A 50,649-nucleotide genomic window follows, 5' to 3' on the forward strand; every position below is an offset into this window, starting at 1 on the left:
GCGATGCGGCGGATGACAGCGTTGGACACGGAGAACCTTCCGAAGGGGACAAGGACCGTCGCGGCATGCCGGAGCATGCGTGAGCCACTCACGCGGAGGAGAGGGGTTCGTCCGGCGGGGGGCGGGGCGCCCCGGCCGCCTCGGCGACTCATCCAGTTCTACAGACGCCCCGACGGCCCGGCAACGCACCGTCCTACTAGCGGCCCTCGCAGCGGCGGGCCGGTCACCCTCACCGAGCGCGAGGTGATCCGTGCAGGTGAGAGCCGGGAGCAGGACGGCGCAAACCGGCTGAAAGGTGCTACTAGCCCGGTTCGTATGTGACGTGGGCCCTATGGGGCGAGTCACCCCGCAGGCGCCCGGAGCTCACCGGATGTCACCGGTCGGTGGCAGGCGCTCGGCCGTCGGTGAGCGCCTCGTCGCAGGAATGGGCCGGCCCGCGGCGGGGACACCGCCGACCGGGGGAAGATCCTGGCCCGGGTGGCGCACAGCGCACCGCGCCGGGGCCGCCGCGCCCCGCCGCGGTGGTTGGGTGACGCCGAACCCGCCAGGGTGCCGTCGCCCGGGCGGCGCGAGGTGTGGGGTGCGGAGGAGGCAGTCGGTCGTGAGTCCCGCCGAGGGCGTACCCCGGGGTGTGGCCCCCACGCACTAGCCGACCTCCGTACGCGTCGTCCCCGGGGAGCCACCCGTGCACATCACGTTCCACCTGCTGGCGGGGGCACCGCCCCAGATGCTGCCGGCCCGATCGCTCATGGCCTTCACCCTCGCCTCGCACATCGTCCTGGTGCCCATGGGCGTGGCGCTGCCGCTGATCACCCTGATCATGCACGGCTACGGGCTGCGCCGCCGCGACGCGACCGCCCTGCTGCTGGCGCGCCGCTGGTCGGCGGTCATGGCGGTGCAGTTCGCGATCGGCGTCGTCACGGGAACCGTCCTGTCCTTCGAGTTCGGCCTGCTGTGGCCGGGGCTGATGGGCCGGTGGGGGGACGTGTTCGGGATCGGCTTCGGCGTCGAGGCATGGGCCTTCTTCCTGGAGGCCGTCCTCATCGCCATCTACCTCTACGGCTGGCGCCGGCTGCCCGCCCGTACCCACTTCCTGCTCGGACTTCCCCTGCCGGCGGCCGCCCTGCTGGGCGCCTTCGGCATCCTGGCGGCCAACTCCTGGATGAACACCCCTCGGGGCTTCACCCTCGACGCGGAGGGCAACCCGGTCGACGTGGACGTCCGGAAGGCGATCTTCACGCCGATGTTCGGGCCGCAGTACTGGCACTTCGTCGTGGCGATGCTGGTCACCGCCGGCTTCGTCGTGGCCGGTGTCTACGCCGCAGGCTGGCTGCGCGGCCGCCGCGACCGCTACCACCGCCTCGGCTTCACCGTGCCGTTCACCGTCGCGGCCGTCTTCACTCCCGTGCAGTTCGTGCTGGGCGACGCCATCGCCCGGGCGGTGTTCCACAAGCAGCCGGTGAAGTTCGCGGCGATGGAGATCGTCTGGAACACCGACACGCACGTCCCGGAGTACCTCTTCGGCCGCCTCCACCCCGACGGGACCGTCTCCGGCGGCATCAGGATCCCGCAGCTCGACTCCGTCCTGGCCGGCTTCAGCCCCGACACCGAGGTCCGCGGACTGTCGTCCGTACCGGCGGGCGACCGGCCCACCGCGGCCCAGGCCACCATCACCCACTGGGCCTTCGACATCATGGTGGGCATCGGCACGGTGCTCCTGCTGCTCGTCCTCTGGTACGCGATCGTCTGGCTCCGCCGCCGCCGGCTGCCCGCCTCACCGTGGTTCTACCGCAGCGCCGCCTGCGCCGGAGCGGCCAGCGTCATCGCCGTCGAATGCGGCTGGATCACCACCGAAGTGGGCCGCCAGCCGTGGATCGTCTACGAGAACATGCGGGTGGCCGAAGCGGTGACCGGGGCCCGCTCGGCCTCCTTGTGGACCATGTTCGGGCTGGTGGTCGTGGTGTACGTCGGCGTCTTCGGCTCCTTCCTGGCCGTGCTCCTGCAGATGCGCACCCGATGGCGCCTGGACGACGAACGGCGGGTCGGGGCGGGCAGCGTCGGGGCGGGCGCGACGGAGCCACCGGAGACCGACACTCCCTACGGCCCCCGCTCAGCCGTCGCTGCCGACGCCGCCCCCGCCCCGGGGAGCGGCGGCGGCACGGCGCCGGCCGAGGGCGGCAGGCCGTGACCGCCGCCGCTCTGGTCGCCGCCGTCCTGCTCCTCGCGGTGGCCGCCTACACCTGCGCCGGCGGCACCGACTACGGCGCGGGCTTCTGGGACCTGACCGCGGGCGGCGCGGAACGCGGAAGGCGCCCCCGGTGGCTCATCGACCACGCCATGGCACCCGTCTGGGAGGTCAACAACGTCTGGCTCATCTTCGTCCTGGTCATCATGTGGACCGGGTTCCCCCGGTTCTTCCAGGCGGTGTTCTCCTCGATGTGGCTGCCCCTGGCCCTCGCCGCCGTCGGCATCGTGCTGCGCGGCGCCGGCTTCGCGCTGCGCAAGCCCACGCGCAGGATCGCCGGGCGGCGCGTCTACGGCGCCATGTTCGCGATCTCCTCGCTCCTGACCCCGTTCTTCCTCGGTGCCGCTGCGGGCGGGATCGCCTCCGGGCGCGTCGGACCGGGCACCGGGCCGTCGGCGCACGCCTGGTACAACCCGACCTCCGTCCTCTTCGGCCTGCTGGCCGTCGTCGGCACGGCGCTGCTCGGGGCGGTGTTCCTGGCCGCGGACGCCGTGCGCCACACCTCCCCCGACCTCCACGCCTACTTCCGGCGGCGGGCCCTGGCCGCCCTCGCCGCCACCGCGGTGCTGGGGGCGGTCACGCTGACCGTCACCCACGACGACGCCCCCTACCTGTGGCGCGGCCTGACCCACGGCGCCGGGCTCTTCTTCGTCGTCGTGGCCGCAACGGCCACCGTCGTCACGGCCTGGCTCCTGCTGGGGACCTCCGGGGCATGGTCCCGGGTCTCGGCCGTCGGCGTCATGGCCTCGGCCGTGCTCGCGTGGGGCATGGCGCAGCGGCCGTACCTCATCCCCGGTTCGCTGACGGTCGCCGAGGCGGCGGGGGCGCCCAGCACCCTGCACTGGCTGGTCATCGTGACGGTCGTGGCCGTCGTCCTGGTCCTGCCCGCCGTGGTCCTCCTGTACCGGCTCGACATGCGCGGCGAGTTGGAGCCGCTCACCGAGGCCGATCTGCGGCGGGGCGGCCCGGAGCGCGAGGGCTGAGCCCCCGCGCCCTCGCAAGCCGCTTGTCAGCACTGCCCTTGTCGGCGCTGCTCTTGTCAGCGCTCCCGTCAGTACTGCCCGTCAGCCTCTCCTGTCATCACTGCTCGTCAGCCGCTCCACGTCCAGTCGGCGATCTCGGGCATGTCGGTGCCGTGTTCACGGATGTAGGCGTGGTGGCGGGTACGGGCGTCGGCCATGGCCTGCCGTACGCCGACGGCGCGGGCGCCGAGGCCGGGCACCCGGTCGATGACGTCCATGACCAGCCGGTAGCGGTCGAGGTCGTTGCGTACGACCATGTCGAACGGGGTCGTGGTCGTGCCCATCTCCTTGTAGCCGCGAACGTGCAGGTTCGCGTGTCCGGTACGGCGGTAGGCGAGCCGGTGCACCAGCCAGGGGTAGCCGTGGTAGGCGAAGATCACGGGCTTGTCGGGGGTGAACAGGGCGTCGAACTCGGAGTCGGCCATGCCGTGCGGGTGCGCGTCCTGGGGCATCAGGCGGGTCATGTCGACGACGTTGACGACGCGCACGGCGAGGCCGGGCAGATGCCGGCGAAGCAGTCCGGCCGCCGCGAGTGTCTCATGGGTGGGGACGTCGCCCGCGCAGGCGAGGACCACGTCGGGCTCCCGCGTGCTGTCCTCGGTGCCCGCCCATTCCCACACGCCGGCGCCACGGGCGCAGTGGACGCGTGCCTCGTCGAGGGTGAGCCAGTCGAAGCAGGGCTGTTTGCCGGCGACGACCACGTTGACGTAGTCGCGGCTGCGCAGCACGTGGTCCGCCACGCAGAGCAGGGTGTTGGTGTCCGGGGGCAGATAGACGCGGACGACTTCGGGGCTCTTGTTGAGGACATGGTCGACGAACCCGGGGTCCTGGTGGGAGAAGCCGTTGTGGTCCTGGCGCCACACATGGGAGGTGAGCAGGTAGTTCAGGGAGGCGACGGGCGCACGCCAGTGCAGGGCGCGGGACGTCCTGAGCCACTTGATGTGCTGGTTGACCATGGAGTCGACGATGTGGACGAAGGCTTCGTAGCAGGAGAACAGGCCGTGGCGGCCGGTGAGGAGGTAGCCTTCGAGCCAGCCCTGGCAGGTGTGTTCGGAGAGGATCTCCATGACGCGGCCGTGCCGGTCGAGGTGTTCGTCCGTGCTCGTCGTCTGCGCCTGCCACGCCTTGCCGCTGGCCGCGTACACCGCCTGGAGCCGGTTGGAGGCGGTCTCGTCCGGGCCGACGAGCCGGAAGTCACGGCGGTCGGCGGTGGCGGCCATGACGCCTTCGACCAGGTCGCCCAGGACGCGGGTCGGCTCGTGCAGGGTGCTGCCCGGCTCCTCCACGGGCACAGCGAATCGTTCGAGCGCCGGGATGGGCAGGTCCCGTACGAGCAGGCCGCCGTTGGCGTGGGGCGTCGCGCCCAGCCTCTGCCGGTCCTGAGGTACACAGGCCAGGACCTCCGCCCGGGGGCGGCCCTGGTCGTCGAAGAGCTCTTCCGGACGGTACGAGCGCAGCCAGGCCTCCAGCTGCGCGAGGTGGTCGGGGTTGTCGCGAACTGCGGCAAGCGGTACCTGATGGGCGCGCCAGGTGCCTTCGACGGGCAGGCCGTCCACCGTTTGAGGGCCGGTCCAGCCCTTCGGGGTGCGCAGGACGATCACGGGCCAGCGCGGGCGCCGGGCCGGCCCGCCTTCGCGCGCGGCCTGCTGGATGCCCCGGATCGCGTCGAGCGCGGTGTCCATCGCGGCGGCCATGGCCTGGTGGACCTGGTGGGGGTCGTCGCCGGTGACGTGCAGGGGGTCGTGGCCGTAGCCCCGCAGCAGCTCGTCGAGCTCGGCTTCCGGGAGCCGCGCGAGCACGGCCGGGTTCGCGATCTTGTAGCCGTTGAGGTGCAGGACGGGCAGCACGGCGCCGTCGTGGACCGGGTCGAGGAACTTGTTCGAATGCCAGGAGGCGGCCAGCGGCCCTGTCTCCGCCTCGCCGTCGCCGATGACGCAGGCCACCAGCAGGTCGGGGTTGTCCAGCGCGGCGCCGTAGGCGTGCGAGAGCGAGTACCCCAGTTCGCCGCCCTCGTGGATCGAGCCGGGAGTCTCGGCCGCCACGTGGCTCGGCACCCCGCCGGGGAAGGAGAACTGCCGGAACAGCCGGGACATGCCTTCCTCGTCCCGGCTCACATCCGGGTAGGTCTCGCTGTAGCTGCCTTCCAGCCAGGAGTTGGCGAGCACGGCCGGCCCGCCGTGCCCGGGCCCCCAGATGCACAGGGCGTCCAGACCGCGGCGCCGGATCACCCGGTTGAGGTGGGTGTACACGAGGTTCAGGCCCGGGGACGTGCCCCAGTGCCCGAGCAGCCGCGGCTTGATGTGCGCCGCTTCAAGGGGTTTGCGCAGAAGCGGGTTGTCCATCAGGTAGATCTGGCCGACCGACAGGTAGTTGGCCGCTCGCCAGTGGGCGTCGAGCGCGCTGAGCTCCTCGTCGGTCAGCGGTACGCCGTCCGGATGCTCGTCCTTGCGCATGCTTCCTCCGTCCAGAACATGGTCAACGGCGGTCGGCGGGCCGGACGGGTGACTGCGAGGACGTGCGCCCTACGCCGAGGCGACCCCGGTCCGTTCGCCACCCCCTGGCGGCGTTCCCTCCAAGGCTCTTCCGCCCACTGTCCCAGTGCACCGCCTGAACGCACGGTGACACAGGCGGCGAGGCCGCAAGAAGGGCCGGATGGGCCATCCCGAGCTCCTCGTTCCGGGACGGGCCGCACCCCTCAGGCATGCGCTCTCGGCTCGGCAGGGTGCCGGTCAGGCGTCGAAGCGGCGTCGGGACGACTCGATGTCACCCAGGTACTGGCGGGTCCAGCTGCACAGGCCGTCGATGGTCACGCGCAGGGCCCGGCCCGGTTCGGTGAGGGCGTACTCGACGCGCGGGGGCACGGTGGGGTGCACCGTGCGCTCGACCAGGCCGTTGCGCTCCAGCATGCGCAGGTTCTGGGTGAGCATCTTGTGGCTGATGCCCTCGACCTCGTCGCGCAGCTCGCTGAAGCGAAGGGTGCGTTCGCCCACGGCTTCGATGATGAGGAGCGCCCACTTGTTGGCGACGTCCGAGAAGATCTCCCGCGCCAACGAGTCGGCGCGCGTCAGGTCCGCGTCCTCGGCCGAGCCGCTGAACTGCTTGGTTCCCACGAGGTGCCCCAGTTACTGAAAAGTGCGTTCTTCCACGTCAGCGGCCACTCTCCTACGGTTCCTGAGTAACCACAAGTGACTACGTGAGTCCTTCGAGGGTCGCGGTTCGAGCGCAGAGAACCCATGGCCCTCGGGGCGAGGAGGAGACAGCATGGCCATCACCCTGGTGAACCCCGCGGGACTGCCGGAGATCGGCGCCTACCGGCAGGTCTCGATCGCGTCCGGGTCGAGGCTGGTCTTCGTCGCCGGGCAGGTCGCCTGGGATGCCGAGGGGGTCACTGTCGGCGCGGGCGACCTCGCCGCGCAGGTCGAGCAGTGCTACCTCAACGTCGGCACGGCGCTGGCCGCGGCCGGTGGCGGCTTCGACGACGTGGCGAAGCTGACCGTCTATGTCGTCGGCTGGACCCCCGACATGATGCCCCTGCTCATGGAGGGCATCACCCGGGCCGCCGGGAAGCTGGGCGTCACCCCGGTCCCGCCGGCCACGCTGCTGGGCGTCGCGGCACTGGACGTACCCGAGCACCTGGTCGAGATCGAAGCCACCGCGGTCCTCGACTGAACAGGGCTGCCACGTCGTCCGCTTCCGCGCCCGTGGCCTGCGCCGCGCTGCCTGGTGCCGGCCCTACGGGGTGGCCTTCGACCGCTCGGCCTCTCCTTCCAGGAGCTCGACCATGCGGCGCAGGACCGGGGAGGGCAGGGCCGGGTTGCACGAGGCGTCGCGGGCGGTCACCGGGTCGGTCAGGAGGCGTATCAGCACGTCGGGGGGCACTGCCGGGTTCCGGGCCGCCCGGGCCCCGACGCTCGTGTCCGGGTCGTCGAGGAGCCGTACCGCCGTAGCGGGCGCGAGCCGCGGGTCCTCTGCCACGTCCCGCCGCACCTCTGCCGAATCGTCCCGGCTGAGCGTCTCGACCAGCTCGGGCGTCGACTCCGGATCGGAGAGGGCGAGCCGCCGCAGCCGCGGGTCCGGGTCGGTGGCGAACCGCAGCAGGCCCGCGCGCGGGAAGTTGGGGTGGCTGCGGGGCCGGTCGGGGAAGCTGAAACTGCCGTCCCACCAGTGCCACACCTCCAGGAGCATGCCGGCGGGCGCGTCGTCGCAGGACTCGGCGAGGAACAGCCGTACGGTCCGGTCCTCGTCCCGGGCGAGCCGTTCGACCACGTCGGCGGGAAGGCGGGACGCTCGGGCGACGCTGCTGCGGATGAACGGGTGGCTGGAGGCGGCGAGCCGGCGCATGGCCCCGGAGTCGTGGTGGAGGTCGGCGACCCACGGCAGGACGTATCCGCGCCCGGCGCCGGGCTCGATGTCGAGCCGGACGCCGGCCCGCTGCTCCTCCGTCAGATCGGCGCGCACGGCGACCGTCTCACGCACCTCCTCGTCCTCGTCCACGAGGAGCAGGGCGAGCGCGTCCGGGTGCAGCCGTGGATTCTCGGCGAGCGCGCGCCGTACCTCCACGTCGTCGCCGCCGACGAGGCGGGCGGCCCAGGTCGCTTCGAGGCGACAGCTCTCCAGGGCCCGGGGGCGGGCCTTGTCGTCAAGGGCGTCGAGGGTGGCGAGGTCGGCGGGGCCCAGGGGCACGTCCTGGTGGTGCCGCAGGAGCGCGGCGGTCCGGACGTGTCCGTCGGAGTCGGCGAGCAGCCCGTCGCGTACGGCCTGTGCGAGGTGCGACCACGCAGGGGCGCAGGCGGCGGCCCGCACGCGGGGAACGGGATCGGCCGCGAGGGTACGGAGCAGCGGCGCCTCCATCCCGTACAGCCCGGCGGCCGCGGCCCGGACGAAGGGGGAGGTGTCGGCGGCGAGGGCTCGGCGGCAGTCGGGGGTGAGTCGGGCGCCGGCCCGAGCGGCGTCCTCGACGAACAGCTGTCGCCGGGGCGAGTCCGGCTCGTTGAGGAGCAGCCGACTGCGCTGCTCGGGAGTCAGTGCGCACCGGCCCTCGACGAGCATGCCGCGCACGTTCCGGTCCGGGTGGTCGACGGCCGCGTCGAGGACGGCCGGGGACAGGTCCTCCCGGAAGAGAAAACCGGGCTCGACGTCGAGCAGGCGGACGAGGAGCTCGTCCGGAACCGCCCGGTTGAATCCCATGTACCGCCAGTTCCGTACCGGTTCCGTCAGCGCTTCCGTCATGCCGGCCATCCTGCCGGACCGCTCCCCGCCCAGTCGTACGGGATTCCCCCTCGGGCGCCGGTGCGGCACCCGGCAGGATGGAGCCCGTGCCGAAGAACCCTCCGGAATCAATGCTGCACCGTCTGCGCCAGCGTATGAGCCGCTGTGCCCGCGAGCGATGGCCGCACGTGGATGCCGTCACGGTCCGCTTCCGTGCCGGATTCGCTTACGTCGCAGCCGAATTGCCCGACGGGCACAGCCTCCCGCTGTGTCGCCTGCACTTCACCGGCGTGTTGCACACGTGGGGTTTCGCGCTCTACCTGGCCGGCAACGACAGCTGCAAGGACAACGTCCTGCCCAGCGGACCACCCGCCGGCTCTCCAGAGGAAGCCCTCGACTGCGCCGGTGCACAGCCCTGTCCTGTCCGACTCATCAGCCCCGGAGATCCGATCATGAAATCGCTGCCGCCGCTGCCCCCGCAGGTCGCCTGGCATGACACTGGCACAGGCGTCTTCCCCTACGCGGCCCGGGTTGGCGAGCACTGGTGGGTCCTGCGGCTCAACGACTTTCCCGAGCATCCCCTCTACACCTTGTTCATTGACGCACAGGTCATCGGTGACGTGGAGGACGATCCGGCCACCTGGCAGCAGTTGCCGTCCCCCGCGACGCTCCCCACTCTCACCGCGCCAGAACGTGCGGAGGTACTCCACCTCATGGCCGGTCTCGGACCCTACGGCGCCGAGGCCGGCACCCCGTGCGCGGGCGACTGGTGCACCTGCAGCATCCTCACGGACGAATATGCGGCTCGACCCAGCTCCCCTCCACGGACTTCTGCGGAGTAGCCCTGAGAGAGGCGGGCCGGCAAGTGGGCGTCGGGGAAGCCCCCGCTCGGAGGCCGGGTCGTGGAGCAGCCGGACGAACGTGACGAGCACGGCCCCGGCCGGAGCAGCCCGCCGGCTCGGCCGCGCCGCCGCCCGGCAGCTTCCGTCCGGCCCGCCGCGCTACCTTTCGCCGCTCTCACCAGTGGTACTGCTGCGCCACTCGATCGCCTCGGCAACTTCGTTGAACTCCACCAGGTGCTCACCGGCGCTGTGTTCGAGGACGGCCTTCACCTCGGCAGGGGTGACACGGAAGAACTCCTCGCGGCTGTTGACACGGTTGACCCGCCGCGATGCGAACTCCTGGTGAAGCCGGCTTTCGAGACCGACGGCGTCCTTGCTGAAGATCAGCGCGTGGACGTCGAACCGGAACGGCACCGCCGCCCCGCTCAGCTCATAGTGACCTGAGTCAGAGGTTCGTCGGGAGACGGCGTCATCCCCGCCTGGCGGAGCATAGTCGTCTCCCGCCGCATGCACGACGCCCTCCTGGCCGGCCGAGCGGAGGTCCACGCCACGCTGATGGTCAACCCCGCCGCCGGCGACGGGAAGGTCATGCGACTCTACGGGGCTGGGGGTACCACGAGATCGGTGTCGTCCAGCCATCACCCGCCTCCCCTTGGCTTGTGTGTATGGGCCGGTCAGTGCACGCCTGACAGCCAGCCACGACCTCCAGGACCTGGCCCGCACCGGGCTCGTCCGCCTGGTGGCCCGTGGAGGCGGGACTGAGGTGGAACTGACTGACCAGGCCTTGTGGCAGGCCGCCGAAAGCCTTGCCCCGGGCGCGGGAGGCGGACCGTCGAGCTCGCTGTGCGGGCAGTCGTCGCCGGCTACGTCGCCAACTGGTGGGCCACCGAACGCGTCGAATCCCCGAGAAGCGATGGAAGGGGGGCGAACTACGCCTGGCTATGGGACAGTTCGTGATGCCGCGTCACTGGTTGCTGGGAGAAGGGCACGATATGGCTGGGGGGTCGGAGGGCAACTGGCTGACGGCGCGCCAGGTGAGCACTTTGTGGCCGGGCGTCGGTGCTCGCTCGGTGTATGTAAATGCGCTGGCCCATGGAGTGCGGGTCCGTACGGACAGCTGGATGACCACCACAGGGTCCGCCAGTAAGACGTGGTATCACGCCGACGACGTGCGCCGAGTGGCCCCGCAGATAACAGCCCAGCCACCGCTCAAGGGGCCGTCCCCGCTCTGCCGTGCTGTCTGCTGCTGATCGTTCTGGCAGCGGTACCAGCCGTCTGGCTGGCGCTGGCCATACGAGACACAGTTTCTCCCTAGTGCTGTGACCGGGAAGGTTCACCGGGATGGGAAGTGACGGGTTTGGCTGTCTCGTTCGGGTCGTGGTGTCGCCGTCAGTTCATCGTTGAGTGCCGGCGGTCAGAGCGTCGACCTCTTCGGCGAGGGTGGTGATGTCGACGGGCTGGGCGGTGTCGACGATCAGAGCGTGCCCGCCCAGTCCGAGCGGTCCTGGGTGGGCGGCCCAGGCAGCCACGCGGTCGCTGATCTCCTCGCGGGTGAGGTCCTGGTCGAGGTGGCCGGGGTGGCGTTTGCGTGTCCGGAACCGTTCAGCGACAAGTCCGGTATCGCAGTCGCAGAACACCTCGACCAGCTGGGCGTCGAGTTGGTGGAGTCGGGCGGGGGCGGTGTCGCGGTGCCACCAGTTGACGAGGACGGCTCGCCCGGCGTCGGCAGCGAGCGCGAACAGGATGTCGTCGCTGGCCCGGCTCAGTCGGTAGCGCCATGCCTGATCGCCGATGCCGAGAGAGTCGTAGAGTGATTCCAGGATCACGTCTTTGTCGATGACCGGCAGGCCGAGTTCCGCGGCGAGCCTGCGGGCCAGGGTGCTCTTGCCGCTGGCCGGCAGACCGGAGACGATCACGAAGGCGTTGTCGATCACCACGTCAGTGTGTCGCAGCCCGATTTCCGGGCTGCCCGCAGGGTCGCGAGGCAGGCACGGTCGCGGCCTGGCTGGCCGAGCACCCGGGGGTCGAGGTCGTCTGCCGCGATCGCGCCCCGTTCTTCGCCGAGGGTGCCAGGATCGGGGCGCCCACCGCGGTCCAGGTTGCAGACCGGTTCCACCTCTGGCGCAACCTCGGCGAAGCGGCTGAGCGGTGCGTCTCCCGGCACCGCTCGTGCCTCCGCGCGACCTTCGCCGAGCCGGTGCCGGAGAAGGCTCCGGCACCGGCCGAGAGCGGGTCGCCGTGGCCCACCGGGCACCGGTTCGCCGACCGCACCCGCGCCAAGCACGCCACCGTCCACGCGCTGCTGGCCGCCGGCCACAGCCGACGCTCGATCCAGCGACAGCTCGGTATGACCTATCGCACCGTCCAACAGCTGGCCGACGCCGTGAGACCGGAAGACCTGTTCCAGGGGCAGTGGCAGAACCGCAGGACCAAGCTCGACGACTTCAAGGCCCACCTACACGAACGATGGGCCGAAGGCTGCACGAACGCCTGGACCCTCTGGGAGGAGATCAAGACGCACGGCTACACGGGCGGCTACGGAGCCGTCCGCGCCTACCTCCAGCCGTTCCGCACAACCCCGACCGCACCGGCCGCCCGTCCGCCGTCCCCGCGCACGGTCACCGGCTGGATCCTGACCCACCCTGACACCCTGCCGGAGAGCGAGCGCCTGAAGCTCAAATCCGTCCTCGCCGACTGCCCCGAACTGGACGCGCTCACCGGGCACGTCCGCGCGTTCCGGAAGAGGCTCACCCAGCTCCAGGGCGACCAGCTCCCGCAATGGATCAAGGCGGTCCGCGCCGACGACCTGCCCAGCCTCCACGCATTCGTCAACGGCCTCGAACGCGATCTCGCCGCCGTCGCCGCCGGTCTCACACTGCCGTGGAGCTCCGGCGTAGTCGAAGGCCACGTCAACCGAATCAAAATGATCAAGCGCCAGATGTACGGCCGGGCCGGCTTCGACCTGCTACGGAAGCGAGTCCTGCTGGCCTGACCGCAGCTCTGTTGCCCAACGAGCGGGCCCATTCAGCTGATCGCTGGCGGCACAGGATCCAGGCCCAGCTTGCTCCGGCATGAGTCGACGGCCCGGGCGACCCAGGCGGTCACGGCGTCGCGGTCTGGCGCGATCGCGTGAAGCTCACGTGCCTTCTCCTGGGCTTCGAACATCCACGGGGCCAGCGGGTCCCCTCGAAGGACTCGCTCAAGTCGATCGCGGGCCGTTTCCGGATCCCCGACCAGGGCGGCCGCGATGCCGGTGTCGAAGCAGTCCCAGAGGAATCCTCGCCGCACCGGCCTGGACGTCAGGTATCGGGCGACGTCCGGCAGAGCCAGGTACTTCTCCCTCAACGCGGTCACGTTCGCAGCCGCCTGTCGGCTGAGTTCGAGTGCCAGGGGCGTGAACTGGTCCTCGGTGCGGAACCGCTCGGGGCCGATCCGAACCGCGTCCACGTGGAAGGCCAGGTGGTCCACGTCGTGCCACAGCCACATCACACCGACGTGCAGACCGCTGCCGGCAGTCCGTGGTGGGGTGAACTCCACAACCCCCAGCCACCACCCGTGATCGTCAATCCACAGCCGCGACCGCCCACGCTGGGCCAGGCCGAGCGGCTTCAGGGACTCCCGCGCCGCCGAGGTGATGATCCGGAGAACCGGACTGCGATCTGCCATGACCGGCATTATCGACCCTTGTCGGCGTACGCTCGAATGTGCACAGCTCGGTACAGGTTTACCTGCCCAGGCCATGCGGATTTGGCTCGGTCACGTCGTCCAGTTGCGGTCGTCGCGTTTGGCCATGGCGTAGGCGAGATCCTCTCGAACGGCACGAGTCAGCGAGTGGTCGCTGCCCAGCAACTGCTCGCAGTTCGTGAGGGTCTGCTGGTACAGCGGGATGGCGCTGGATAGGTCCCCTGCCTCTTGGTAGGCAAGGGCGAGGTTGTTGCTGGCGATCAGGGTGTCTTGGTGGCCTTCACCCAGCACGCGCAACCGATCGCTGAGAGTCTGTTCGTACAGCGGGATGGCGCTGCCTAGGTCCCCCGCATCCTTGTACACGCTGGCGAGATTGCTGCGGGAGGTCATCGTAACGGGGTGATCCATGCCCAGTACCTGCTCGCTGTCCGTGAGGACCTGCTCGGACAGGGGGATGGCGCGGCCCAGGTCGCCTGCCTGCAGACAGGCGACGGCGAGGTTGCTGCGAGAAGTCAAGGTGTCGGGATGGCCTTCACCTAGCAAGCGCTCGCAGTCCGCGACGGTCCGCTCGTACAGAGCGATGGCGCTGCCCAGGTCCCCCGACTTCTCATAGGCAAGCGCGAGGTTATTCCAGGAGGTCAGGGTGTCGGGGTGGTCTTCGCCCAGTACACGCAACCGATCCTTGACGGACTGTACGAGCAAGGGGATGGCGCTGCTCAGGTCCCCCGCCTCCTCATATGCGCTGGCGAGGTTGTTGCGGGCGGTCAGCGTGGCGCGGTCGTCTTCACCCAGCAGACGCTCGCAGTCCGTGACGATCTGGTCGTAGAGGGGGATGGCACGGCCCAGGTCACCTGCCTTCTGATAGGCGAGGGCGAGGTTGTTGCATGAGGCCACGGTATGGGGATGATCTTCACCCAACACGCGCCTGCAGTCTGCGAGGGTCTGCTCGTGCAGGGGAATAGCGCTGCCTAGGTCTCCTGCCTCCTGGTAGGCAAGGGCGAGGTGGTCGCGGGAGGTCAGGGTGGCGGGATTGTCGTTGCCCAGCAGGCGCTCGTAGGCCGTGACGGCACGTTGTAGGTGCCTGATCCCCTGGGCGGGCACTCCCTGTTTGATCAGGGAAATCCCGGCTGCATGGAGGAGGAGGGCCGTGTTGCTGGTGTCGGTGTCTGGGGTGGTGTGATCGGCGAAGGCGTCGATGTGGGGGAGTAGGTTTCGCCAGGTGGGCCAGCTGGCGGGGTCATCCACGGTGGGGGGCAGAGCGCTACACAAGTTGCTGGCGGCCCGTTGGCGGTCAAGGTCGATGCTGTCGGGCCTGCGGTGGGGGTCGTCGGGGTCGGGGCTGCGGGCGAAAGCCGCGACGAGACGGTGCATGGCCAGGGTGCTGGTGCCGGGGTCGGGTTTGATCATGCTGTAGGCGGTGAGCAGGCCGATCGCCTGGTTCAGCGCGGGTGGGTCGGTGAGGCCGTCTACGAGGGCAGTGGGGATGTTTTCGGCGGCGTACCAGGCCATGGTGCGCAGGAGGTCGATGGCTGCGGGCTGGCGGGTGGCGATCTGGTCCAAAGTGACGTCCCAGATGCGGGCGATGGTGCGGTCGGCTGGGGTGGTGGCCCCGCCGTGGCCGTACATGTCCGCCGGGTGCTCGGCGAGCAAGCCCAGGTAATCACGGGGTGTGGTGAGTGGGTTCTGGGCGAGGTAGGCGGCTGCCTGTTCGATGGCTAGGGGGAGGTACCCAAATATGGCGCACAGGTCAGTGGCGCCGTCCAGATCGCGGTGACCGGTGATGCGAGTGAGCAGGGCGATGGACTCAGCCTCGTCCATGACGTCGAGGCGTACCAGTGTGGTGGCGCCGATCCAACCGGTGGCGAGCCGACTGGTGATCAGAATGCGGCCGCCAGTGGTACGGGCGCTCAGGGCCGCGATATCGGCGGGATCATTGACGTTGTCGAGTATGAGCAGCCAGCCCGTGTGGCTGGCCAGCCATTGCAGCCCCCACTCAGCGAGTGCCTCGGTTGGCAGGGCGCTGGCTAGGGCGGGCTGCAGGGCGGTAGCAAGGCTGGCCAGTCCTTGCTGGACGCTCGCGGGGTTCTCGGCGGCGATCCAGCGCACCGGAGCACAGCCGTGGGGTCGGGTGGCGGCCCAGCAGGCAGCCAGAGTGCTCTTGCCGACTCCACCCAGCCCATGCACTACTTGCACCAGCGTCGTACCAGGGGTGCGCGAGGCGCCGTCTAGGCGGGCGAGGTCGCGGGAGCGGCCGATGAAGTGTCCCGGCTGGTGCGGCAGGTTATTCAGGCCAGCAGGGGCGTCCACCTCCGAGGGAGGTCGCATTGCCTCGGGTGGGAGGTGCACGGTGGGGTTGTAGATGCCGGTGACGGCGATGCCTCCGTGGGTGGCAGTCGCGTTCCCGCTCTGGATCACAACCTGCCCGGTAGCCGGGGCTACGGGCCCCGCAGCCGACAGGTTGTCGCGGGGAGCCCACCCTGTGTATCTGTCGCTGCCCGTCGCTTCCGCAGGCGCGGCCGGCTCGCTGGAGCCCCGCCTGCCCCTCTGCCAACGGACCATGTCAGCTCCTTGGCTTGCCTCGATCAGCTGTGGTGCGTAACAGTCATTCGTTGACAATGCCGCTGACGGCGCCGGAGCCGGGCCCCTCGGCTTCGGCGTCCCCTGTGTTCACCACAGTGGCGGGGCCGGTCTGGCCGCCGCCCGTACGTTTGACACCGGTGACAGCGCTGCCACCCTCACGGGCGACGGCCTTCCCCGTTCCGATCGCCATATCACCCTTCGAAGCGGCGACGAACGACAGCATCTCCTGCAGCTGCTCAGCGGCCCGTTCCTGCCGGGGCGGTTCGAGGCTCTCCAGCAGCGCTTCGAACCGCCCCTGCCACACGCCCTCCTGCCGCAGACGTTCTGCCTCTATGTTGTTTGCACTGTTCAGGACCTCGGCAGTGTGATCCAGACGCTCGAGCTCAGCATCTGCCCGCGCGGCGTCGCCGCGCGCGAAAAGATCCCGTACCCGTCCCCGCAGGCCGTTCCACGCATCGGTCCCTGCGGCCTGGACCACTGCGGTGCCGCCAGCCAGCGCCAGGGCCGTCAACGTCTCGACAAGCATGTGATCACCAGCCTCCCTGGAGGGCCACGTCCTGGTGTCTCATGTTGGGCGGCCGCACACGTTCACCACCCTCACCTCTAGCGAAGCCCACACCTACCGATCCTGCAAAGCGCACCATGCTGAACACGTTCGTCTGTACCTTGCTGAGCACCTCAATGAGTACGCCGACAACCCTCCTACCGACACCTCCGTCGGTACTGAGCGTCACCGTTCCACAGAACTTGGACCAGAACCTGAGTTTTGAGAGCGCCTGGGTGCTTGCTTCGGAACCATGGTTGTGCTCTGCGCGACGAGGGGGCCCGGGGAGCTGCCGAAGTCCAAGGTCGATCTGTACGCGGCGATCCGCCGTGATGCGAAGGCTGGTCTGTCGAGCCGTGCTCTTCAGCGGAAGTACGGTGTCGGGTTCCTGACGGTGCAGAAGGCGTTGACGTCGGCCTGGCCGGAGCCACGGAAGAAGCTTCCGCCGCGGCCGACGCGGCTGGATCCCTACAAGCCGTTGATCGACGAGATGCTGCGGGCCGACCTGGATGCGCCGCGCAAGCAGCGGCACACGGTGAAGCGGATCTTCGAGCGGCTTCTCGACGAGCACGGTGCGGACGAGATCTCGTACCAGATGGTCCGTGGCTACGTCGCTGACCGGCGTGAGGAGATCCGGGTCCAGGCCGGGGGGGTGTGGTGGAAGCCTTCGTCCCGCAGACGCACAAGCCCGGAGCGGAGGCGGAGGTCGACTTCGGCGACGTGACGGTGCGGTTGGCCGGCGAGCTGGTGACCTGCTACCTGTTCGCGTACCGGCTGTCCTACTCGGGCAAGGCCGTCCACCGGATCTTCGCCTCGGCGGGTCAGGAGGCGTTCTTCGAGGGCCACGTCCACGCTCTCAGCGTCGCCATCGCCTCGAACGAGTCCTTCTCCGGCTGGACCAAGACCTTCACCGATCCCAGGCTCTGCGCGGCCATCGTCGACCGCCTCACCTTCGGCGGCAACATCATCGAGACCGGCACCGACTCCTACCGCCTCGCCACCACCCGCGCCCGCGCCGAACAACAGCTGGCCACGGGCTGACCGGGGCGCATGAGGCTTCGTGAGCATCGTCAGTGCTCACGGATCCTTGACCACCACCAGCCGCCCACCGTGAAGGCGTTCACCGGCCCAGGATTCGGCATAGTGCGACGCTCGAACTCATCGTCGATACGAGCAATCAGCCGGCCGAGATCGCACCGGGCACCGCGAGGGAGGTGAAGCATGACCTCTTCCAGATCATCGCGGGCATACTCCACCTCCAGTCCGGGCTGCCAGACCTGGGATGCCTTCAGATAACGGCCGGGTTGCCTGAACGCCCACTCGAAACGGGCGAGCGCGTCAGCAACTGCACCAGGCCACATCCGCTCATCCTCGACGCGGCGGACAGCTGCACGAGTCCTGGCGGAAACGCCCCGGATCCGCCGAACTACAACGTGTCTGCGAGGCCGCCACAGCTCAGCGCGGACGGCCTTCGGGCGCCTACGCGGCATCGCCCTTTCTGATCAACATGCCGTCATCCTGCCACGAACGAGTCTGGCTCCGCACGCACGATCGAGCTCCCCGCCCCTCGGATGCTCTTACTTCTCACCAACATTCACGCGCTCTTCGGTCACGGCGTGATGCCGAAACCCACCGACAAGTGCTCTCGCTTGAAACCTACGCAGCCAGCCTCGGCGTTGTAGGCGCGGAGCATGAGCTTGGAGTAGTCGCGGATCATCTTGGTGCCCTGACGTGCCGATCCGTTGACGGTCCAGCCGCTGGCAGCCAGGACGGCTTGCTGCGAGCGCGTGAGTTCCTTGATCCTGGTTCGGACGGCGTCCAGACGGGCCCGGTAGGCGACGGCGTCGTCCAGGGGGTGCCGGTAGGCGTAGATCCCTACCTGCTGGAGCATGACGCTCTCGTCGGTCGTCACGATCCGGGTGCGCAGATCGTTCAGCCGGCTCTCCGCCTGGAAGATCTCTGCCCGGTGTGCCTCTGCTTCCTTGCGGGCCTTCTCCGCGGCTCTGGCCGCCTCGCGAGCCGCCGCGAGGCCGTCCTTGGCCTCCCGCCGCGCCTCACGCACCATCGCCTCGGCCTCCTGCGCTGCCCGGGTGCGCAGCTCGTCGGCTTCCCGGCGCACCTGCTGCTTCAGCAGCGCCACCTCGGCGGCGTCGGCTCCCTGGGTCCGGGTGATCCAGTCCCGGAGCTGGTCCGCCTCGCTGCCGCCTTCCCCGCGGCTGCGCCGGAACCAAAGGGCGCATGAGGGCGGCGAGTGGCAAGGCGTTGACCAAGGCGGACGCGGAGGCGTCATCCGTGGCACGTGGAAGCTGCCGCCACGGGCGCCGACCGGCCCGGCGGCTCGGCCGGGCTCGGCCGGCGAGGAGGGGCTCGGCCGGCGAGGAGGGGCTCCGATCGAAGCTGGCAAATGCGAAACCAAAGCGATGGGAATGAATCACGATAGTTCACTTGTCGTGAATAAGCAGGCGGTGGACCACCGGTTGGCTGATAGTCCTTTAGGGTGACTATCACTTCCCGGGCTGACGCAATGTGCACGCCAGTCGCAGGGACATCCACGGAAAGCGCGGCCGATTGCAGGGGAATGCCAGAATTTGATGTGCCGGCCTTCAGGACACCGTCACGGGTGATGGGGCTGGAACTCGCCAAGACCTTGACCGAGGCACCACTGGACCGGATCTCCGGAAGACTCCTGGTGGCCGGGGATCCTGGTGGATCCTTCCACCTCAGGGGCGGTGCGATCGTCGAGGTTGCCTCGCCGGGTGCCCCCGGGGCCGAAACCCTCCTCCTGCGGTCCGGTCGCCTCAGTGAGGACGACTGGGCCTCCGCAGCGAGGCGCTGCGCCACGGAACGTCATATCGGAGCCGAGCTCGTCGCCCGGGAATTGGTCGGCGCCGCGGAATTGCAGCTGATATGCGTAGCGGCCGCATTGGACGGCGCCCTCGCCGTCGGAATGGGCCGGATCGATGGTTTCAGCCTGGAACGGGACACGTACGACAGCCGGCTGACAGCCCTCCAGGCCATCGAACCCGACTGGCTGGTCATGGAGGCGAAACGGCGGATCCAGGCTCTCGTCTCGCGTCGGCGGCCCTTCTCGCCGTTCCGTACCCGGCTGGGCCGGACCGACGCCGGAAGCACGTCGCTGGACACCACGGCCGCCGGTGAGCGCCGGGAGATCCTGCTCCGGATCAACGGCCGGCGCAGCACCAGGGACATCGCTTTCCTCCTCGGCCGGAGTCTGTACGCCGTCGCGGTGGAGGTCTCCCGGCTGCTGGCGGAAGGGCTGGTCGAGGCCGTGGCGCCCGCCCCGTCCATGGACTCCCCCGTCAGGCCTGCCGCTCCTGCGGGCGGCCTGCCGCGCCGGCTGCCGGGGGCGAGCGGCATCAACGACGTCCTGCCGCTCAGGCCGGCGGCCGGTCTCTAGCGGCCGAGGACGGTCCGCTGCTCGACACGTACCGGCCCGGCGGGGAACACCGCCCACGCCGGCGCCGGCACACGCAGAAGAACGAACACGACAGGAGAGCAGTGACAACCAGGAAAGCCCAGCTGGTAGCAGAGGTGAGGACACTGAGGGACCGGGTCGTCGGCGTCACCGACGTCGTGGTGGCTTCCGTCGACGGCCTGCTGATCACGGCGGACACCGACGACACCGCGGAACCCGAGAGTCTGGCCGCCCTCACCGCGGCGACCCTCAACATCGCCCGCCGGGCCGGCTCCATGACGAGCAGGGGCATGCTCCACCACACCGTGTCCCGGTTCACCGACGGCTACCTCGTCACCCACACCCTCGGTGAGATGGCACTGATCGGGGTGCTCGGCGACGCGGGCATGGACATCTCCCGCCTGCACACCGAGGCCCAGGCCTCCGCGCAACGCATCACCACCCTGCTCACCGACCCCTCCGCGGATGCACCCGCTCCGGGGGACGGATCAGCGGGGCAGACCGACGGAACCGAAGAAGGAGAGCGATGAGCGGATCACAGACAATGGCGGGGCGGGTCGCAAGCCTGGTCAAGGGCCTGCGCTCCGAGGTCCCGGACTGTGTGGCTGCGGGAGTCATCGACATGTCCACCGGAATGCTGCTGTCGGTCGAGACGGTCGACTCGCATCCGCCGGAGGTCCTCGACATGCTGGCGGCCGCCACCCTCGACCTCTTCCAGGGCCGCAACGTGCTGATGATCGAAGGGATCTTCAAGGAGCGCCGCGGGATCGTCAGCGACCAGCACTACTTCCAGGAGATCCTGGTCAACAGCGACAACCTCGCGCATCTCTTCCTCAGGGTGGACAGCGCCGACGAGGTCGTGGCCGTCGTCGTGTGCCGCAAGTCGGTGAACGTGGGCATGCTCTTCGCCCAGGCCCGCCGGGTCCTGAAGGACCAGGGGAAGTTGTGAGCGGGCTCCCGCCCGTACGTATGCGCTGTACGCGCAGAGCCGGATGCGGGGCCGCGCTCCGCCCTTGAGGGCTTCGAGCCCCGGAAGGCCGGCGCGCTCGGCGCATCCGCACAAGGGCCTCCCGAACGACTCGTCGGTGTCGCACCACGAGGAAGCGGGAGGCCCTTGTGCGACCTCCCGTACCCGCCCAAGGAAAATCGAATGCGGACCGCCGGACGCGTGGTGTGTGATCGGCGGTATGGCGATTGTGTTGGGAATGCCGGGAGTTGGCGGGCTGCACAAGGCTGTGGGCGCGGTGCGGGCGTGGCAGTACGACGGGGCGCCGTTCCAACTGCACCCCGGAGACCTCGGCTGGTTCTGGCGGTCAGGTGCCGAAGCGACGGCCGCGGCGGTCCGGACGTGGAGCCGGGGCGGACAGATCCTCGCCGTCGGGCTGCTGGACGGTCCCGGGCTGTTGCGGGTGGCGATCGCGCCGGACGCCCAGCAGGACGAGGAACTGGCGCAGCAGCTGGTCGACGATGCGACCGAGCCGGAGCGCGGCGTGCTGCCCGCTGGGAAGGCCAACATCGAGGCGCCGCTGGGTGCACTGGTCCAGGACCTGCTGTTCGAGGACGGCTGGAGCGACGACGAGCCGTGGACGCCACTGCGCCGCGACCTCACGGAGCCGGTGGCGGACCCGGGGACGGACCCGGGCCTGCGGGTCGAGGTGGTCGGGCCGGAGCAGGCGCACGTGTTCGCCGCCGTACACCGGTCGGCGTTCGACGGGTCCCGGTTCACGGACGGGCGCTGGCAGGCGATGGCGACCGGATTGCCGTACGCCGACGCCCGGGGCCTGGTCGCCTACGACGACCGGGGCGACGCGGTGGCGGCGGTGACGGTGTGGTCGGCCGGCCCGGGCAGGCCCGGGTTGCTCGAACCGATGGGCGTGCACCGGGAACACCGCCGTCAGGGCTACGGCAGGGCGATCAGCGCCGCCGCGGCGGCCGCACTCCGGGAGCTGGGCTCGTCCAGCGCGCTCGTCTGCACCCCGAGCTCCAACGTCGGCGCCGTCGCCACCTACAGGTCGGCCGGCTTCCGGCCGTGCCCCGAGGTCCGGGACAAGTACCGCAGCGCCTGAGGGTCCGCACCCGAGGGGCACCCTTCCGCACCCTTCCACGGTAGACTTGCAGAGTTATGCAATTTACTAGTTCTGAGATGAGCGGACGGGGGTTGCGGTGTGGCCGGGTTCGAGAAAGCGGCGCTGGACCGGGTGCGTGTGGCGCGGGCTCGCCTGGCGGCTGCGCAGGACGATGACGACGCCTTCGAGGAGGCGCAGGCCGTCGAGGAGCTGGAGGACGCGCTGCGTCTGGCCCGCGACCACGGCGTCAGCATTGACGAGGCGGACGGCCGGTGAGGGCGGCGCCGTGGCCGGCGGCCCGGTAGTGGGGCGTCGTCCCGGCGAGCGGCCCGGGGCGCCGGTACGACGTCACGTGTGGACCGTTCCGCTGGTGCCGGGCTCGGTGCGGGCGGCGCGGGAGCGCGCGGAGCGGTCGCTGGTGCTGTTCGGCGTGGCGCCGGGGTCGCCGCTGGGCGGGGCCGCGCTGCTGGTGATCAGCGAGCTGGTCGCCAACGCCGTCCGGCACGCCCAGAACTCCCCGGACGCCGAGATCACCCTCACCGTGAACGATCGCCTTCTCGTGGTCGGTGTGGCGGATCTGGATCCGCGGCCCATGGCGCTGACGGGCCATTCCTCGGGGCGGGGGTTGCACACGGTGGCCGAGCTCGCGGGTGAGTACGGCGGCGACGTCCGCGTCGAGCCCGCCGCCGACGGGCGCGGCAAGAGCCTCGTGGTCCGCTTCATCCTGCCGACCGGCACCCCCGGTCCGACCGGCACGCCATGACCGGCCCCGACGAGACGGAGAATCCCATGTACGAGATCACTTATCTGGGGGCGCCCAGCCATCCGGTGACCTGTCAGGTGGCGGCCGGCGATGTGGCGGGCGTCATCGAGCAGGCGGGCCGCGACGGCGCGCGGGTACTCGTCCGGCCCTGTGCGGCCCCCCACAGCGAGCAGCAGAGCGCGACCGGCGCGAACGGAGGCCAGGACTCGTGACGGACAACCAGCGCAAGAAGGCCGCCGCATCGGACCAGGAGAGCTGGAAGGAGAAGGGGGTCGTCCTGCGCGCCTTCTTCTACATCTTCGGCACGCACGTGTTGGCCGGCTTCGTGTACCTGCTGTTCTACCTGGGGCAGCACGCCCAGAAGTGACCGGGGCGTGACCGGCAGCTCCGGGGAGGCAACGTGCTCCCGGAACCCCGGAACCCCGGAACCCCGCAACGGCAGGGAGCGGCCGTCTCCCGGTGTCAGAAGCGCCGGGCGAACCCACGCTACGGAAGACGGCCGCCGATCAGGGGCGCCCAGGCTGCTCGGGCCGGCTGGCGCGCAGGTCGGCCAGGAGTTCGGCCTGGCCCTGGAGGACGCCGGAGAGGATGCCGCGGGCGACGCGCAGGAGTTCGGCGACGTCGGGGCTGGTGAGCCGGTAGTACACGTTGGAGCCCTCGCGGCGGGTGGCGACGAGGTTGGCCTTGCGCAGCACGGCGAGCTGCTGGGACAGGGAGGCGGCCTCGATGCCGACCTCGGGGAGCAGTTCGGCAACGGCGTGCTCGCGCTCGCTGAGGAGCTCCAGGACGCGGATCCGGGCCGGGTGGCCGAGGGTCTTGAAGAACTCGGCCTTGAGCTGGTAGAGCGGCGTACTCACCTGCGTGCTCCCGCTGCCGCCACCGGCCGTGTTCTTCGTGCGTGTGCGTGGCACCTCATCCACCCAAATCCTCGATGTGGGGACTCCTGGGAGTGTCCCCGCCAACTTGCTGTGACCTCTACAATTGCAGATTCCTGCAACTGTTGGAAACCCGCCCGTGCCGACCACGGCGGACGACCCGCCCGTCCGAGCGGTCCGGTGGCCGCTCCCCACCCCGTGGGCGGGGCGCTGTGGAAGTCCTCGGCGATGGCGTCGCTCATGCTGCTGCCTCCTTGCCGGTCCGGTGGTGCGGGGCAGGGGTCAGGTCAGGTGGCCGCGCCGGTGGGCTGCGCGGTGGGCCAGTTTCCGGTGCTCCACCGCTTGCCCGACCGCTTCGCCGGGCGGTGGGCGGCCAGGGCCGCGGGCAGGTCGGCGTGGACGGGGATGTGGGGGCAGGCGGCGTCGGGGACCAGGGAGCCGTCGGCGGGAATCGCGGCGAGTTCCAGACTGCGGCCGTGCTCGGCGAGTTCGCGTGCGGCCTGGGCGACGGCCATCTGCCCGCCGGCCGACCACCCCAGCAGCCGGGTCAGGTCCAGGATCACCGGGCCGTTGCCGCGGGCCAGCGCCCAGCCGACGGCGCCGGTGAACCGGCCGGTCGACTCCGCGCCGAGGTATCCGGCCAGGGAGAGGACCCCCAGGTCTTCGTGGGCGGCGTACTGCCACTCGATCGTCATGCTCGCTTCCTCGGCTTTCACAGGGGCAGGGTGATCCAGATGCTCTTGCCGCACCCGTCGGCATCGGGGCGCACGACCGCGGTGCCGCCCAGTTCCATGGTCATCTCGGCCACGGTGGCCAGTCCGCCGCCCGGTGCGGTGGCCAGCGCCCCGTAGAGGGCCGGCTGGTAGGGGTGGCGGTCGTGGACGGCGAACGCGAACGCGCCCGTGCCGTGGGCGTAGGTGACGGTGACCGACGGCGAGAGGACCGCGGCGTGCCGGACGGCGTTGGTGACCAGCTCCGCCACGATCAGCAGCGCCGGCCCCACGCTCGGGTGCCGAAGGTCCACACCGCAGTCGATCAGCACGTCTTCCGTGGTCTGCCGGGCCAGGCGTACGGCGCCGCCGGTCGTGGGCAGGGTCAGTACGTGACGGTAGGGCAGTGCCTGGACCTGGACGGTCATCGGCTCTCGCCGCCGGGCGTGCGGGCCAGACGGAACCCGGACACGGACTGCGGGTGGAGGCGCAGCAGGGTGTCGTGCGGCCCGTGGGCCCAGCCCGGGAGGGTGCGCCGGTAGTGGGCGGCCTCGTCGGGGTGGGTGATCACGTCCGCGGGACCGTGGGCGGTGACCGTCCAGCCGGTGCGCGCCGCGCTGTGGATCTCGTCCACGTGGTACGTCAGCACCTGCCGGCCGGTGATCGCCGCGGCCTGCACGGGGGCGCGGACCACCAGGCGGCCGTACTCCATCACGTGAGTGGCCGGGCGTACGACGGCCTGTTCGCGCTGGGTGTAGACCAGGCGGCCCTGGCCGGAGCCCTCCAGCAGCCACAGGGCCTCGGTGCCGGAGACTTCGAGCATCGAGCGGTCGGCTGGGGCGGTCATCGCGGCGCCTTTCGGATGCGGTGCCCGTGGTGGTGCGGGCGGTGCGGGAGCAGTCCGGCCTGTTCCAGGTGCTTGCGGGCCCCGGCGATGGCTTCGGGGGTGGTGGCGTACTCGCGGCCCTCGTGCTGGAGCAGGGCCAGCGCGCCGACGGATTCCAGCACCTGGCGCTGGCCCGGGCGGATACCGGAGGTCATCACCGCGATCCCGCGCCGGTTCAGCTTCTCCACGGCGTCCTTCAGGACGAGGGCGCCGGTCGCGTCCATCGTGGTGACCCGGGACATGCGCAGGATCACCACCCGTACGTCGGCCACCTCGGACAGCTCCAGCAGGAAGCGGTGGGCGCCGGCGAAGAAGAGCGGGCCGTCGATGCGGTAGGCGACGATGTGCTCGGCCAGCAGGGCGTGCTCCTCGTCGCTGTGCTCTCCGGGCAGATCGGGGCGGAAGTCGACCTGGTCCATGCGGGCCTGCGCGGCCACCGCCCGCAGGGCAAGGAAGCCTGCGACGACCAGGCCGATGATCACCGCGTAGACGAGGTCGAGTGCGAGGGTGGCCACGGCCGTCAGGACGAGCACCGCCGCGTCGGAGCGGGTGGCCTTGGCCATGGCCCGCAGGGAGCCGACCTCGACCATGCGTATCGAGGTGGCCAGCAGCACGCCGGCCAGTGCGGCGAGCGGGATCTTCTCGACCAGCGGGGCGGCGGCGAACACGATCACCGCGAGCACGGCGGCGTGGGTCAGCGCGGCCAGCCGTGAGGAGGCCCCGGTGCGGACGTTGACCGCAGTCCGGGCTATCGCCGCGGTGGCCGGGACGCCGCCGAACAGCGGGGCGGCCAGGTTCGCGATGCCCTGCCCGAACAGCTCCTTGTCCGGATCGTGCTTCTGCCCGACGGTCATGCCGTCCGCGACCGTCGCCGACAGCAGCGACTCCAGCGCCGCCAGGGCGGCGACCGCCACCGCCGGGGCCAGCAGCGACCCGAACGCGGAGACGTCGAGGAACGACAGGGACGGCGCGGGCAGACCGGACGGCAGGTCGCCGATCGGCGCCGCCCCGCGCAGGTCGAAGACCTGCGCCAGGACGGTCGCGGCGATGACCGCGACGATCGAGAACGGGATCGTCGGCCGCCAGCGGGCGCCGAGCAGCATGACCGCGGCGACACCGGCGGACAGCGCGATCGCGGTCCAGTTCGGGTGCGCCACGAACTCCACGACGGCCTGCCAGGCCACGAGCACGACCTTCTCGCCCTCGGGCTTCTCCACGCCGAGGGCGTTCGGGATCTGCTGGAGTCCGATGACACAGGCGATGCCGAGGGTGAAGCCCTCCACCACGGGCGCCGGCACGTAGCTCATGTACCGGCCGGCCCGCAGCAGGGCCAGGCCGACCAGGAGGACACCGGCCATCATTCCGACCGTGAGCACGCCGCCCGGCCCGTACTGGGCGACGATCGGCACCAGGACCACGGTCATCGCGCCGGTCGGCCCCGACACCTGGAGGTTCGACCCGCCCAGCAGGGCCGCCAGAGCGCCCGCGACCACCGCGGTCGCAAGGCCCGCCTCGGCGCCCAGGCCCGAGGAGACCCCGAAGCCCAGCGCCAGGGGCAGTGCGACGATCGCGACCGTCAGCCCCGCCAGCAGGTCCCGACGCGGATCACGGCCCATCACCGCGAAATCGGCACGACTCGGCAGCACCGCCCGCACCCGGGAGGCCACCTGAACCAGAACGGGGTTCACGACGCCTGGCCTCCCGTCTCGCGCAGCTCCGCCAGCAGCTCACTCCGCCCGGCCAGCACCTCGGTCAGGATGCGGCGGGCCGCGAGCATCAGCTCCGCGACGTCGCCGCCGGCCAGCTCGTACACGACCGTCGAGCCGTCCCGGACCGAGACGACAATTCCGGACCGGCGCAGGACCGCCAGCTGCTGCGACAACGCCGACGGCTCGACCTCGATCGCCGCCAGCAGCTCGCGCACGGGCAGTGGACCGCCCTGCAGCAGCTCCAGCACACGTATCCGCACGGGATGCCCCAGCATGCGGAAGAAGTCGGCCTTCGCCTGATACAGCGGAACCGCCACCACCTCGCACCCTTCTGCGCCAGGAATCTGTGCGCCAGGAATCGTCAGGTGCTGCGCCCGCGGCTACCTGCGGGCACAGCGACTACAGCATCTATTAAATTGCAGATATTTGCAATTCATGGAACTTGCGGTCCGCGCCCGACGGCCGGTGGCCGTACGGGCCCGGGGACCGGGGACCGGACGATTCCATACAACCTCGGCCGGAAGCACCTCGCAGCGCGTCCGAAGCCAGTACGAGCGGGCTGCGACGGTCAGGGCGAGACCGTAGACGGCGAAGGCGGCCATCCCGGTCCAGCCGACCAGCAGCGCGTCGCCCGAGGAGGGGAAGTCGCCGGGCCGCACGGTCACCACGCCGGCCGTGGCCAGGGCCAGGTATCCGACCCCCACAACGCCGTACGGGGCGAGCGTGGCAGCCCCGAGCAGGGCCGGGGCGAGCGGGAGCCAGCGCGGCACCCGCCGGCCGCGCAGGAACAGCGTCCAGCGCGGGAAGACCTGCCCCCACGGGCGGACCAGGCCCCAGAGCAGGAACACGCCGAGCAGGGCCAGCAGCACGGTCGGGTCCAGGCCCCAGGACTCCAGCGTGAGGAAGATCCCCGAGGCGCCGTTCCGCTCCGAGACCGCGAGCTTCTCCGCACCGGTCACCCCCGCGAAGGTCCCGCCGAACGCCCAGACCAGCTTCATCGCCACGTACGGGACGAAGGCCAGCGTCCCTGTCCAGGCGGCGAGTTGGACGGGCCGCGGTGCGGCGGACGGCGCTCGTCGGGCGGTACCGGCGGGCAGTCGGTCGGACCGGGCGGTGGCCGCGAGCAGGACCGCTCCGACCGCCGCGAGGGCCTTGTTCGCGGCGGAGGCCGCGCTGTCCACCCCCTGACCGAACATCAGCGTGATCACATCCATCAGCAGACTGAACGCGGTGATCCCGGCCAGGGCGCAGCCCACCCGGAGCAGCACCCGCAGCCCCGGCCGCAGCCCGTACAGCACTACCCCTCCACTGACCGACGCCGCCAGCGCCCCCACCGCCGCGACCACCCAACCCAGACCGGAGACCCCGGAGTCGCTGCCGTGGTAGAGCAGGGAAGTCCCGCTCAGCGCGCACGCCAGACCGAAGCCGGCGTACAGCACCGCCCACAGCATCGTCACCCAGGCCACCCAGCGCGGCCATCGCTGCCACCAGGCGCTCCAGAGCGCCTTCATCGTCCGTTCAGTACTGGTCATGCTCTGAACGTCGCATCGGCCGAGGCCCCGTGGCGTCGGCCGCCGGAACGACCTCCTTCCCCCGGCCGGGTGAGTGACCTCTGTTCGACCGGGTCGTCCGCGACTGCGTCCGTGGGCCGGAATCACTCGGAGACCTCGGAGACACAGGGATCGAGCGAAGGGGATCGTCCGGGACGGGTCGCGTGCAAGGATGTCGCCCGTGACCGGATCGTCGTCCTCGCCTGCTGCCGAGGGCACTCCTCGCACCTACGGCCTGGGCCCCCGTACGGCTGCGGCGCTGGTGTTCGGTTCCTCCGCCGCGGTCCTGGTGGTCGAGATCGTCGCTCTGCGGCTGCTGGCTCCCTACCTCGGCCTCACCCTCGAGACCAGCACCATGGTGATCGGCATCGCCCTGACCGCGATCGCCGTCGGCTCCTGGCTGGGTGGGCGCGTCGCCGACCGTGTCGATCCCCGCCGGCTCATCGGCCCCTCGCTCGGGGTGTCGGGAGCGGTCGTGGCGCTCACGCCCGCCGTGCTGCGCACCACGGCGGAATGGGCACCGGCGATGCTCTTGCTGATCGCGTCGCTGACCATCCTCCTGCCGGGCGCGCTGCTCTCGGCGGTGACGCCGATCGTGACCAAGCTGCGTCTGACCAGCCTGGCCGAGACCGGGACGGTCGTCGGCCGGCTGTCCGGCGTGGGCACCGTCGGCGCCATCGTCGGCACCGTCCTCACCGGCTTCGTCCTCGTGTCGCGGTTGCCGGTCAGCGGCATCCTGATCGGCCTCGGTGCCCTGCTGGTGATCGGCTCGGCGCTGGTCGAGTGGCGAACGCGCGGGTGGAGCAGTACCCCTGCGCTCGCGCTGGTGGTCGTCGCCGGCGGTCTCGGCATCACGGTCGCGCCCGGTGGCTGCGACACGGAGACCAGGTACCACTGCGCACGGGTGGTCCCGGACCCCGACCGGGGCAGCGGCCGCACCCTCGTACTGGACGGTCTGCGGCACTCCTACGTCGACGTCGACGACCCGACCGTCCTGGAGTTCACGTACGTGCGCGCCATCGCGTCGGTGGTCGATGCCGCCTTCCCTCGGAGCAAGCCGCTCGCTGCCCACCACCTGGGCGGCGGCGGGCTCACCTTTCCCCGTTACCTCGCGGCCACGCGGCCCGGGACGCACAGTCTCGTGTCCGAGATCGACAGCGGGGTCGTGCGCATCAACCGCGACCGGCTCGGTCTGGGGTCGCAAGCCGGTATCGACGTACGCGCCGAGGACGGCAGGCTCGGCCTGCGGCGACTGGACGCCGGCAGTCGCGACCTCGTCGTCGGCGACGCCTTCGGCGGCGTCAGTGTGCCGTGGCACCTCACCACGGTGGAAGCGATGGCTGACGTACGGCGGGTACTGGGCGAGAACGGCCTGTACGTCGTCAACCTCATCGATCACGGCGCTCTGGCCTTCGCGCGTGCCGAAGTGGCCACTCTCGGCGAGACCTTCGCGCACGTCGCCCTCGTCGGCGAACCCGCCGACATCGGCCTCGAACAGGCCTCCACCCACGCGGGCGGCAACCTCGTGGCGCTCGCCTCCGACCGGCCGATCGACGTACGCGCGATCCAGCAAGCGCTGGACGCCCGGCAGACCGGCTGGAAGATCGCCACCGGAGGAGCCCTCACCTCCTGGATCGGCGACGCCCGACTGCTCACCGACGACCACGCACCCGTCGACCAGCTCCTCCAGCCCTACAGCACGCGGAACAGACCTAGTCCCCGCTGATCTCGGAGGGCGGGAGCGCGGCGAGCGCCTGCAGAGCGTTCAGGAAGCCGCGTCGGTCTTCCTCCGGCAGGCGGGCCAGCAGGCGTTCCTCTCGCTGCTGGATCGCCGACCGGACCGCGTCGCGCATCCGGCGCCCCGCAGGGGTGAGGGAGAGGACGCGCGCCCGCCGGTCCGCCGGATCAGGCTGGCGCCGGATCAGTCCGCGTTCTGCCAGGTCGTCGAGGACGCCGATGATCCGCGTCTTGTCGGCACCGATGTCCCGCGCCAACGCGGCCTGCGTCCGTACCGGTTCGTCGTCCAGCCCGAGCAGCACCGCGTACGCCCACATGGCCAGCCCGTGTTCGCGCAGCACCGGCAACTCGGCGGCCACCAGCGCGCGGCCCAGGGGGACGATCATCGCCGCCAGGTCGGGGCGCCCTTCGGATGTGGTGTTCCCAGCCATGGAGGAGAAGATACTCGTTGACCTATGGTAGGCATCTGCTTATCGTAAGCGCATGAGTATGAATATGGGTACGAACTTAGTGGCCATCAAGGCCTTCGACGACCGTGCGGTACGCGAGAGCATCGCCGTGGTCCGCCGGGTGAACGTGGCGGACCTCACTCGCCCCACCCCCTGCTCGGCCTGGGACCTGGGCGAGCTGCTCGCGCACATGACGGCCCAGCACCGGGGTTTCGCGGCGGCGGCGAGGGGCGACGGTGGTGACCCGACGCACTGGAAGGCCGAGGCACCGGGGCCGGAGGCAGCCGGGAAGTACCTTGCCGCCGCGGAAGGAGCCCTGGCCGCATTCGCCGAAGTCGGCACGGAGGAGCAGGAGTTCGCCCTCCCCGAATTCGGCCCAGGCGCCGTCTTCCCGGCGATCCGGGCCATCGGATTCCACTTCCTCGACTACGTGGTCCACGCCTGGGACGTCGCCCGCACCCTCGATCTGCCCATCGCCTTCGACCCCGGCATCCTGGATGCCGCCCTCCCCATCGCTCTGGCCGTCCCCGACGGCGCCTTTCGCACGCAGCCGGGCGCCGCGTTCGCCCCGAGCCTCCCCGAGCCCGCCGACGCCGACGCCCTGACCCGAATCCTCATGCACCTGGGCCGGCCCCTCTCCTGAGACCCGACCCATTCGATTCAGCACGCTCAGAGGGGCTGTCCGTGTACGTCTTGATGACGTCTTCGATGAAGTGCCGGGAGTCGACGGCGTTGAGGGCTTGCGCCTGGAGGTGGTCGTACATGATGTGGTACGGCTCCCGGTCGACGTGCTTCTCCAGGTAGAGGTCGCTGGTGAAGCGCTCCAGGTAGACCACTCCCGCGTCGGTGTCCGGAAACGTGAGGATGGAGAACTGCCCTGTGAGCCCCGGGTGGGCTCCGGCGCTGTGCGGGAGGACCTGGACGGTGATGTGCGGCTGCGCGCCGAGGGAGTTCAGGTGCTCGAGTTGTTGACGCATGATCTCGCGGCTGCCGACGATGCGGCGCAGGACGGATTCGTCCAGGACGGTCCATAAGCGCAGCGGCCGGGCGGGGTGGTGCGCGCGGTGCTGGCGCCGCAGCCGTACGTCGAGGCGGGCGGCGGCCTGTTCGACCGGGGGGCAGGGAATCGTCTCTGCGATGACTGCGGCTGCGTACTCCTGGGTCTGCAGCAGCCCTGGGACCAGCAGCGGCTCGAAGGTGTGGACGGAGGCCGCCTCCGTCTCCAGCCCGATGTAGACGCCGTAGGGAACGTCGCCGCAGGCAACCCACCAACCCTGCCTGGCCGACTCCTTCGCCATCCGCATCAGCGAGTCGACGACGTCCTCGTCGTGGACTCCGTAGAGCCGGCACAGGTCGCGCACATCACGCGGGTTGATGGGGCGGCGGCCGGTCTCGATGAGACTGATCTTGGGCTGGGACACGAGCAGGTGTTTGGCCACCTGCAGGGACGTCATGCCCGCGGCCCGCCGGAGCTGGCGGAGCTCCGCGCCCAGGCGGCGTCTTCTGACCGTGGGACTGCCCGTCACGAGGGTGCACCTCCAGCTCAAGGCCTCACGCAGGCCCCCGCGCCCCCACCGCCGACACCGGCAAGACGCATTGTGCATAGCCGACCCGGCGATCCACACATCTGGACGACGATCGCCACCTGTTCGGCCTAATCTCGCGACGCCGGTGCCGGGAGTGACGTCAGAAGGTGCGGGTGATCCATCCCCGGACGGCTGCGTAGGTGGCGTCGTCGACGGTGGAGAGCACGTTGATGGCGTGGAGGTCGTCGATGAGGGGCAGGATGCCGACCCCGGTCAGGCAGGCGTGGAGGTCCAGGCGCCGGCGGTCTGCGGGGTTCGGGCCGCCTGGAGGGCGAGCGGGTGCGGGGAGGGAGTCCTGGAGACCACGGACGCCCGAGTCCCCGGCGTCCCCGGCCTCCCCGGCGTCCTCCAAGCCCCGTATGCCGGGGAAGCGGTAAGGGTCGAGCGTCGTCCGGGGTACCGGGACGCGGGAAGAAGGCTGCCACGCTTTCATGCAAGAACCTCCGCGGGCATGTCACGTACAACGAGCGGAATCTTCACTGCTGCTGATCTCGCATGGCCTGGGCGCCGGCGGCGATGACCTCGGCGAGCCGGCTGGCGAGGGCTGCGCTGCACCCTCCGAGGCGGACGAAACCACGGCAGCCCACCGGTCCGTCGTTGTGCAACGACGGAAGGGTCAGGCCGGCGAGTGCCAGTGCGGCCTTCAGGCGGGTGACGGCTTCCTCTCCGACCTGGTACGCGGCGTCCTGGTGGCGCTTGTACCGGAGTCGCTCGGCCTGGGTGACGTCGTAGGGCATGATCGTGTCCTCTCGCGATGGGCATGGGCATACGTGGGCATGGGCAGTCAGGCGCTGGAGCGCGCCGTACGGCAACGGGTCGGGCGGGGGCGGCCGAGGCCCACGCCGCCCCTGGTCAGCGCAGTGGACCGGACCTGTGGGCGAGAGACCGCACACAGCCCGTGACTATCGGTTTCGATCTTCGTTCCTGAGATGGGAGTGATCACACTCCCTGGACATGCGGGAAGGACCGAGTTGCCCGAGAAGTTAGCGACACCCTGCTGTCTCGCGCTGCGCTGTCCTGCGCTGCGTTCCCGTGGCGCCGATCCCCCCGGACGCGTGGCTCCGGATCCCTTCGGGCACTCGCCTGTCGTCGGTACCGGACTGCACGACCCTCATGTCCGGTAGCGGAATCCGTAGCCGAGAGAAGGAGGAGCGGCAGCCTCCTGATCCACGACCGAGTAGTCGGGAAGAGGCGTGCCCGGGCCGCCTGCCGTGGCAGGGGGCCGGAGCGGGGAGGGTGTCCGGCCGCGGTGTCGTGGGACGGGGTGGCGGGGCGGTCTGGTGAGGGTGATCTGGCGGACGAGTTGCTGGAAGCAGGCCAGCGCCGCGATGGGCGGAAGGGTGGCCGCGGCCTGGGCGGCGAACGTCCTGGGCGCCTGGGCCACACACAGGAGCGTGGCGAGGGTGGAGAACAGCAGGACGATGGACCAGGAGTGGATGGCACGGCGCTGATGCAGGGCGGCCCGGAGGATGGACAGGGAGGCGACCATCCAGGGTCCGTAGATCAGCAGGGGCCACCAGCTGACCACGTCGTGCGCGGTGCGCGGCCCGGCGCTGTGGCGCAGGGCGTCGCAGATGGCCAGGCCGCTGAAGGTGCTCACGACGGCGGCGATGACGGCGACCAGCACGGCGGTGAAGAAGCTGCCCGTCTGGAACAGCGTCACCACCGGCGTTCTCCGCGGGACCCGGCGGTGCCCGGCGGGGGTCGCCGTGTGCGGGCGTTCGTGGGGGCCGTGCGGAAGGCCGCCCGCAAAGCCGTGCGGGCTGACCGGCTCCACCGGTTCGTCGAACCCCAGCTGGTCGAACGGCTCTTCCTGTCGCGGTCCCGCGGTCTCCTGCTGAAGGAGGAAGGCCAGCTCCTCCGCCGGATCCCACTGGCCGTCCACCTCGCCCAGGCCTACGAGCGGCTGCCTGAAGGCCGCATGCTGCTCCAGGTCCGGCCCCAACCGGAACGCGAGGTTCTCTGACGCGGCGTGGGGGCCGCTCCTGTCGTGCCGGCCGTACTGCTCATACACCGGAGATCCGCTCCAGGCGCTCGACGACGGAATTCCCGAACGGTGCCGCCTCGCGGGACCGCCGGTCGAACTCGTCCTCGATCGCGCTCATCGCCTCCAGGAAGTCCTCGAGGACCGCGGACGAGTAGTGCAGATCGACGTCCCGCCCCTCACGGTGCAGCCTCGCGTTCTCGTTCGAGGCCCAGCTGTCCGTGGGGGCCGGCGTGTAGGTCCACTTCCCCACCCTCGTCGCCCTGGCACGAACGCTGCGTCCGTCGTCCTCGGTGCTTCGCGGAAACATTGCGGAGTGCTGTGCTGTTGTCATAGTCCACCCAACGCGCCAGACGCTGGCGAGGGTGTGCTCCATGCAGGTGATGGTGCCGACGCAGGAGTGCGTCGGCCGCGCCACCCGGCTCTCGCAGGCGGCCGCGCGCCCCGTACCGGGAACGCTCTTGCGGTCGGCGGAACGCCGTGCACTGCTGCAATCGGCTGACAAGACGCAACCCCGCATATGCCAATGCGTTGTGCCGAGGTGTCGCCGGGGTGGCCCCGGCCGCGGGATGCCAACCCTCCCGCCCGTCACCGGAAAGGAAGCCGCTGTGCCAGACGTCCTCCCGTGGATCGTGCTGATCTGCGCTGTCCTGTGTGCGGGTTTGACCCTGTGGACGTCGTCAGGGGTCGGCCGTATGCACCACGTGGACAGCCGTGAACTGCAGCGCGCAGAACACTTCAAACACGTGCTGTCCCTCCATGTGGATGCCATGCAGCCCCGGCACGAAGGCATGGCGACGACGACCGCGGCAGAGGCAGCCGCCGTCCCGGCCTGTGCCCGGTGCGGCGCCTCGTCCGGTCGCCTCTGAACCGGGCGGACACAGCGCCCCGCCGACGGGACTCCACCGGCACGGCGCCGTCGAAGGTCAGGAGCCTGGGCGGGTGGGCGCGGCCTGCTGGTGTCCGTACCACCTACTGCTGTCCGTACCACCTATTCCTGGCGCGTCACGAGCCGCTCGGTCAGGAAGGCGATGATCTCGTTCCGGGCCTGCACGGTGGGGTGGCCGTCCTGGTCGACGAGGTGTGCCGTGACGACACTGTGGGCGCAGCCGACGACGTCGCGGAAGAAGGGCGGAGGATCCGTGTTCGCCGACTCGGCCTTGAGTACGCGGCCGTCGAACGCGTCCCCGAGCAGCGCCCGGTACGCCGCGAACCGTTGGCCGGTGCACCACCTGTCGTCGTCGAAACGGTAGGCGAGTACCTTCAGTCCGCCCCGCGCGACGCGCTCGGCCACGGCGGCAGCGTCCGCGGCGCTGATCTCCAGACCGCCGGGGTCGTCGAGCGGAAGCGACGGATGGTTGACCACGGGTGCGATGACGGCGGGTTCGAGCGCCATGGTCAGGGCGAAGTTGCCGGTGAAGCACAGACCGACCGCGCCGACGCCGGGCCCGCCGCTCTCGGCGTGCGCCAGGCGGGCGAGGCCGCGCAGCCAGGTGACGACGGGGCTGGTACCGCCACCCGCAAAGGCCCGGAACTCGGCGCTGACGCATGCGCGTCGTACGACGGTCTCCCGCGCCTCGGCGAGCGGATAGGCGCCGTCGACGCCGAAGAGAGAGGGCAGGTACACGGAGAAGCCGGCATCACGCACCCACCGCGCGAACCGCACGACGTCCGGGCTGATACCCGGCATCTCGGGCATGAGGACGACTGCCGGTCCGGACCCGGCGACGTACACGGTCTTGTCGACGTCGTCGACGCTGACGACTCTGCGCGAGAAGTCGTCCAGGGGATCGTCCATGGGGTCGTTGCGGCCTCGCATGATGGTCATGACCGAGATGATGGCGAGAGCCCCGTCCGGCTGGGAAGCGGCGGCATCGCCACGTGTCCCGGTAATATCGCCACCCGTTCGAAGGCACCGGAGGCACCGAGGCACCGGAGGGGCCGCATGAGTCCGTTGCGCGTCGGTGTGCTGGCCTACCCCGGCTGCTTCGCGTCGGAGGTGTTCGGGGTCCCCGACCTCCTGGCGATGGCGACGCACGTCGCCGTGGCGCAGGGGTCGGCCCGGCCGGCCTACGAGGCGTCGGTCGTCTCGCCCCGGCAGCGTGTGGTCGCGTCCGGCGGCTCGGTCCTCGACGTCTCGGCGGTCCGCCCGGTGGACGTCCTGATCGTGCCGGGCTTCGAGCTTTCGCCCACGGCCGACCTCGACGCAACACTCGCGGGGCTGGGACCGGAAGTTGCGGCGATCCGGTCGCAGGCGGCCTCGGGGACGGCTGTCGTGTCGATCTGCGTGGGCGCCTTCCTGTGCGCCGAAGCCGGGCTGCTCGGCGGGCGCGAAGCGACCACGTCCTGGTTGTTCGCGGATCGGCTCGCGCGCCGGTACCCGGACGTGCGCCTGCGCCCGGAGCGCTTGGTCGTGACCGACCGGGGCGTGACGACCACGGCGGCCTTCACCGCCATGTACGACTTCGCACTGCAGCTCATCCGTGAGCACGACGGACCCCGCGTCGCCCGGAGCACGGCACGTATCGCGCTCGTCGACGATGCGCGTTCCACGCAGGCTCCCTATGTCGACTCGGCTCCCATACCCACGGTGGGCACGGAGTTCTCGCTCAGCGTCAAACGGTGGCTCGACCAGAACCTCGGCGTCCGCTACGACCTGCCCGCCCTCGCCCGGGAGTTCCAGGTGAGCACGCGGACCATGCTCCGTCGCTTCGGCGAGGAAGCCGGCCAGTCGCCCCTGGCGTACCTGCAGACGGTCCGGGTGCGCCGGGCACGGCACCTGCTGGAGACGACCGACAGGACCGTCGCGAGCATCGCCGCCGCCGTCGGGTACCGCGACCCCGGGACGTTCAGCGGTGTCTTCGCCAGACACACGGGCCGGCGGCCGAGCGAGTACCGCGCGCAGTTCCGTCGTCGCTGCGACCACCACGGGGCGGTCGCCGGGCTCCGACAGACGGAGATGTGAGTCCGCTCCCCCGCCGTGCGGACCAGCGCTACGGTGGGGTGCTGCCCGGGCACGGGGCTCCGGGCGAGCAGGTGGGGGCGCCGGAGGATGAGGGCACATCGTCATGGCTACGACGCGTTCGTCTCGTACAGTCACGCCTGGGACAAGGCCGTCGCCAAGGCGTTCCAGAGCCATGTCCAGGGCTTCGACCGGCCGTGGTACCGGCCGCGGAGCTTACGGCTGTTCCGTGACGAGACCAACCTCGGCGCCAGTCCGCACCTGTGGCAGGAGATCGAGCGGGGCCTGACGGCGTCCCGCTGGCTGGTGGTGCTGGCCTGCCCCGAGGCCGCCCGGTCGCCGTGGGTCCGGCAGGAGATCGACTGGTGGCTCACCCACCGCTCCGCGGACACCCTCCTCATCGCCTGGACCGACGGCACGCTCGCCTGGGACGCGGACCGGTCGGAGTTCGACTGGTCGCGCACCGACGCCCTGCCGCGCGAGGAGATCACCGGGGCCTTCGCCCACGAGCCCCGCTGGGTCGACCTGCGCTGGCTGCGCGCTCCGGAGCAGGCCAGCGCGGCGGACCCGCGGCTGCTGGAGTGCGTGGCGGAGTTCGTCGCCCCGCTGACCGGCCGGCCCAAGGACGAACTGATCGGCTCCCATGTCCGCCAGCACCGGCGGACCGTCCGCGTGGTGCGGGCCACCCTCGCCGTCCTGACCGTGCTGCTGCTGGCCGCCGTGGCCGGCGGGGTCACCGCCTACACCCAGCGCAACAGCGCCCGCGCCCAGACCCTGCTCGCCCAGTCCCGGCAGCTCGTGGCGCAGGCGGCCGCGGTGCGCGATGGGCGGCCGGACCTGGCCCGCCAGTTGCTCGTGCAGGCCTACCGGCTCGCGCCCACCGCCGAGGTGCTCGGCGCCCTGATCGACAGCGCCTCCATGCCACGCGTCCTGCACCTGCGCGGGCAGGGGCGTGCCGTCGCCTTCAGCAGTACGGGGAAGCTGGCGGTGGCCGACGACGGGGTGCGGCTGTTCGATCCGGAGACGCTCACCGTGCTGGGCACGCTCGACGTCCCGGAAGGCTCGGTGCAGGCACTCGCCTTCAGCCCGGACGGCACGCTGCTGGCGACCGGTGGCCACCACGGCGAGATCCGGCTGTTCGACATCAGGGACCTGGCGGACAGCGCGGGCGGAGCCCGGCTCCGGCCACTGGCGACCCTCGCGGTGGGGAGGAGGGACACCACCGTCTCCGACAGCACCGAGTCCCTGGTGTTCACCCCCGACCACAGGTTGTTCGTCACGACGCTGTACGGCGGCGCCGTCCTGAACGTCCGGGACAGCGCCCACCCGGTCTCCCTCGGCACGCTCCCCGGGGGCGTGGTGGCGGTCAATCCCAAGGGCGAGCTGCTCGCCACTCACGAGAGCGGGGAGGTCCTGCGCCTGTGGACGGTCGCCGGGGACGGAACGGGGACGGGGGCCTACCCCCTGCGCCCGGCCGCCGCCCTCGCCTCGCTGCCCGACGGCGTCTCCGCCGGCGGCGCCTTCAGCGCCGACGGGCAGTCGCTGGCGTACGGGAGCGAGGCCGGCCGGGTCCGGTTCTGGGACGTGGCGGACCCCTCCCGCCCGGTCGTCCGGCCGGATCTGAACGGATCGGCCAGAGGCATCAGCGGGGGCGCCGTCTCCTTCGCCCCCGACGCCAGGACCGTGGCTGCCGGGGTGGCCGACGGCGGCATCTCCCTGTGGGACGTCTCCGACCCGGTGCGTCCCCGCTCCGGTGCCCGGTTGACCGGCCACAGCGCTGACATCGAGGCGCTCGCGTACAGCCCTGACGGGCGCACCTTGGCATCCGTCTCCGTCGACGGGGCGCTGCGGGAGAGCAACGGCAGCGGGCCGAGCGACAACACGGTCCGCCTCTGGCCGGTGGCCGGGCCGGAGCGGACCTCGGCGTTCACGACCCTGCCCGAGCGCCGTACCGTGGTGCCTGCGTTCAGCGCGGACAGCCGACTGCTGGCCGTCGGGTGGCCCACGAGCCTGTGGCGGATCGGCGGACAGGGCGTGCCGCAGCGCGCGGCCACGCTGGAGACGTACAACGTCGGCGGTCAGGCAGTGGCCTTCGCCCCTGACGGGCCCACGCTGGCCTCCGGCGTGCCCGTGGTGCTGTGGGACGTGGGCGATCCGGGGCACCCGCGCTCCCTGACCCCGGGTGTGACCCGCACGGACGGCGCCCAGAGCATCGTCTTCGCCACCCGGCGTCCGCTGCTGGCCGTGCAGACCTCGAGCAGTCCCGTGCAGCTGTGGGACATCGGCGACCGCAGCCGGCCGGTGCTGCGCGCCACGCTCGCCGGTACGGAGGTCCTGGCCGGCCAGGCGCTGGCGTTCGGTACGGACGACACGCTGCTGGCCACCCTGACGAAGAGCGGACCGGCCCGGCTGTGGCGGATCGGCGACGATGCGTCCGCTCCCACCGCCGTGGGAGAGGTCGCGGCCGAGGGGCAGCGGGCGGCGACCGCGCTGGCGTTCGGCCCGCGCGGCCAGCTGCTCGTCGGCGGCGCCGACGGATCGGTCGCGGTGTGGGACGTCGCCCAGGCCGCGCGGCCGATCCGGCGGAGCGTCTCGACCCTGCACACCGGGCCGGTCGCCGGACTCGCGGTCCACCCCGGCGGCACCCTGGCCGCCAGCGCGGGCGAGGACGGGCGCATCCGGCTGTGGGACCTCTCCGTCCCGGGCCTGCTGGTGGAGCTCACTTCGCTGAGCGGCGGCGGGATGTACGCGTCGGCGACGGTGGCGTTCAGCCCGGACGGGCGGCAGCTGGCGGTCAGCCGGCCCGAGGGCGTGCAGCTGTGGAACGTCGACCGCACCTCGATCCTACGGCGGCTGTGCGCCCAGTCCCAGAAGATCACCCGCGAACAGTGGGCACAGTACCTGCCCGACCGGGACTACGACCCTCCCTGCGCGTGAGCGGCGGGGAGACCGAAGGAGACCAAGCATGGCCATCAGCCTGCGGCTCGCGTCGACCAGCCTCGTGGGGCTCCTGCTCCTGACGGCCGGCTGCGGATCCCCGGCGCCGGCCCCGCCGATCACCGCCGGCGGGTCGTCCGCGCCTGTGCCGTCCACCCCACCACCGTCCTCCGCAACGCCCGCCGCTCCCTCCACGGCCCCCTCGGGCTCCGCCTCCGCCGGGGTGGTGGTCGGGCCGGCCCCGGCGGACCTGCGCCAGGTGGACTGGGCGGCGACCCCGTTCCCGGGCGACTTCTGCGACGTACCGGGCCTGGTACGCCAGGGATCGTCGGAGGAGGTCAGGGAGAACTCCCGCACGTGGGGCCGGGTCCATCTGAACCAGTACGGCCACATGGCGTACGGCGATGTCGACGGGGACGGCCGCGACGAGGCGGCGATGCCGGTGAGCTGCGACAACGGCGGCGGCACGGCGTCCGGGCAACTCGTGTTCGGCTACGTGGTGTTCGGCCGCTCCCCGGCCGGCCTGGTGGCCCTCGGCTCCCTCACACCGCGCCAACAGCCGTCGGGCGTGGCCGCCACACGGATGGGAGGCGTGGTCCTGACCTCCCGGCGGGCCACCGTCACCGAGCACTGGTACCGCCCCGAGGACGCCACCTGCTGCCCCAGGGGCCGGGCCACCACGGTCTGGACCTTCGAAGGCGACCACGTCAGCCCGGGCTCCCCCAGCATCACCTCGTGACGGCCGCCGGCCCGCCCGCCCGCCGAGCCCGTCGCTGCCCTCGCGTGCCGGTCTCCGACCCTGGCGGAATCGGACGTCACCCGAGTCACAGCCTTGACAACCAGTCATGTTCCTGACACCAGTTGGCACTGCGCACTGCACCACTCCACTCCACTCCCACGAACGGCACCACACCTCGAAGGGGGCGATCAGCGCATGACCGAGCCTGAGAGCGCGGGATACGACTACGACGTCGTCATCAGCGGAGCCAGCCTCGCCGGCAGCGCCGCGGCAACCCTGCTCGCTCGGCGCGGTGTCCGCGTCGCGCTGCTGGAACGCCGCTCGGACCCCGCGGCGTACAAGGTGCTGTGCACCCACTCCATCACGGCCAACGCCTACCCGGTGCTGGACGAACTCGGCCTCGTCCCCGCCCTCGAGAAGGCGGGAGCAGTCCGCAACACGTCCCGCTGGTACACCCGCTGGGGATGGATCGAGCCGAGGGCCGCACCGGAGGGCCCCGAGCTGCCGTACGGGTACAACGTCCGGCGCAGCACCCTCGACCCGCTGATCAGGTCCCGGGCGGCACAGACCCCTGGCGTCGATCTGCTCCTCGGGCATCAGGTGACCGGGCTGGTCCGGGAAGCCGGGCGAATCGTGGGAGTGCGGGCGTCCACGCCAGGGGGTGAGCGCGAGATCCGGGCCCGCCTGGTGGTCGGCGCCGACGGCAAGGACTCGGCCGTGGCGAAGTTCGCGGGGGTGCCTGAGCGGCGGTACGAGAACGCGCGGTTCGGGTACCTCGCGCACTTCCGCAACCTCCCGCTGCACGGCGGGATCAGCCAGACCTGGTTCCTCGAGCCCGATCTGGCGTACGCGTTCGCGAACGACGACGGGGTGACCGTCTTGGCGGTACTTCCGGACAAGCAGCGGTTGCCGGCCTTCCGGAAAGACCTGGAGGGCAGCTTCCTCGCATTCGTCCGCGCCCTGCCCGAGGCACCGCCCGTCGACTCCGCCGAACGCATCACGAAGTTCATCGGCACGGTCGACTACCCGCTCCTCAGCCGCGAGCCGACCGCACGGGGTGTCGCGTTGATCGGCGACGCCGCCCTGACCGGTGATCCCCTGTGGGGAGTGGGGTGCGGGTGGGCCCTGGAGTCCGCGCGATGGCTGGCCGAGGCGGTCGCCTCGGCCGCGGCCGGCCGGGGCGACCTCGACAGGTCGCTCTCGGTGTACGCGCGCAGACACCGGCGCCGGCTGCGCGGACACCAGCACCTGGCCGCCGACTTCGCCAGGGTCCGTCCGTTCAACCCCGTGGAACGGCTGATGTTCTCGGCGGCAGCGCGCGACGCATGGGTGGCGCGGCACATGCACCGGTTCGCATCCCGCCTGATCGGCCCGCTGCGCTTCCTGAACCCCGTGGCAGTGGCGAAGGCTTCGGCCGTCAACATCAAACACCGCGGGGCGGCTGCGCCGACCGGGTTCCCACACCGGCAAAGCCATGAGACGGCTGCCCGCTCTCAGGGTCGGTCCTCGTAACGGGCGGCGATCGCCGTGGCGCGGTTGTGCAGGGACGTGCGCAGCGACTGCGGGGACAGGGCTTCGGCGTCCGTGCCCAGCTGCCACAGGGCCCATTCGGCGTGGCGTGCGTCCTGGAAGGTCACCTCCAGGCGCAGCCAGCCGTCCGAACCGGGTTCTTCTGCGCGGACGGCCAGCGCGGTGTCCAGCAGGTCCTCCCGCCGCGCCGGGTTCACCCGTACCAGCACGGTGATGTGGTCGCCGCCGGAGAGGAACCGGGCGGAGCGCTCCTGCCAGATCCGGTCCAGATCGACCCGGTTCGGTCGCTGTGCCGGCTCGGGGAGCTCCTCGGCGGCCAGTATCCGCGACAGCCGGTAGGTGCGGTCCGCGCCGGATCTCGTGGCCAGCAAGTAGCCCTTGTCGCGTACGGTGACCAGGCCGATCGGGTCGACCGTGCGCCACTGGGGTGTCTGGCCCGTGGCCGCGTAGTGGATGCGCAGCTTGTGTCCGGCGAGCACCGCGCGCCGGACCTCGAACATGGTGGTGTCGGGTACCTCGTCGGTGACCAGCCGGCGTGAGAGCAGGTCGGTCTCCGGGTCGACGAGGAATCGCTGCGCCGCGTCGCTCGCGGTGGCCCGGTGGCTTTCGGGCAGCGCGTCGACCACCTTCCGCATGGCCGAAGCGAGCGCCGAGCCGAGGCCGAACACCAGCTCACCGCGCCCCGACCCGGCCGTCAGCAGGGCGAGGGCCTCGTCGTGGTTCAGTCCGGTGAGCTCGGTCCGGAAACCGGGCAGCAGCGCGAAGCCGCCGTGCCGGCCGCGTTCGGCGTAGACCGGGACGCCGGCCGCGGACAGCGCCTCGATGTCGCGCAGCACGGTGCGGGTGGAGACGTCCAGCTCGCGGGCCAGCGTCTCCGCGGTCAGCCGACCGCGCTGGCGCAGCAGCAGCACCAGTGAGACCAGCCGGTCGGCGCGCATACGGAAACTCTAACGGAATACACGACAGAGGATGTCGTGATTCGTTGCGAGGCTCGTCAGCACGACGTCGAAGCCGGCGGCCACCGGGCCGGCCGGTGGGCGTACGTACTCCCCATGGATCGAACAAATGGAGTTGGTATGGCGATGGAACGTACGGCGGTCAACCCGGTCACGTGGTCGGCGGAGATGGGATTCAACCAGGGCGAGGTCGTCTCCGGGCACACGCGGACCCTGTACGTCTCGGGGCAGACCGCGATGAGCGGCGACGGCAAGCCCCAGCACGACGGCGACATGGCGGCGCAGCTGGCGCTGAGCATCGACAACCTGGAAGCCGTGCTCGGCGAGGCCGGCATGTCTGTCGCGAACCTCGTCCGGCTCAATGTCTACACGACCGACGTCGACCTGCTGTTCCAGCACTACGGCGTGCTGGCGGCGCGGTTGGGCGCCGCCGGGGTGGCGCCCACCACCACGATGCTCGGGGTGACGCGACTGGCGATCCCCGGCCAGATGGTCGAGCTCGAAGGAACCGCCGTCGCGTGACGGGGCCTCGCCGCCTCTGCTGCTCGTCCCTCCGCCCCGCCGGGGCGGAGGGGTGGGCGGAGGGTCGGCGTAGGGGGCGGCGTAGGGCTGCTACCCGAGCAGCAGGCTGCCGAGGGCGGTGCGCCGGTGGACGACCGCCTTTCCGGCCCGCTCCGTGGAGATCAGTCCGGCGTCGCGGAGGGCCGCGGTGTGGGCCGAGATCGTCGGGGCGCTGACGCGGAGCAGCCGGGCGAGCTCGGTCGTGGTGCGTTCTGCGGCCAGTTGGTGCAGCAGCTCCGTGCGGGTGCTCCCGATCACCTTGGCCAGGGCCTGCGGGCCGGTGGATCCGTCGGGCTGCGGCGGTAGGCCCGGACCGGCCGGATAGGTGACCACGACCGGGAGGCCCGGGAGGCCCGGGAGGTCGGACAGCAGCGGCCTCCCGGACCAGTGGAAGGTGGGCAGCAGGAGCAACCCGCGCCCGTCGAGGCGGACTTCCCGCGGCAAGCCGGGCAGCTGCCAGACGCTGCCGTCCACGCTCGCGCCGGGCACCAGCCCTGACAGCAGCGAGTCGACACCGCCTTCCGCGAGGTCCACGGCCCGGCGTACGAACTCGGCGCGGTGCAGGTCCTGCACCTGCGGCCAGACCTGGCCGAGCAGCGCCTCGAACGCCGCGTGCTGCGCGCGGTGGTGCACCTGCCAGGCCCGGCCGTCGCCGCGCCGCAGGTCGTGTATCCACGCGGGTGGGGGTGTCGGCGTGGGCGCGTAGACCCGTTCCAGTTCCGCTCCGACCACCTCGGCCGGGCTTGAGCGGACCTGTTCCAGGGCATCGGGGAGGGAGTCCGCCGTGGTGTCGAGGAAGCTCGGCGCCCGCCCGGCCGGGACCAGGTCCGCGAGCGGGTGGGCCGCCCTCGGCAGGGCCCGCAGCGCCCTGCGCCGCCACGGTCCGAGCAGGAGGCCGGCGTCCTGGCGGCACATCGTCGTCAGCGCCGCGTTGAGTTCCTGCAGCGGGGCGGGCCGCGGCGCGAGCCGGACGTTCGCGAAGTCGCCGGGCGTGAAGTGGATCCGGATCACGGCGCCCCCTGCATGTCGGCACGGACTCCGTCCGGCGAGCCATCCTTGAGCCTCCAAACTAAACGATCGTCCGCGGTCGGCCGGGCGGACAGCATGGGAGGCATGAACCGCGACCTGTCCGTCGGGCACATGACCCGCGATCTCTCCGTCAGCCGACGCTTCGTCACCGCGTCCGCCCTCCTGGGCTCCGCCGCGCTGCTGTTCGGCGCCGGCGGCCCTGCCCACGCCGGCGCCAGGGCCACGGCTGTGGCCCCTGTTGCGGACGATGTGGTGCTCCGCCTGCCCGCGCCCACCGGCCGCCACCTCGTGGGGTGCCGGTCGGTCCATCTCGTCGACACCTCCCGGCCCGACCCCCTGACGCCCGCGTTCCCGGTCCGGGAGCTGATGCTGACCGTCTTCTACCCGGCCCGGGACGTCACCGGCCTCGCCCGCGCGCCGCAGCTGCCGCCGCTGGCGGCGGGCCTGTTCGGACAGATCGCTCCGTGGGGCCCCCTGCAGGTCCCCGCGGCGGGCGTGGCCTGGGGAGCCACCCTCTCCCACTCGTACGCCGGGGCCGCGGTGCTGCCGGGCCGGCGGCCGGTGCTGGTGTACAGCCCGGGTGGCGGCGACCCTCGCGGTTGGGGGACCTGTCTGGCCGAGGACCTGGCCAGCCATGGCGCCGTCGTCGTCGCCGTCGACCATCCCGGGGACGCGGCCGCGGTCGAATTCCCGGATGTCACGCCGTACCGGCCCGACCCGGTCCGCCCGACGGTCCTGCGCGGCGATCCGCGCGACCGGCCGGCCTTGTGGCGCACCCTGATCGACACCCGGATCGCCGACCTGCACTTCGTCCTCGACCGGCTCCGGCACGCGTCCGCTCTGCCCCTGCCGGACGGGCTCGCCCGCGTACTCGACCTGCGGCGCGTCGGCGTGTACGGGCACTCGGCCGGCGGAAGCGCCGTCAGCCAGGTGCTCTTCGAGAACCGGCTGGTCCGTGCCGCCGTCAACCTGGAGGGTTACCTGGACCACCCGCCCACCGGCCCCGGGGGCCCCGGCGGCGCCGGCGCGCCCTTCCCGATCGTCTCGGCGGGGACGGACCGACCGGTACTCCTGCTGGGCAGTGAGGAGTTCGACCGCCGGCGGGAACTGGACCGCTCGTGGTCGGCCCTGGCGGCCCGCTCGCCCCGGTGGGTCCGCAGCGGGCGGATCCCGCACGCCGGCCACTGGGTCTTCACCGACTTCGCCGCGGCGCTGCCGCAGCTTCAGGCAGCAGGACTGATGACGGCGGAGCAGCGGAACGCGGTCATCGGCCCGGTCGGCCCGGACGTCTCGGTCCCCGAGGTCCGCCGCACGGTCCGCAGGTTCTTCACGAGGCACCTGGCCGCGCCCTGATCCGGGAGCGGGGGCGGCGCAGGGCCGGGCGCGGCGGCGCAGGCCGGGCGCGCCGGCCCGGGCGCCGGCGACCGGCCTGCGGGTGGGAGGGGCGGTACGGCTTCGGCGGTGTGGACGGCCGTCACCTGGTCGGGCCAAGCGAAGGGCGGCGGGCTACCGCGAATGGCCCAGGATCGGGGCACCGGGCAGGCCGTGGGCCGGACGGGATGCCTAACGTCGCTGGCAAGCACATCGGTTCGCCAGACCTGTGGAGACGCCATGTCCCGAAGAGGCCGCCGAATAGTCGGCGCCTGCATCAGTACTGCCGCTGCCGGCCTGCTCGCCACGGGGGGCGTTCTTCCCCCGGCACCGAAAGCGCCCTCCGGAAGCAACGCCAGGACGACCGGGGTCGCGGTGGGTGCCTATCTCCACTACGGCTCACCCGGCGTCGACCGGATGCAGGGGCTCTCGCACTGGCTCGGGGGAGCCGAGCTGCGCGCCGGACACACGTACCTGCCCGGCGACACGTGGGCGAACATCGAGGGAGCTCCTGAATCCCTGCACAGCTGGGCACAGTGGCGCAACGAGGAACGCGACCGGCTGTTCATCCTGAACGTGCCCATGCTGGAGGGCAACGAGGAAGGCGTCCCCGACGACCGGGTCGCCGAGCTGCTCCGCTCCGGCGCGCAGGGCGCGTACGACGGTCACTTCAGGCGCCTGGCCGAGCGCCTCGTCGGCCTCGGGATACCGGACACCGTGATCGTGCTCGGCTGGGAGATGAACGGCTCCCACTACACCCACCGCTGCCAGCCCGACCCCGGGAGCTGGAAGGGGTACTGGCGGCGCATCGTGGCTGCCATGCGCTCTGTGGAGGGGCAGCGCTTCCGCTTCGACTTCGCCCCCAACCGCGGCAGGGACACGATCCCCTGGACCGAGTGCTACCCCGGCGACGACGTCGTCGACATCGTCGGCATGGACTCCTACGACCAGGCTCCCGGCCGGACCTTCGACGAGCACGTGACCCAGCCCTACGGACTCCAGCACCAGGTCGACTTCGCCAAGGAGCACGGCAAGCCGATCTCCTACCCCGAGTGGGGTCTGTTCCGCCACGGCGACAACCCTGCCTACGTGCAGGGGATGCTGGCATGGATCGCCGACCACGACCCGCTGTACCACAGCATCACCGACTACTGCCCGCACGGTGTGTGGCAGTGTGATCAGAACCCCCACTCCGCGGAAGTGTTCCGCGAGGCCCTGTCGACACACCGGAGCCGGTGAGCCGCCCGCGCCGCTCCCGGGCGTCCCTCCTGCCGGTCCTGCTGCCCATCGCGGTGCTCATCGTGGTGGCGGTGTCCGTGGGGTCGTGGCTGCAGTTCGCCGAGCGGCAGGCGATCGACACGGTCCACACGGTCGGGTCCGCAGCCGCCGACCGGGTGGACGTGGAAGCCGCCGTCCAACACGTCGACGCCGCGGCCAGGGAGCTGGTGCTGCGGGTCCGGGTCGTCCCACGCGGAACCCTCGGGGAGGAGGAGGGGAGCGCCCCGGTGGCTGATCTCAGCATCCAGACCACCGCGGCGGCCCTCGGTGACCTGGAGTTCAAGGCGCACGAGCGGCTCGCGACCAAGGACCTGCAGGTCGCGATCACGGGTGGATCGATCGGCGACTACCCGTTCGACACCTACGAGACCGAGATCGGGTTCTGGGCAGTGCTGGACGGCAAGGAGGTGCCGGTCCGGATGCTGTTCGCCAACCACGACACGCTCTTCTCGGTCGCCGCGACACCCGCGCCCGCCCCGCAGGAGGCCGTCCTGGGGCTGGCGCTGTCCCGATCGGGCAGCCTGCTCGTCTTCGCGGTCTTCATGATGGTCGTGATGTGGGCGCTGGCGGCGTCCGTGCTCATCGGGACCTGGTACCTGACCACACGCGGCGAGGGTCTGGTCTGGCCCGCCCTCGCCTGGATGGCCGCCACTCTGTTCGCTCTCTCGGCGTTCCGCAACACCGCGCCCGGCTCACCTCCGATCGGCTGCGTGCTGGACTGGTTCGCCTTCCTGTGGGCCGAGACCGTCATCGCCCTCTGTCTGATCGCCGTGGTCCTCACCGGCGTCCGCACCGCCCTCCGCCTGGACGACGGGCCTCAGTAGGGTTCGTCCGGACCGGGGCCTGCCCTCGCCTTCCGCGGCTCTGGCCGGCCGGCGACTCAGAGCCCGGTGACCTTGGAGCTCGCCGACAGCTCGTAGACCAGGGTGACCGTGCGGCGGCCGCCGGGCGGCAGCGCGACGTCCCAGCGGGCCACGCCGTCGGCGTCGACCGCGTCGGGCGGCGGGGAGCAGGCGTCCTTGCGCAGGCGCACCTCGACCGCCGAGACCTCGGAGACCGGGATCCGTTCGCGTACGGCGACCACACGCTCGCCGTGCTCCCCGGGGGCGGAGAACCGGGACAGGTGCAGCCGGACCGTGCGGGTGACGACGGTCCGCTGGGTGATGCCGGCGGTCTCCCGGGACTCCTCGGCGTGCCGGACCACCCTGTGGTCGTCGCAGCTGCCGAAGGCCAGCTCGACCGGCGCGCCAGGAGCGGTGAAGTCCACCGTGCCGCGGCCGCCGAACCCGCTGCCGCGGACCAGGTCCACGGGACCGGCGAGCAGCGCGTGGCCGGACCCGTTGTCGAACCGGGCCACCCGGGTGACCAGTGCGGAAAGCTCGGGCGAGCAGGCGTACTCGCTGCGCGCGGCCGTGGTGAAGGCGGAGATCCGCACCCGGTGGGCCCGCCCGTCGCCGGGCACCGAGACCGGTGCGGGAGCGCTGAGCACCCGTGTCTCGCCGCCGTCGTCCACGCCCGGCAGGCCGAGTACGGGAACCGGGCCGAGATCGCCGATCTCCTCCTCGCGCAGCTCGACGTCGACCGTACGGCGCTCCGCGGCGGTGCGGTCCTTCAGCGTCAGCCGGTCCTCGTCCAGCCGCGGCGGCTCGCCGGCCAGTGCCGAGCGGGCCGTCGACAGCGTCAGCCGTACGCCCGACCAGTCCTCGCCGGTGCGCTGCCAGACCATGGCGTCGGTCTCCAGCGTCACGGTGTCGCCGTCGAGCACGGCCCGGTAGGCGGGCCGCCACAGCGCGCACGGGGTGAGGTGGGTCAGCCGCAGGCGGACCGGACCGGCGACCGCGCTCTGCACGGTCAGCTCGATGTGGCCGACCAGCTCGGCGGGTTCGTTCCCGGCGAGGTCCATGGCCCGTTGTGCCTCGCCCCGTTCGACCGCGGCTGCGGCCAGCCGGGCCTCGACGGTGCGCAGTTGTTCACCGTAGGCGTCGCGTTCGGCGTCCACCCGGTCCAGTTCGCGGGCCCAGCGGGCGGGGTCGGTCTCCCCGGCTCCGGCGCCCTCGGCGATGTCCCTGAGCAGGTCGGCGGCGAGGTGCCTGAGCACGTCGAGGCGGGCGTGCAGCCGTTCCCGGCGTCGCTGAAGGTCGAGCCGCTCCTCGTCGAGGTCGTGCACGCGCCGGCGCAGGGCGGAGTCGTCGGCGGACGGCTGTGGTCCGCGCGGGGTCCAGCTGCGGACCATCCGTACGTCGAGCACGGTGGCCGGGTGATCGGCGGTCAGCTCGGCGTGGAGGGTGCGGTCGACGGCCAGCGCGCTGACCGGTCCGAGGCGCAGCCGCTGGACGCCTGCCTCCAGGTCGAGCACGGCGCTGCGCTCGATGTGGCTGCGGTCCTCCAGGCAGGTGACGGCGGTGACGGGGAGGGCGATCGGCTTCGGGGCCGTGGACATGGTGTGTGTCAGCTCCTGCGGTTGCCGCCGACCAGGGCCTTGCCGGCCGGGATGCGGATCTCGTAGCCGCCGTCGAGGACGGCAGTGCCGCCGGCGGGCAGGTCCACCCGCCGGACGCGGGTGCCCGGGGCGTGCTCCTCCGGCCCCGTACCCGCCTCGGGTGCCGTCCAGCCGGCCCGTTCCTCGATCCGGATGTCCGGGTCGGAGGTGACCGGCACCCGCTCGCGGACCTCGACGGTGACGGGCCGGGCCAGGCCGTTGGCGAGCTCCACGTGGACGCGGTGGTCGAGCACGGTGATGTGGTTGCGCAGGCCCGCGGTGGACTCGTGCAGGTTCGTGCGGCGGGTGACGCGGATGCCCTCGGCCGGCCCGAGGCCCACCCGTCGGACTCCGCCGGGGGCGAGCGTGGGCAGCGCGGCGGTGAGCAGGAACTCGTCGTCGACGCTGACCTCCACCGGCCCGGCCAGCAGCGCCTGGTCGGTGGCGTTGGAGAGCACCAGCGTCGCGTACACGGTCGGGTCCACGGAGGGTACGCACAGGTGCTCGGTGCGCAGGCCGACCGGGATCTCACCGACGGTGACGGTGTGCCAGGTGCCGTCCGAGGGCACGTCGGCGCGGGCGGCGGCGTCGAAGCGGTGGTCGAAGGAGCCCGCCGACTCGCGGGGCCGTACGGCGTGTGCGGGCAGCGGCAGCCCGGCCACCGCTTCTGCGTGGCGGTGGTGTTCGGCTGCCACCGGGTCGGCCGGGGCGCCGGGGAACAGCAGGCCCCTGCGGCCGCTGCCCGGCTCTTCGGGGCCGTGCAGGACGAGGGCGGCATAGTCGAGTTCGGCGCCGCTCGGTCGCGGCGGACCGGCGGGGGGCGTCGGGGGGGGCGGCGGGGGCGGCGCGGGCGGGGGTGTGTGTTTTACACATATCCGCGCCCCCCAGAACGAGGCTGGTGTCGCTTGGCGGCTTTTTTTTTGTTAAAAAA

General features: G+C 71.4%; 49 protein-coding genes and 5 pseudogenes. 26 read left to right on the forward strand and 28 right to left on the reverse strand.

Going from position 1 to position 50,649, the window contains the following annotated elements:
• Window positions 1–727 precede the first annotated feature (727 nt).
• Together GPJ59_RS03915 and GPJ59_RS03920 are read left to right on the forward strand one after the other, a co-directional pair.
• Window positions 728–2,188, forward strand: a complete 1,461-nt coding sequence (locus tag GPJ59_RS03915; protein WP_219664981.1) for a cytochrome ubiquinol oxidase subunit I — start codon at window positions 728–730, stop codon at window positions 2,186–2,188.
• Window positions 2,185–3,228, forward strand: a complete 1,044-nt coding sequence (locus GPJ59_RS03920; RefSeq protein WP_219664941.1) for a cytochrome d ubiquinol oxidase subunit II — start codon at window positions 2,185–2,187, stop codon at window positions 3,226–3,228. Before GPJ59_RS03915 ends, GPJ59_RS03920 begins: the two co-directional genes overlap by 4 nt.
• Before the next feature lie 107 nt (window positions 3,229–3,335).
• Here the strand turns inward: GPJ59_RS03920 and GPJ59_RS03925 are convergent, their stop codons facing one another.
• Window positions 3,336–5,720, reverse strand: coding sequence for a phosphoketolase family protein (locus GPJ59_RS03925; protein ID WP_219664942.1), 2,385 nt, complete (start codon window positions 5,718–5,720; stop codon window positions 3,336–3,338).
• A gap of 276 nt (window positions 5,721–5,996) precedes the next feature.
• On the reverse strand, window positions 5,997–6,377 hold the full coding sequence (locus tag GPJ59_RS03930; protein ID WP_219664943.1) for a winged helix-turn-helix transcriptional regulator: 381 nt from the start codon (window positions 6,375–6,377) through the stop codon (window positions 5,997–5,999).
• A 151-nt stretch (window positions 6,378–6,528) separates the two neighbouring features.
• Between GPJ59_RS03930 and GPJ59_RS03935 the strand changes: the two genes are divergently transcribed.
• Window positions 6,529–6,936: a RidA family protein gene (locus GPJ59_RS03935; RefSeq protein ID WP_219664944.1), complete on the forward strand. Its 408-nt coding sequence runs from the start codon at window positions 6,529–6,531 to the stop codon at window positions 6,934–6,936.
• Between the two features lie 63 nt (window positions 6,937–6,999).
• Here GPJ59_RS03935 and GPJ59_RS03940 read toward each other — a convergent pair whose 3' ends face one another.
• A complete protein-coding gene (locus GPJ59_RS03940) occupies window positions 7,000–8,496 on the reverse strand; it encodes a PE-PGRS family protein (protein WP_219664945.1) in 1,497 nt (498 codons plus the stop codon).
• An 86-nt stretch (window positions 8,497–8,582) separates the two neighbouring features.
• Here GPJ59_RS03940 and GPJ59_RS03945 point away from each other — a divergent pair, with 86 nt between their 5' ends.
• Window positions 8,583–9,317, forward strand: a complete 735-nt coding sequence (locus GPJ59_RS03945; protein ID WP_219664946.1) for a hypothetical protein — start codon at window positions 8,583–8,585, stop codon at window positions 9,315–9,317.
• A gap of 159 nt (window positions 9,318–9,476) precedes the next feature.
• Here GPJ59_RS03945 and GPJ59_RS03950 read toward each other — a convergent pair whose 3' ends face one another.
• Window positions 9,477–9,863, reverse strand: coding sequence for a GIY-YIG nuclease family protein (locus GPJ59_RS03950; RefSeq protein ID WP_219664947.1), 387 nt, complete (start codon window positions 9,861–9,863; stop codon window positions 9,477–9,479).
• Here GPJ59_RS03950 and GPJ59_RS37090 point away from each other — a divergent pair.
• Window positions 9,783–10,006, forward strand: a pseudogene (locus GPJ59_RS37090) (GNAT family N-acetyltransferase); the annotation flags it as partial. The gene GPJ59_RS03950 and the pseudogene GPJ59_RS37090 overlap by 81 nt on opposite strands.
• Before the next feature lie 705 nt (window positions 10,007–10,711).
• Here GPJ59_RS37090 and GPJ59_RS03955 read toward each other — a convergent pair.
• Complete coding sequence (locus tag GPJ59_RS03955) at window positions 10,712–11,251, reverse strand: AAA family ATPase (protein WP_219664948.1); 540 nt, start codon at window positions 11,249–11,251, stop codon at window positions 10,712–10,714.
• A 44-nt stretch (window positions 11,252–11,295) separates the two neighbouring features.
• Here GPJ59_RS03955 and GPJ59_RS03960 point away from each other — a divergent pair.
• Window positions 11,296–12,309: pseudogene (locus GPJ59_RS03960) on the forward strand (ISL3 family transposase); the annotation flags it as partial.
• 32 nt (window positions 12,310–12,341) lie between these two features.
• Here GPJ59_RS03960 and GPJ59_RS03965 read toward each other — a convergent pair.
• The 3 genes from GPJ59_RS03965 to GPJ59_RS03975 form a co-directional block, all read right to left on the reverse strand.
• Window positions 12,342–12,992, reverse strand: a complete 651-nt coding sequence (locus tag GPJ59_RS03965) for a hypothetical protein (protein ID WP_219664949.1) — start codon at window positions 12,990–12,992, stop codon at window positions 12,342–12,344.
• A gap of 81 nt (window positions 12,993–13,073) precedes the next feature.
• Entirely contained in the window at window positions 13,074–15,416 is a 2,343-nt protein-coding gene (gene fxsT / locus GPJ59_RS03970) for an FxSxx-COOH system tetratricopeptide repeat protein (protein WP_219664950.1), read from the reverse strand.
• Between the two features lie 187 nt (window positions 15,417–15,603).
• Entirely contained in the window at window positions 15,604–16,107 is a 504-nt protein-coding gene (locus GPJ59_RS03975; protein ID WP_219664951.1) for a hypothetical protein, read from the reverse strand.
• Window positions 16,108–16,378: 271 nt separating this feature from the next.
• On the opposite strand from GPJ59_RS03975, the gene GPJ59_RS03980 reads away from it, so the two are divergent.
• Together GPJ59_RS03980 and GPJ59_RS03985 are read left to right on the forward strand one after the other, a co-directional pair.
• Window positions 16,379–16,849 (forward strand): hypothetical protein, encoded by a 471-nt coding sequence (locus GPJ59_RS03980; RefSeq protein WP_258023827.1) that lies wholly within the window; start codon window positions 16,379–16,381, stop codon window positions 16,847–16,849.
• A 134-nt stretch (window positions 16,850–16,983) separates the two neighbouring features.
• A pseudogene (locus tag GPJ59_RS03985) lies at window positions 16,984–17,166 on the forward strand (ATP-binding protein); the annotation flags it as partial.
• A 29-nt stretch (window positions 17,167–17,195) separates the two neighbouring features.
• Here the strand turns inward: GPJ59_RS03985 and GPJ59_RS03990 are convergent.
• Complete coding sequence (locus GPJ59_RS03990) at window positions 17,196–17,486, reverse strand: hypothetical protein (RefSeq protein ID WP_219664952.1); 291 nt, start codon at window positions 17,484–17,486, stop codon at window positions 17,196–17,198.
• A gap of 248 nt (window positions 17,487–17,734) precedes the next feature.
• A complete protein-coding gene (locus GPJ59_RS03995) occupies window positions 17,735–18,265 on the reverse strand; it encodes a hypothetical protein (protein ID WP_219664953.1) in 531 nt (176 codons plus the stop codon).
• Between the two features lie 483 nt (window positions 18,266–18,748).
• Here GPJ59_RS03995 and GPJ59_RS04000 point away from each other — a divergent pair, with 483 nt between their 5' ends.
• The 8 genes from GPJ59_RS04000 to GPJ59_RS04035 all read left to right on the forward strand — a co-directional run bounded on the left by GPJ59_RS04000 (window position 18,749) and on the right by GPJ59_RS04035 (window position 22,757).
• Window positions 18,749–19,543: a MarR family transcriptional regulator gene (locus GPJ59_RS04000; protein ID WP_219664954.1), complete on the forward strand. Its 795-nt coding sequence runs from the start codon at window positions 18,749–18,751 to the stop codon at window positions 19,541–19,543.
• Window positions 19,544–19,644: 101 nt separating this feature from the next.
• Window positions 19,645–20,091 (forward strand): roadblock/LC7 domain-containing protein, encoded by a 447-nt coding sequence (locus GPJ59_RS04005; RefSeq protein ID WP_308120115.1) that lies wholly within the window; start codon window positions 19,645–19,647, stop codon window positions 20,089–20,091.
• Complete coding sequence (locus GPJ59_RS04010) at window positions 20,088–20,510, forward strand: hypothetical protein (RefSeq protein ID WP_219664955.1); 423 nt, start codon at window positions 20,088–20,090, stop codon at window positions 20,508–20,510. The genes GPJ59_RS04005 and GPJ59_RS04010 overlap by 4 nt, the downstream gene beginning before the upstream one ends.
• Before the next feature lie 238 nt (window positions 20,511–20,748).
• Window positions 20,749–21,627 carry a GNAT family N-acetyltransferase gene (locus GPJ59_RS04015; RefSeq protein WP_219664956.1) on the forward strand — a complete coding sequence of 293 codons (879 nt, stop codon included), beginning with the start codon at window positions 20,749–20,751 and terminating at the stop codon, window positions 21,625–21,627.
• A gap of 99 nt (window positions 21,628–21,726) precedes the next feature.
• Window positions 21,727–21,903: a hypothetical protein gene (locus GPJ59_RS04020; RefSeq protein WP_219664957.1), complete on the forward strand. Its 177-nt coding sequence runs from the start codon at window positions 21,727–21,729 to the stop codon at window positions 21,901–21,903.
• A 76-nt stretch (window positions 21,904–21,979) separates the two neighbouring features.
• Window positions 21,980–22,390, forward strand: a complete 411-nt coding sequence (locus tag GPJ59_RS04025; protein WP_219664958.1) for an ATP-binding protein — start codon at window positions 21,980–21,982, stop codon at window positions 22,388–22,390.
• A gap of 26 nt (window positions 22,391–22,416) precedes the next feature.
• Window positions 22,417–22,602, forward strand: coding sequence for a hypothetical protein (locus GPJ59_RS04030; RefSeq protein WP_219664959.1), 186 nt, complete (start codon window positions 22,417–22,419; stop codon window positions 22,600–22,602).
• Window positions 22,599–22,757, forward strand: coding sequence for a DUF6126 family protein (locus GPJ59_RS04035; protein ID WP_219664960.1), 159 nt, complete (start codon window positions 22,599–22,601; stop codon window positions 22,755–22,757). The genes GPJ59_RS04030 and GPJ59_RS04035 overlap by 4 nt, the downstream gene beginning before the upstream one ends.
• 139 nt (window positions 22,758–22,896) lie before the next feature.
• Here GPJ59_RS04035 and GPJ59_RS04040 read toward each other — a convergent pair whose 3' ends face one another.
• The 7 genes from GPJ59_RS04040 to GPJ59_RS04070 all read right to left on the reverse strand — a co-directional run bounded on the left by GPJ59_RS04040 (window position 22,897) and on the right by GPJ59_RS04070 (window position 28,102).
• Entirely contained in the window at window positions 22,897–23,247 is a 351-nt protein-coding gene (locus GPJ59_RS04040) for an ArsR/SmtB family transcription factor (protein WP_219664961.1), read from the reverse strand.
• A 305-nt stretch (window positions 23,248–23,552) separates the two neighbouring features.
• The gene (locus tag GPJ59_RS04045; protein WP_219664962.1) at window positions 23,553–23,960 is read right to left on the reverse strand and encodes an STAS domain-containing protein; all 408 of its coding nucleotides are present in this window, start codon (window positions 23,958–23,960) and stop codon (window positions 23,553–23,555) included.
• 17 nt (window positions 23,961–23,977) lie between these two features.
• A complete protein-coding gene (locus tag GPJ59_RS04050; RefSeq protein WP_219664963.1) occupies window positions 23,978–24,403 on the reverse strand; it encodes an ATP-binding protein in 426 nt (141 codons plus the stop codon).
• Complete coding sequence (locus tag GPJ59_RS04055; RefSeq protein WP_258023828.1) at window positions 24,400–24,822, reverse strand: pyridoxamine 5'-phosphate oxidase family protein; 423 nt, start codon at window positions 24,820–24,822, stop codon at window positions 24,400–24,402. The genes GPJ59_RS04050 and GPJ59_RS04055 overlap by 4 nt, the downstream gene beginning before the upstream one ends.
• Window positions 24,819–26,477 carry a SulP family inorganic anion transporter gene (locus GPJ59_RS04060; RefSeq protein WP_258023839.1) on the reverse strand — a complete coding sequence of 553 codons (1,659 nt, stop codon included), beginning with the start codon at window positions 26,475–26,477 and terminating at the stop codon, window positions 24,819–24,821. Before GPJ59_RS04060 ends, GPJ59_RS04055 begins: the two co-directional genes overlap by 4 nt.
• A 68-nt stretch (window positions 26,478–26,545) precedes the next feature.
• Window positions 26,546–26,887: an ArsR/SmtB family transcription factor gene (locus GPJ59_RS04065; protein WP_219664965.1), complete on the reverse strand. Its 342-nt coding sequence runs from the start codon at window positions 26,885–26,887 to the stop codon at window positions 26,546–26,548.
• A 63-nt stretch (window positions 26,888–26,950) separates the two neighbouring features.
• Window positions 26,951–28,102, reverse strand: coding sequence for a hypothetical protein (locus GPJ59_RS04070; RefSeq protein WP_258023829.1), 1,152 nt, complete (start codon window positions 28,100–28,102; stop codon window positions 26,951–26,953).
• A 190-nt stretch (window positions 28,103–28,292) separates the two neighbouring features.
• Here GPJ59_RS04070 and GPJ59_RS04075 point away from each other — a divergent pair, with 190 nt between their 5' ends.
• Window positions 28,293–29,846, forward strand: coding sequence for a fused MFS/spermidine synthase (locus tag GPJ59_RS04075; RefSeq protein WP_219664966.1), 1,554 nt, complete (start codon window positions 28,293–28,295; stop codon window positions 29,844–29,846).
• On the opposite strand, the gene GPJ59_RS04080 is transcribed toward GPJ59_RS04075, so the two are convergent.
• Window positions 29,833–30,288, reverse strand: a complete 456-nt coding sequence (locus GPJ59_RS04080) for a MarR family winged helix-turn-helix transcriptional regulator (protein WP_219664967.1) — start codon at window positions 30,286–30,288, stop codon at window positions 29,833–29,835. The two genes, GPJ59_RS04075 and GPJ59_RS04080, sit on opposite strands and share 14 nt — an antisense overlap.
• A 64-nt stretch (window positions 30,289–30,352) precedes the next feature.
• Between GPJ59_RS04080 and GPJ59_RS04085 the strand changes: the two genes are divergently transcribed.
• Window positions 30,353–30,949: a TIGR03086 family metal-binding protein gene (locus GPJ59_RS04085; RefSeq protein WP_258023830.1), complete on the forward strand. Its 597-nt coding sequence runs from the start codon at window positions 30,353–30,355 to the stop codon at window positions 30,947–30,949.
• Here the strand turns inward: GPJ59_RS04085 and GPJ59_RS04090 are convergent.
• The 6 genes from GPJ59_RS04090 to GPJ59_RS04115 all read right to left on the reverse strand — a co-directional run bounded on the left by GPJ59_RS04090 (window position 30,921) and on the right by GPJ59_RS04115 (window position 35,704).
• A complete protein-coding gene (locus GPJ59_RS04090; RefSeq protein WP_308120118.1) occupies window positions 30,921–31,832 on the reverse strand; it encodes a helix-turn-helix domain-containing protein in 912 nt (303 codons plus the stop codon). The two genes, GPJ59_RS04085 and GPJ59_RS04090, sit on opposite strands and share 29 nt — an antisense overlap.
• A gap of 160 nt (window positions 31,833–31,992) precedes the next feature.
• Window positions 31,993–32,244, reverse strand: coding sequence for a hypothetical protein (locus GPJ59_RS04095; protein ID WP_219664970.1), 252 nt, complete (start codon window positions 32,242–32,244; stop codon window positions 31,993–31,995).
• Window positions 32,245–32,368: 124 nt separating this feature from the next.
• The gene (locus GPJ59_RS04100) at window positions 32,369–32,629 is read right to left on the reverse strand and encodes a hypothetical protein (RefSeq protein WP_219664971.1); all 261 of its coding nucleotides are present in this window, start codon (window positions 32,627–32,629) and stop codon (window positions 32,369–32,371) included.
• A gap of 374 nt (window positions 32,630–33,003) precedes the next feature.
• A complete protein-coding gene (locus GPJ59_RS04105; protein ID WP_308120120.1) occupies window positions 33,004–33,906 on the reverse strand; it encodes a hypothetical protein in 903 nt (300 codons plus the stop codon).
• Window positions 33,899–34,129 (reverse strand): hypothetical protein, encoded by a 231-nt coding sequence (locus GPJ59_RS04110; RefSeq protein ID WP_219664972.1) that lies wholly within the window; start codon window positions 34,127–34,129, stop codon window positions 33,899–33,901. The genes GPJ59_RS04105 and GPJ59_RS04110 overlap by 8 nt, the downstream gene beginning before the upstream one ends.
• A gap of 738 nt (window positions 34,130–34,867) precedes the next feature.
• Window positions 34,868–35,704 carry a dienelactone hydrolase family protein gene (locus GPJ59_RS04115; RefSeq protein WP_258023831.1) on the reverse strand — a complete coding sequence of 279 codons (837 nt, stop codon included), beginning with the start codon at window positions 35,702–35,704 and terminating at the stop codon, window positions 34,868–34,870.
• A gap of 117 nt (window positions 35,705–35,821) precedes the next feature.
• Here GPJ59_RS04115 and GPJ59_RS04120 point away from each other — a divergent pair, with 117 nt between their 5' ends.
• The 4 genes from GPJ59_RS04120 (at window position 35,822) to GPJ59_RS04135 (ending at window position 42,026) form a co-directional block, all read left to right on the forward strand.
• Window positions 35,822–36,841 carry a GlxA family transcriptional regulator gene (locus GPJ59_RS04120; protein WP_219664973.1) on the forward strand — a complete coding sequence of 340 codons (1,020 nt, stop codon included), beginning with the start codon at window positions 35,822–35,824 and terminating at the stop codon, window positions 36,839–36,841.
• 87 nt (window positions 36,842–36,928) lie between these two features.
• Window positions 36,929–39,775: a TIR domain-containing protein gene (locus GPJ59_RS04125; RefSeq protein WP_219664974.1), complete on the forward strand. Its 2,847-nt coding sequence runs from the start codon at window positions 36,929–36,931 to the stop codon at window positions 39,773–39,775.
• Between the two features lie 28 nt (window positions 39,776–39,803).
• Window positions 39,804–40,514: an LppP/LprE family lipoprotein gene (locus tag GPJ59_RS04130; RefSeq protein ID WP_219664975.1), complete on the forward strand. Its 711-nt coding sequence runs from the start codon at window positions 39,804–39,806 to the stop codon at window positions 40,512–40,514.
• A gap of 195 nt (window positions 40,515–40,709) precedes the next feature.
• Window positions 40,710–42,026, forward strand: coding sequence for an NAD(P)/FAD-dependent oxidoreductase (locus GPJ59_RS04135; protein ID WP_219664976.1), 1,317 nt, complete (start codon window positions 40,710–40,712; stop codon window positions 42,024–42,026).
• Here GPJ59_RS04135 and GPJ59_RS04140 read toward each other — a convergent pair.
• On the reverse strand, window positions 42,008–42,982 hold the full coding sequence (locus GPJ59_RS04140; RefSeq protein ID WP_219664977.1) for a helix-turn-helix transcriptional regulator: 975 nt from the start codon (window positions 42,980–42,982) through the stop codon (window positions 42,008–42,010). The genes GPJ59_RS04135 and GPJ59_RS04140 overlap by 19 nt on opposite strands.
• A 144-nt stretch (window positions 42,983–43,126) precedes the next feature.
• Between GPJ59_RS04140 and GPJ59_RS04145 the strand changes: the two genes are divergently transcribed.
• Window positions 43,127–43,522, forward strand: a complete 396-nt coding sequence (locus tag GPJ59_RS04145; protein WP_219664987.1) for a RidA family protein — start codon at window positions 43,127–43,129, stop codon at window positions 43,520–43,522.
• 90 nt (window positions 43,523–43,612) lie between these two features.
• Here the strand turns inward: GPJ59_RS04145 and GPJ59_RS04150 are convergent, their stop codons facing one another.
• Complete coding sequence (locus GPJ59_RS04150; protein WP_219664978.1) at window positions 43,613–44,572, reverse strand: ArsR/SmtB family transcription factor; 960 nt, start codon at window positions 44,570–44,572, stop codon at window positions 43,613–43,615.
• 102 nt (window positions 44,573–44,674) lie between these two features.
• On the opposite strand from GPJ59_RS04150, the gene GPJ59_RS04155 reads away from it, so the two are divergent.
• The 3 genes and pseudogenes from GPJ59_RS04155 to GPJ59_RS04165 all read left to right on the forward strand — a co-directional run bounded on the left by GPJ59_RS04155 (window position 44,675) and on the right by GPJ59_RS04165 (window position 48,063).
• A complete protein-coding gene (locus GPJ59_RS04155) occupies window positions 44,675–45,943 on the forward strand; it encodes an alpha/beta hydrolase (protein WP_258023832.1) in 1,269 nt (422 codons plus the stop codon).
• Window positions 45,944–46,201: 258 nt separating this feature from the next.
• Window positions 46,202–47,182: pseudogene (locus GPJ59_RS04160) on the forward strand (glycoside hydrolase family 26 protein); the annotation flags it as partial.
• Between the two features lie 14 nt (window positions 47,183–47,196).
• The gene (locus GPJ59_RS04165) at window positions 47,197–48,063 is read left to right on the forward strand and encodes a DUF4436 family protein (protein ID WP_308120122.1); all 867 of its coding nucleotides are present in this window, start codon (window positions 47,197–47,199) and stop codon (window positions 48,061–48,063) included.
• Between the two features lie 56 nt (window positions 48,064–48,119).
• Here GPJ59_RS04165 and GPJ59_RS04170 read toward each other — a convergent pair whose 3' ends face one another.
• Window positions 48,120–49,679, reverse strand: a complete 1,560-nt coding sequence (locus GPJ59_RS04170; RefSeq protein ID WP_219664980.1) for a mucoidy inhibitor MuiA family protein — start codon at window positions 49,677–49,679, stop codon at window positions 48,120–48,122.
• 8 nt (window positions 49,680–49,687) lie between these two features.
• A pseudogene (locus GPJ59_RS04175) lies at window positions 49,688–50,572 on the reverse strand (DUF4139 domain-containing protein); the annotation flags it as partial.
• Window positions 50,573–50,649 lie beyond the last annotated feature (77 nt).

This window comes from Streptomyces bambusae (genome assembly GCF_019400985.1).
Classification (GTDB): domain Bacteria; phylum Actinomycetota; class Actinomycetes; order Streptomycetales; family Streptomycetaceae; genus Streptomyces; species Streptomyces bambusae_A.

Bases quoted from the DNA above. Each gene is read 5' to 3' on its own strand.
- GPJ59_RS03915 (WP_219664981.1), top strand. From the start codon at position 728: ATGCTGCCGGCCCGATCGCTCATGGCCTTCACCCTCGCCTCGCACATC.
- GPJ59_RS03925 (WP_219664942.1), bottom strand. From the start codon at position 5,720: ATGCGCAAGGACGAGCATCCGGACGGCGTACCGCTGACCGACGAGGAG.
- GPJ59_RS03935 (WP_219664944.1), top strand. From the start codon at position 6,529: ATGGCCATCACCCTGGTGAACCCCGCGGGACTGCCGGAGATCGGCGCC.
- GPJ59_RS03940 (WP_219664945.1), bottom strand. From the start codon at position 8,496: ATGACGGAAGCGCTGACGGAACCGGTACGGAACTGGCGGTACATGGGA.
- GPJ59_RS03965 (WP_219664949.1), bottom strand. From the start codon at position 12,992: ATGCCGGTCATGGCAGATCGCAGTCCGGTTCTCCGGATCATCACCTCG.
- GPJ59_RS03975 (WP_219664951.1), bottom strand. From the start codon at position 16,107: ATGCTTGTCGAGACGTTGACGGCCCTGGCGCTGGCTGGCGGCACCGCA.
- GPJ59_RS03980 (WP_258023827.1), top strand. From the start codon at position 16,379: ATGGTTGTGCTCTGCGCGACGAGGGGGCCCGGGGAGCTGCCGAAGTCC.
- GPJ59_RS03990 (WP_219664952.1), bottom strand. From the start codon at position 17,486: ATGTGGCCTGGTGCAGTTGCTGACGCGCTCGCCCGTTTCGAGTGGGCG.
- GPJ59_RS04000 (WP_219664954.1), top strand. From the start codon at position 18,749: ATGGGGCTGGAACTCGCCAAGACCTTGACCGAGGCACCACTGGACCGG.
- GPJ59_RS04010 (WP_219664955.1), top strand. From the start codon at position 20,088: ATGAGCGGATCACAGACAATGGCGGGGCGGGTCGCAAGCCTGGTCAAG.
- GPJ59_RS04015 (WP_219664956.1), top strand. From the start codon at position 20,749: ATGGCGATTGTGTTGGGAATGCCGGGAGTTGGCGGGCTGCACAAGGCT.
- GPJ59_RS04030 (WP_219664959.1), top strand. From the start codon at position 22,417: ATGTACGAGATCACTTATCTGGGGGCGCCCAGCCATCCGGTGACCTGT.
- GPJ59_RS04045 (WP_219664962.1), bottom strand. From the start codon at position 23,960: ATGACGATCGAGTGGCAGTACGCCGCCCACGAAGACCTGGGGGTCCTC.
- GPJ59_RS04050 (WP_219664963.1), bottom strand. From the start codon at position 24,403: ATGACCGTCCAGGTCCAGGCACTGCCCTACCGTCACGTACTGACCCTG.
- GPJ59_RS04055 (WP_258023828.1), bottom strand. From the start codon at position 24,822: ATGACCGCCCCAGCCGACCGCTCGATGCTCGAAGTCTCCGGCACCGAG.
- GPJ59_RS04060 (WP_258023839.1), bottom strand. From the start codon at position 26,477: ATGGGCCGTGATCCGCGTCGGGACCTGCTGGCGGGGCTGACGGTCGCG.
- GPJ59_RS04070 (WP_258023829.1), bottom strand. From the start codon at position 28,102: ATGACCAGTACTGAACGGACGATGAAGGCGCTCTGGAGCGCCTGGTGG.
- GPJ59_RS04075 (WP_219664966.1), top strand. From the start codon at position 28,293: ATGTCGCCCGTGACCGGATCGTCGTCCTCGCCTGCTGCCGAGGGCACT.
- GPJ59_RS04080 (WP_219664967.1), bottom strand. From the start codon at position 30,288: ATGGCTGGGAACACCACATCCGAAGGGCGCCCCGACCTGGCGGCGATG.
- GPJ59_RS04085 (WP_258023830.1), top strand. From the start codon at position 30,353: ATGGGTACGAACTTAGTGGCCATCAAGGCCTTCGACGACCGTGCGGTA.
- GPJ59_RS04100 (WP_219664971.1), bottom strand. From the start codon at position 32,629: ATGCCCTACGACGTCACCCAGGCCGAGCGACTCCGGTACAAGCGCCAC.
- GPJ59_RS04115 (WP_258023831.1), bottom strand. From the start codon at position 35,704: ATGACCATCATGCGAGGCCGCAACGACCCCATGGACGATCCCCTGGAC.
- GPJ59_RS04120 (WP_219664973.1), top strand. From the start codon at position 35,822: ATGAGTCCGTTGCGCGTCGGTGTGCTGGCCTACCCCGGCTGCTTCGCG.
- GPJ59_RS04125 (WP_219664974.1), top strand. From the start codon at position 36,929: ATGAGGGCACATCGTCATGGCTACGACGCGTTCGTCTCGTACAGTCAC.
- GPJ59_RS04130 (WP_219664975.1), top strand. From the start codon at position 39,804: ATGGCCATCAGCCTGCGGCTCGCGTCGACCAGCCTCGTGGGGCTCCTG.
- GPJ59_RS04135 (WP_219664976.1), top strand. From the start codon at position 40,710: ATGACCGAGCCTGAGAGCGCGGGATACGACTACGACGTCGTCATCAGC.
- GPJ59_RS04140 (WP_219664977.1), bottom strand. From the start codon at position 42,982: ATGCGCGCCGACCGGCTGGTCTCACTGGTGCTGCTGCTGCGCCAGCGC.
- GPJ59_RS04145 (WP_219664987.1), top strand. From the start codon at position 43,127: ATGGAACGTACGGCGGTCAACCCGGTCACGTGGTCGGCGGAGATGGGA.
- GPJ59_RS04155 (WP_258023832.1), top strand. From the start codon at position 44,675: ATGAACCGCGACCTGTCCGTCGGGCACATGACCCGCGATCTCTCCGTC.
- GPJ59_RS04170 (WP_219664980.1), bottom strand. From the start codon at position 49,679: ATGTCCACGGCCCCGAAGCCGATCGCCCTCCCCGTCACCGCCGTCACC.